At 73.0% G+C, this 52,862-nt stretch carries 42 protein-coding genes and 1 pseudogene; 27 read left to right on the forward strand and 16 right to left on the reverse strand.

Translation table 11 applies throughout. The features are described 5' to 3' along the window. The first annotated feature begins 261 nt into the window (after nt 1–261). Nucleotides 262–465, forward strand: a complete 204-nt coding sequence (locus tag ACX27O_RS32190) for a hypothetical protein (protein ID WP_210866828.1) — start codon at nt 262–264, stop codon at nt 463–465. 188 nt (nt 466–653) lie between these two features. Here the strand turns inward: ACX27O_RS32190 and ACX27O_RS32195 are convergent, their stop codons facing one another. Both ACX27O_RS32195 and ctaC read right to left on the reverse strand, forming a co-directional pair. Further along, nucleotides 654–1,079, reverse strand: coding sequence for a cytochrome c oxidase subunit 4 (locus ACX27O_RS32195; protein WP_030337748.1), 426 nt, complete (start codon nt 1,077–1,079; stop codon nt 654–656). Between the two features lie 9 nt (nt 1,080–1,088). Further along, nucleotides 1,089–2,060, reverse strand: a complete 972-nt coding sequence (ctaC, locus tag ACX27O_RS32200; protein ID WP_030337749.1) for an aa3-type cytochrome oxidase subunit II — start codon at nt 2,058–2,060, stop codon at nt 1,089–1,091. Between the two features lie 289 nt (nt 2,061–2,349). Here ctaC and ACX27O_RS32205 point away from each other — a divergent pair, with 289 nt between their 5' ends. Beyond that, on the forward strand, nt 2,350–3,501 hold the full coding sequence (locus ACX27O_RS32205) for a cysteine desulfurase family protein (protein ID WP_210858812.1): 1,152 nt from the start codon (nt 2,350–2,352) through the stop codon (nt 3,499–3,501). Continuing rightward, on the forward strand, nt 3,498–3,731 hold the full coding sequence (locus ACX27O_RS32210) for a sulfurtransferase TusA family protein (RefSeq protein WP_030337751.1): 234 nt from the start codon (nt 3,498–3,500) through the stop codon (nt 3,729–3,731). Before ACX27O_RS32205 ends, ACX27O_RS32210 begins: the two co-directional genes overlap by 4 nt. 157 nt (nt 3,732–3,888) lie before the next feature. On the opposite strand, the gene ACX27O_RS32215 is transcribed toward ACX27O_RS32210, so the two are convergent. The 3 genes from ACX27O_RS32215 to ACX27O_RS32225 form a co-directional block, all read right to left on the reverse strand. Continuing rightward, nucleotides 3,889–4,866, reverse strand: coding sequence for a carbohydrate kinase family protein (locus ACX27O_RS32215; RefSeq protein WP_030337968.1), 978 nt, complete (start codon nt 4,864–4,866; stop codon nt 3,889–3,891). 199 nt (nt 4,867–5,065) lie between these two features. Beyond that, a complete protein-coding gene (gene erpA, locus ACX27O_RS32220; protein WP_030337969.1) occupies nt 5,066–5,434 on the reverse strand; it encodes an iron-sulfur cluster insertion protein ErpA in 369 nt (122 codons plus the stop codon). A gap of 169 nt (nt 5,435–5,603) precedes the next feature. After that, nucleotides 5,604–6,743, reverse strand: a complete 1,140-nt coding sequence (locus tag ACX27O_RS32225) for a glycerate kinase family protein (RefSeq protein WP_030337970.1) — start codon at nt 6,741–6,743, stop codon at nt 5,604–5,606. Nucleotides 6,744–6,811: 68 nt separating this feature from the next. Between ACX27O_RS32225 and nadA the strand changes: the two genes are divergently transcribed. The 6 genes from nadA to ACX27O_RS32255 all read left to right on the forward strand — a co-directional run bounded on the left by nadA (nt 6,812) and on the right by ACX27O_RS32255 (nt 17,579). Next, entirely contained in the window at nt 6,812–8,011 is a 1,200-nt protein-coding gene (gene nadA / locus ACX27O_RS32230) for a quinolinate synthase NadA (protein ID WP_210858810.1), read from the forward strand. A 212-nt stretch (nt 8,012–8,223) separates the two neighbouring features. Beyond that, nucleotides 8,224–9,579 (forward strand): UDP-N-acetylglucosamine 1-carboxyvinyltransferase, encoded by a 1,356-nt coding sequence (gene murA / locus ACX27O_RS32235; protein WP_030337972.1) that lies wholly within the window; start codon nt 8,224–8,226, stop codon nt 9,577–9,579. Nucleotides 9,580–9,651: 72 nt separating this feature from the next. Beyond that, nucleotides 9,652–10,245, forward strand: coding sequence for a DUF3043 domain-containing protein (locus ACX27O_RS32240; protein WP_030337973.1), 594 nt, complete (start codon nt 9,652–9,654; stop codon nt 10,243–10,245). 162 nt (nt 10,246–10,407) lie between these two features. Then, nucleotides 10,408–10,968 (forward strand): helix-turn-helix domain-containing protein, encoded by a 561-nt coding sequence (locus ACX27O_RS32245; protein WP_458940564.1) that lies wholly within the window; start codon nt 10,408–10,410, stop codon nt 10,966–10,968. A gap of 384 nt (nt 10,969–11,352) precedes the next feature. Beyond that, nucleotides 11,353–16,536, forward strand: a complete 5,184-nt coding sequence (locus tag ACX27O_RS32250; RefSeq protein WP_458940565.1) for a WG repeat-containing protein — start codon at nt 11,353–11,355, stop codon at nt 16,534–16,536. 44 nt (nt 16,537–16,580) lie between these two features. Further along, nucleotides 16,581–17,579 carry an aldo/keto reductase family protein gene (locus tag ACX27O_RS32255; RefSeq protein ID WP_030337976.1) on the forward strand — a complete coding sequence of 333 codons (999 nt, stop codon included), beginning with the start codon at nt 16,581–16,583 and terminating at the stop codon, nt 17,577–17,579. Nucleotides 17,580–17,684: 105 nt separating this feature from the next. Here the strand turns inward: ACX27O_RS32255 and ACX27O_RS32260 are convergent, their stop codons facing one another. Beyond that, nucleotides 17,685–18,482, reverse strand: coding sequence for a site-2 protease family protein (locus ACX27O_RS32260; protein ID WP_030337977.1), 798 nt, complete (start codon nt 18,480–18,482; stop codon nt 17,685–17,687). Next, on the reverse strand, nt 18,482–18,682 hold the full coding sequence (locus ACX27O_RS32265) for a hypothetical protein (RefSeq protein WP_030337978.1): 201 nt from the start codon (nt 18,680–18,682) through the stop codon (nt 18,482–18,484). Before ACX27O_RS32265 ends, ACX27O_RS32260 begins: the two co-directional genes overlap by 1 nt. A 146-nt stretch (nt 18,683–18,828) precedes the next feature. Between ACX27O_RS32265 and ACX27O_RS32270 the strand changes: the two are divergent. The 4 genes and pseudogenes from ACX27O_RS32270 to ACX27O_RS32285 all read left to right on the forward strand — a co-directional run. Further along, nucleotides 18,829–20,301 (forward strand): annotated as a pseudogene (locus ACX27O_RS32270) (serine/threonine-protein kinase); the annotation flags it as partial. Between the two features lie 386 nt (nt 20,302–20,687). Beyond that, nucleotides 20,688–22,631: a bifunctional adenosylcobinamide kinase/adenosylcobinamide-phosphate guanylyltransferase gene (locus ACX27O_RS32275; RefSeq protein ID WP_387222011.1), complete on the forward strand. Its 1,944-nt coding sequence runs from the start codon at nt 20,688–20,690 to the stop codon at nt 22,629–22,631. Further along, complete coding sequence (gene cobS / locus ACX27O_RS32280) at nt 22,621–23,394, forward strand: adenosylcobinamide-GDP ribazoletransferase (protein WP_458940566.1); 774 nt, start codon at nt 22,621–22,623, stop codon at nt 23,392–23,394. The genes ACX27O_RS32275 and cobS overlap by 11 nt, the downstream gene beginning before the upstream one ends. A 67-nt stretch (nt 23,395–23,461) precedes the next feature. Continuing rightward, nucleotides 23,462–24,760: a DUF2314 domain-containing protein gene (locus ACX27O_RS32285; protein ID WP_458940567.1), complete on the forward strand. Its 1,299-nt coding sequence runs from the start codon at nt 23,462–23,464 to the stop codon at nt 24,758–24,760. A gap of 115 nt (nt 24,761–24,875) precedes the next feature. Here the strand turns inward: ACX27O_RS32285 and gcvT are convergent, their stop codons facing one another. Then, nucleotides 24,876–26,006: a glycine cleavage system aminomethyltransferase GcvT gene (gcvT, locus tag ACX27O_RS32290; protein ID WP_387222013.1), complete on the reverse strand. Its 1,131-nt coding sequence runs from the start codon at nt 26,004–26,006 to the stop codon at nt 24,876–24,878. Between the two features lie 162 nt (nt 26,007–26,168). Between gcvT and ACX27O_RS32295 the strand changes: the two genes are divergently transcribed. Then, a complete protein-coding gene (locus tag ACX27O_RS32295) occupies nt 26,169–27,743 on the forward strand; it encodes a leucyl aminopeptidase (RefSeq protein WP_377618273.1) in 1,575 nt (524 codons plus the stop codon). A gap of 47 nt (nt 27,744–27,790) precedes the next feature. Here the strand turns inward: ACX27O_RS32295 and ACX27O_RS32300 are convergent, their stop codons facing one another. After that, nucleotides 27,791–28,120 carry a hypothetical protein gene (locus ACX27O_RS32300; protein WP_387222015.1) on the reverse strand — a complete coding sequence of 110 codons (330 nt, stop codon included), beginning with the start codon at nt 28,118–28,120 and terminating at the stop codon, nt 27,791–27,793. Nucleotides 28,121–28,298: 178 nt separating this feature from the next. On the opposite strand from ACX27O_RS32300, the gene lpdA reads away from it, so the two are divergent. Beyond that, entirely contained in the window at nt 28,299–29,690 is a 1,392-nt protein-coding gene (lpdA, locus tag ACX27O_RS32305) for a dihydrolipoyl dehydrogenase (protein ID WP_036412749.1), read from the forward strand. A 66-nt stretch (nt 29,691–29,756) separates the two neighbouring features. Next, nucleotides 29,757–31,601 carry a 2-oxoglutarate dehydrogenase, E2 component, dihydrolipoamide succinyltransferase gene (gene sucB / locus ACX27O_RS32310; protein WP_458940568.1) on the forward strand — a complete coding sequence of 615 codons (1,845 nt, stop codon included), beginning with the start codon at nt 29,757–29,759 and terminating at the stop codon, nt 31,599–31,601. 62 nt (nt 31,602–31,663) lie between these two features. Here sucB and ACX27O_RS32315 read toward each other — a convergent pair whose 3' ends face one another. Then, nucleotides 31,664–32,599, reverse strand: coding sequence for an SDR family NAD(P)-dependent oxidoreductase (locus ACX27O_RS32315; protein WP_030337988.1), 936 nt, complete (start codon nt 32,597–32,599; stop codon nt 31,664–31,666). Nucleotides 32,600–32,751: 152 nt separating this feature from the next. Here ACX27O_RS32315 and ACX27O_RS32320 point away from each other — a divergent pair, with 152 nt between their 5' ends. Together ACX27O_RS32320 and ACX27O_RS32325 are read left to right on the forward strand one after the other, a co-directional pair. Next, on the forward strand, nt 32,752–34,089 hold the full coding sequence (locus ACX27O_RS32320) for a low temperature requirement protein A (protein ID WP_458940569.1): 1,338 nt from the start codon (nt 32,752–32,754) through the stop codon (nt 34,087–34,089). A 129-nt stretch (nt 34,090–34,218) separates the two neighbouring features. Next, nucleotides 34,219–34,698 carry a hemerythrin domain-containing protein gene (locus ACX27O_RS32325; protein ID WP_030337990.1) on the forward strand — a complete coding sequence of 160 codons (480 nt, stop codon included), beginning with the start codon at nt 34,219–34,221 and terminating at the stop codon, nt 34,696–34,698. 88 nt (nt 34,699–34,786) lie between these two features. Here the strand turns inward: ACX27O_RS32325 and ACX27O_RS32330 are convergent, their stop codons facing one another. Beyond that, on the reverse strand, nt 34,787–35,161 hold the full coding sequence (locus ACX27O_RS32330; protein WP_210867064.1) for a MerR family transcriptional regulator: 375 nt from the start codon (nt 35,159–35,161) through the stop codon (nt 34,787–34,789). 55 nt (nt 35,162–35,216) lie between these two features. On the opposite strand from ACX27O_RS32330, the gene ACX27O_RS32335 reads away from it, so the two are divergent. Then, a complete protein-coding gene (locus ACX27O_RS32335) occupies nt 35,217–36,215 on the forward strand; it encodes an aldo/keto reductase (RefSeq protein WP_458940570.1) in 999 nt (332 codons plus the stop codon). A 30-nt stretch (nt 36,216–36,245) separates the two neighbouring features. Here ACX27O_RS32335 and ACX27O_RS32340 read toward each other — a convergent pair whose 3' ends face one another. Beyond that, on the reverse strand, nt 36,246–37,097 hold the full coding sequence (locus ACX27O_RS32340; protein ID WP_458940571.1) for an NmrA family NAD(P)-binding protein: 852 nt from the start codon (nt 37,095–37,097) through the stop codon (nt 36,246–36,248). 320 nt (nt 37,098–37,417) lie between these two features. On the opposite strand from ACX27O_RS32340, the gene ACX27O_RS32345 reads away from it, so the two are divergent. Both ACX27O_RS32345 and ACX27O_RS32350 read left to right on the forward strand, forming a co-directional pair. Then, nucleotides 37,418–38,323: a TIGR01777 family oxidoreductase gene (locus ACX27O_RS32345; RefSeq protein ID WP_458940572.1), complete on the forward strand. Its 906-nt coding sequence runs from the start codon at nt 37,418–37,420 to the stop codon at nt 38,321–38,323. A gap of 194 nt (nt 38,324–38,517) precedes the next feature. Then, nucleotides 38,518–39,432, forward strand: a complete 915-nt coding sequence (locus tag ACX27O_RS32350; protein ID WP_458940573.1) for an LLM class flavin-dependent oxidoreductase — start codon at nt 38,518–38,520, stop codon at nt 39,430–39,432. 95 nt (nt 39,433–39,527) lie between these two features. On the opposite strand, the gene ACX27O_RS32355 is transcribed toward ACX27O_RS32350, so the two are convergent. Beyond that, nucleotides 39,528–40,769 carry an extracellular catalytic domain type 1 short-chain-length polyhydroxyalkanoate depolymerase gene (locus tag ACX27O_RS32355; RefSeq protein ID WP_458940574.1) on the reverse strand — a complete coding sequence of 414 codons (1,242 nt, stop codon included), beginning with the start codon at nt 40,767–40,769 and terminating at the stop codon, nt 39,528–39,530. A gap of 218 nt (nt 40,770–40,987) precedes the next feature. Between ACX27O_RS32355 and ACX27O_RS32360 the strand changes: the two genes are divergently transcribed. The 3 genes from ACX27O_RS32360 (at nt 40,988) to ACX27O_RS32370 (ending at nt 43,987) form a co-directional block, all read left to right on the forward strand. Beyond that, entirely contained in the window at nt 40,988–42,820 is a 1,833-nt protein-coding gene (locus ACX27O_RS32360; RefSeq protein WP_458940575.1) for a DUF2079 domain-containing protein, read from the forward strand. Nucleotides 42,821–42,900: 80 nt separating this feature from the next. Next, nucleotides 42,901–43,542, forward strand: coding sequence for a lipoyl(octanoyl) transferase LipB (lipB, locus tag ACX27O_RS32365; protein WP_210865455.1), 642 nt, complete (start codon nt 42,901–42,903; stop codon nt 43,540–43,542). A 52-nt stretch (nt 43,543–43,594) separates the two neighbouring features. Next, a complete protein-coding gene (locus ACX27O_RS32370) occupies nt 43,595–43,987 on the forward strand; it encodes a VOC family protein (RefSeq protein ID WP_030330073.1) in 393 nt (130 codons plus the stop codon). A 45-nt stretch (nt 43,988–44,032) separates the two neighbouring features. Here ACX27O_RS32370 and aspS read toward each other — a convergent pair whose 3' ends face one another. Next, nucleotides 44,033–45,319, reverse strand: coding sequence for an aspartate--tRNA(Asn) ligase (gene aspS / locus ACX27O_RS32375; protein WP_458940576.1), 1,287 nt, complete (start codon nt 45,317–45,319; stop codon nt 44,033–44,035). Between the two features lie 444 nt (nt 45,320–45,763). On the opposite strand from aspS, the gene lipA reads away from it, so the two are divergent. Both lipA and ACX27O_RS32385 read left to right on the forward strand, forming a co-directional pair. Beyond that, on the forward strand, nt 45,764–46,759 hold the full coding sequence (gene lipA / locus ACX27O_RS32380; protein ID WP_081883748.1) for a lipoyl synthase: 996 nt from the start codon (nt 45,764–45,766) through the stop codon (nt 46,757–46,759). Nucleotides 46,760–46,812: 53 nt separating this feature from the next. After that, nucleotides 46,813–48,489 (forward strand): hypothetical protein, encoded by a 1,677-nt coding sequence (locus tag ACX27O_RS32385; RefSeq protein ID WP_458940577.1) that lies wholly within the window; start codon nt 46,813–46,815, stop codon nt 48,487–48,489. A 14-nt stretch (nt 48,490–48,503) separates the two neighbouring features. Here ACX27O_RS32385 and ACX27O_RS32390 read toward each other — a convergent pair whose 3' ends face one another. Continuing rightward, entirely contained in the window at nt 48,504–51,551 is a 3,048-nt protein-coding gene (locus ACX27O_RS32390; RefSeq protein ID WP_458940578.1) for a helix-turn-helix transcriptional regulator, read from the reverse strand. Beyond that, nucleotides 51,548–51,718 (reverse strand): hypothetical protein, encoded by a 171-nt coding sequence (locus ACX27O_RS32395; protein WP_167337283.1) that lies wholly within the window; start codon nt 51,716–51,718, stop codon nt 51,548–51,550. The genes ACX27O_RS32390 and ACX27O_RS32395 overlap by 4 nt, the downstream gene beginning before the upstream one ends. A 207-nt stretch (nt 51,719–51,925) precedes the next feature. Here ACX27O_RS32395 and ACX27O_RS32400 point away from each other — a divergent pair, with 207 nt between their 5' ends. Further along, nucleotides 51,926–52,612: a DUF4191 domain-containing protein gene (locus tag ACX27O_RS32400; RefSeq protein WP_030330083.1), complete on the forward strand. Its 687-nt coding sequence runs from the start codon at nt 51,926–51,928 to the stop codon at nt 52,610–52,612. Nucleotides 52,613–52,862 lie beyond the last annotated feature (250 nt).

Here is a 52,862-nt window from a genome sequence, read left to right on the forward strand (position 1 = left end):
ACGCCAAACCCTCGACTGGCAGAATCCAGCCGAGGTACTCCACAAACACCTAGTCGCAACAGCCGCTTGAAACCGCCGAGCCCGGACACCCCGATTTCAAGGAAGTCGAGTGGATCACACCCGGCGGCCGACGAGTGGGCGACGGTGCGCGGGGATTTGTCGGACCCGTCTGGGAAACTACAGCTGAGTAGTTCTCTGCCGCCGTCGGTGCGTCGCTGTCGCATCCGGGCGGGCCGGCCTGGTGATCGAGAGGAGACGCCCGTGTCGCACCGCGAGCTCTACTGCGACGTCTGCGAGGGCGTGGCGCTGTTCGAGGCCCCGCCGTGCGTCGACGGCCACGGCACCGACTGTCCAGAGCTGATCTGCGTCGACTGCGGCGCCGCAGTGGTCGTCGGCGCGATCGCCTTCCCGGTCACCCGACTGACCGTCCGCCACCGCCAGCCCGCCCCTCGCCGAGTCGCCTGACCGCCCACCGGCGCGCCATCTGACGGCCAGCGTCACGCCGCCTGACCTGCCGCCCGGCCCGATCCGGCGCCCGCCGCCTGACCGCCAGCGCCGCTCGACCGGGGTCGAGCATGACCGAAGGCCCGCTCCCCCACCGGGGAACGGGCCTTCGTCGTGCGGGGTCGGTCGCGATGGCGACCGGGTGTGGGTCAGTGCTCGGCGGTACGCCGGGTGCCGCTGTAGTACTCGAACAGCAGCCCACAGGCGGCGAGGACAACGGCCACCAGGCCGGCGCCGATCAGCCAGTACTGCCAGAACACCAGGCCGAGCGCGGCGATCGCGGCGGCCAGCGCCAGACCGAACGGCCAGTAGCTGCCCGGGCTGAAGAAGCCGACCTCGCCAGCGCCGTCAGCGATCTCGGCGTCCGGACGGTCTTCCGGGCGCAGGTCGATCCGGCGGGAGACGAACCAGAAGAAGCCACCGCACATCGAGCAGAGCAGGAACGACAGCAGCAGGGCTACGGTGCCGACCCACTCGATGCCGCCCGACTGCCCGTTCGTCCAGGCGCCGTAGAGGATGGTGGCACCGAAGAGGAAACCGGCGATGATCAGGAAGATACGCCACTCGGTCTTCATGCCGCTGCCTCAGCTTCCGGTGCGGGCCGGAACTTTGTCCGGGTTGAAGTTGTCCTGCGTCCGCCGCGTGTCGAACGGCTCCGTGGTCACCGCGTACGGCTGCTCACCGATCGCGGACAACGCGTCCTGGGTGGACTTGCCGCTCTGCTTGGCCGCGAGGAACTGGTCGTACTTCTCCGGCGACACCACCCGCAGCTCGAAGTTCATGAACGCGTGGTAGCTGCCGCACAGCTCGGCGCAGCGCCCGACGTAGGCACCCTCGGCCTCCAGGCTGGAGACCTCGAACACGTTGCGGATCTTGCCCGGCATGACGTCCCGCTTGAAGAGCAGCTCCGGCACCCAGAACGAGTGGATGACGTCGCGGCTGGTCTCCTCGAACCGGATGGACCGGTCGGTCGGCAGCACCAGCACCGGAATGACCTCACTGGTGCCGAGCGTCGACGCGGTGGTCTTGGCGTCCGGGCCCTGCCCGTCGCGGTAGTTGAACTGCCAGTTCCACTTGAACGCGACGACCTCGACCGTGACGTCCGGGTTCTTCGACAGCTTGTCCACGTCGGTCTGCACGATCGCCGTGTAGTAGAAGAGCACGGAGACGATCAGAATCGGCGCGATGGTGTAGAGGAACTCCATCGGCATGTTGTAGCGGGTCTGCACCGGCAGCGCGTTGCCGCGCTTGCGGTAGCGCACGACACACCAGAAGATCAGACCCCACACGAAGACACCGACCGCGAGGGCGGCGATGCAGGAGGCGATCCACAGGTCGTACATCCGCCGAGACTCGGCCGAGATGCCCCCCTGCGGCCAGCCGAAGCCGTCGAACGCCGCTCCAACGTCACAGCCCGTGAGCAGGACCAGCAGCGCGACGCCACTGAGACCGAGCCCGGCCAGCCGACCAGCACCGCGCCGCCGGCGCCCACCGGCCCCTGGGGAAGCGCTGTGCCGTACGGCCGACGGCCGTACCTCCGAACTCCTTGCGACCACCTGGTCCTGCCTCCCTAGCGCGCCGCGGTGCGTCTTTCCTCGGCACCGACGGCAAAGGCGTCACCGACGGTCGCAGATTACTCGACCATGACGGACTCGGCCGTGGTGGGGTCACTGTCCGCCCCCCATCGGGGGGAACCTAGGCATACCGCCGCGATACCGTCGGGCCTGTGAGCGCGAGGAGTGAGCCGGGGTTGCGAGCCCCGCAGCCGCGAACGAAGACCGACCTGTGAGCGCGAGGAGTGAGCCGGGGTTGCGAGCCCCGCAGCCGCGAACGAAAGGTGGCACCGTGAGCGCATCCCCGGTCTACCTGGACGCGGCGACCGCCGCGCCGATGCATCCGGTCGCGCGGCAGGCGTTGCTGGCCGCGCTCGACGACGGCTGGGCCGACCCGGGCAAGCTGTACACGCAGGCCCGCCGGGCCCGACAACTGCTCGACGCCGCGCGCGAGGCCACCGCGTCGACGCTCGGCGTCCGCGCCGATGAGGTGTCCTTCACCCCCAGCGGTACGACAGCGGCCCACGGCGCGGTGCTCGGGGGCCTCGCGGGGCGGCACCGGGTCGGGTCGACGCTGGTGCACTCGGCGATCGAGCACTCGGCGGTGCTGCACGCGGCGGAGCGGCACGTCGGCGCGGGCGGGACCGCCAGCGCGGTGCCGGTCGACCGGTCGGGGCGGCTGGACCTGACCGCCTGGTCGTCCGCCGTGCGGGCCCCGGGGGTCGCGCTGGCCGCGTTGATCACCGCCAGTCACGAGGTGGGGACGGTGCAGCCGGTCGCGGAGGCGGCGGCCGCGTGCGCCGACGTGGGGGTGCCGCTGTACGTGGACGCGGCGCAGTCGGTGGGTCGGGTGCCGGTGCCGGCCGGCTGGTCGGTGCTCACGGCGAGCGCCCACAAGTGGGGCGGGCCACCCGGGGTGGGGGTGCTGGCGGTCCGCAAGGGCACCCGCTGGGAGTCACCCTGGCCGGCGGACGAGCGGGAGAGCGGACGTACCCCCGGGGTGGTGAACCTGCCCGCGGTCGTGGCGGCGGCGGCGAGCCTGCGGGCGGCGGCGGCCGACGCGGCGGCCGAGGCGACCCGGCTGGCGCCGCTGGTGGACCGGATCCGGGAGCGGGTCGCGGCGGAGGTGCCCGACGTGGAGGTGGTCGGCGACCCGGTGCTCCGGCTCCCCCACCTGGTGACCTTCTCCTGCCTGTACGTCGACGGCGAGGCGCTGCTGCACGCCCTGGACCGGCGGGGTTTCGCCGTGTCGTCGGGGTCGTCGTGCACCTCGTCCACCCTGCGGCCGTCGCACGTGCTGGAGGCGATGGGGGTGCTGTCGCACGGCAACGTGCGGGTCAGCCTGCACCGGGAGACGACCGAGGCGGACGTGGAGCGGTTCCTGACCGAGTTGCCGAACATCGTCGCGGGGCTGCGCGCGGAGGCCGGGGTGGTGGGGCTGTGACGATGCCGGACGAGGTGATCGACTGCCGGGGTCAACGCTGTCCGCTGCCGGTGATCGCGGCGGCGCGACGCATGCCCGAGGTGCCGGTGGGCGCGGTGGTGAGGGTGCTCGCCGACGACCCGGCCGCGGCGGTGGACATCCCCGCCTGGTGCCGGATGCGCGGCCAGGAGTTCCTCGGCGCCATCACCGGCCCCGACGGCCCCGCCTACGACGTCCGCCGCACCCACTGACCCACCCCACAGCCCACCCCCGTCCCCCATGACCCCCCTCCGCCCCGCGATCTTGCGGTTTCTGCGGGGACAAAAGGGCGCATGAGCCGCGAGACGGCAACAGAAAGTGCAAGATCGCGGGGGCGGGGTAGGGCGGGGCGGGGCAGGCCGGGGGGGGTTACGGGAGGAGGTGGGGGCGGATCTCGTCGGCTGCGGTGTCGCCGTAGGACTCGGCGAGGCGCTTGACGAACAGGTCGCGGCGGACGTCGTACTCCTGGGTGCCGACGGTTTCCAGGACCAGCGTGGCCAGCAGAGAGCCGACCTGGGCGGCGCGTTCCAGGCCAACGCCCCAGGAGAGCGCGGTGAAGAAGCCGGCCCGGAAGCCGTCGCCGACGCCGGTCGGGTCGACCGCCCGGATCTCCCGCGCGATCGGTACGTGGATCGGGTCGATGCCCCGCCCGGCGATCTCCACACCGTGCTTGCCGAGCGTGGTGACCCGTACCTTGACCAGGTCCAGCAGTTGGTCGTCGCTCAGCTGCGCCTTGCTCTGCAGCAGCGACTTCTCGTAGTCGTTGGTCATCAGGTACTCGGCGCCCTCGATCAGCGCCACCACGTCCTCGCCGCCCATCCGGGCGAGCTGCTGCGACGGGTCGGCGGCGAAGGCGTACCCGCGGGTGCGGCACTCGGCCGAGTGCCGCAGCATCGCCTCCGGGTCGTTGGCGCCGACCAGCACCAGATCCAGACCGTTGAGCCGTTCCGCGACCGGCGCCAGCTCGATGTTGCGGGCCTCGCTCATCGCACCGGCGTAGAACGACGCGATCTGGCACATGTCGGTGTCGGTGGTGCAGACGAAACGGGCGGTGTGCGCCACCTCGCTGACGTGCACCGAGTCGCAGTCCACGCCGTGGCGCTCCAGCCAGGAGCGGTAGTCGGCGAAGTCGGCGCCGACCGCGCCGAGCAGCACCGGGCGCAGGCCGAGCTGGCCCATCCCGAAGGAGATGTTCGCCGCCACGCCACCGCGGCGGAGCACCAGGTCGTCCACCAGGAAGGAGAGGGACACCTTGTGCAGCTGATCGGCGATGAGCTGGTCGGCGAAGCGACCGGGGAAGCTCATCAGGTGATCGGTGGCGATCGAGCCGGTGACGGCGATCTTCATGTCAACCCTCGGGGTCGGGAGCAGGGCGCGGTCAGCCTACCGGCACGGCAACCCGATGGTCACCGCTCGGTCGGACAACGGCAACCAGCCCGCCACGGTCCCCTTCGGGACCGCTCCCAGACGGTGCGACCCCCGACCGGTACGACGATGGGGCCGTTCCGGAGAACGGCCCCATCGTCGCTGGTGTGTGGGGTGTGACTCAGTTGAACGAGTCACCGCAGGCGCAGGAGCTGCCCGCGTTGGGGTTGTCGATGGTGAAGCCCTGGGCGTCGATCCGGTCGGCGAAGTCGATCGTCGCGCCGGAAAGGTACGGGGCGCTCATCCGGTCGACGACGACCTCGACACCACCGAAGTCGGTCACGACATCACCGTCGAGCGAACGCTCGTCGAAGAAAAGCTGGTACCGCAGGCCGGAGCAGCCGCCCGGCTGCACGGCGACGCGGAGCCGCAGGTCGTCGCGGCCCTCCTGCTCGATCAGGGCCTTGACCTTCTGCGCCGCGACGTCGGTGAGGACGACGGAAGTAGGGGCCTGGGCCTCGGTCGACTCGGTCTGCGCTGGCGTGGTCACGTGGAAGTCTCCCTGCGCGGTTTGGGTCCGGACGCACTGGCCAACGTCGCGCGCCGTCCAGTGATTCCCGGTTGTGGTCCTCCGCCGATCGTACGCCGCCTCGGCCGGGTGCACCCGCGTGGCGTGACGCCCACCGCAGGTGGACCCACTCGTCAGGCGGCCGGAGCGCTCAGCGGCTCCACTGCCGGGCCAGCCGGGCGCCCAGTTCGCGCAGCCCGTCCGCGGGTCGGCTGAGCGCGGCGTCGAGCCCGCCGCCCTCCTCGCCACCGAAGTGCTCGACCAGGCTGTACGCGTCGGTCACCCCGGCCGAGGCGGCCTCCCGCCGGCCGGTGCTCACCTGCCCGGCCACCACCACGCAGGGAACTCCCCGGTCGCGGGCGGCGCCGGCCACCCCGGCGACGACCTTGCCGCGCAGCGACTGGTGGTCGAACGACCCCTCACCGGTGACCACCAGGTCGACGGTGTCCAGTGCGGCGTCGAGCCGGGTGGCCCGGGTGACCAGGCCGATCCCCGACTCGCAGGTGCCGCCCAGGGCGAGCAGCGCCGCGCCGATCCCGCCGGCGGCCCCGCCTCCGGGCAGCGTGCCGAGCCCCGTCGGGCAACCGGCCAGGTCGCGTTCCAGCACCGCCGCGAAACGCTCCAGTGCCGCGTCGAGTAGCAGCACGTCACCGCGGTCGGCGCCCTTCTGCGGGCCGAACACGTTGCTGGCCCCGTGCAGGCCGAGCAGGGGGTTGTCCACGTCGGTGGCGGCGACCAGTCGGACGCCGCGCAGCCGGGGCGCGCCGTCCAGCGCGTCGACGGCGGCGAGCGCCGCCCCGCCGTACGGCAGCGCGGCACCGCCCGGGTCGAGCGGTGTCACGCCCAGCGCGGCGAGCATTCCGGCACCGGCGTCGTTGGTGCCGGAGCCGCCCAGCCCGATCACCACGGTGCGGGCACCACTCTCCACCGCTGCGGCCACCAACAGACCCAGCCCGTACGAGGTGGTGGTCTTCGGGTCGCGTTCGGCTGCCGAGAGCAGGTGCAGCCCGCACGCCTGCGCGCTCTCCAGATAGGCGGTCGCGCCGTCGGCGGTGAGCAGGATCTCACCGGCCGCCGGCCGGCCCAGCGGGTCGACCGTCGACACCGGCACCCGCCGACCGCCGAGGGCTTCGGCGAGCACCTCCACGAAGCCTGGCCCGCCGTCGGCGAGCGGCCGGATCAGCAGATCGTCTCCGTCGGTGACGGTGCGCCAACCGTCGGCGACGGCGGCGGCCACCTCCGGTGCGGACAGGGTGCCGGCGAACTTGTCCGGGCAGAGCAGCACGCGCATGCCGAGCAGTGTGGCAGCCCACACCGAGCGAAGCTGCGTCGCGCCCGCGCTGTGGGAGCATGGATTACGTGACTTCGACCTGGGTGGAACCCTCCAACACGGCGACGGCTCTGCTGCTGCTCGGCCGGGGCAGCGACCCCGACACCGAGCGCGGCGTCGAGTGTCCGGGCGACCTGCCGGCGCCCAGCGATCCGGATCTGGTGGCCCGAGCCACCGCCGCGAAGGCGAAGCTGGGCAGCAAGGTCTTCGTGCTGGGGCACCACTACCAGCGCGACGAGGTGATCCAGTTCGCCGACGTGACCGGCGACTCGTTCAAGCTGGCGCGGGAGGCCGCGGCCCGCCCGGACGCCGAGTACATCGTCTTCTGCGGCGTGCACTTCATGGCCGAGAGCGCCGACATCCTCACCACCGACAGCCAGCGGGTGATCCTGCCCGACCTGGCGGCGGGTTGCTCGATGGCGGACATGGCGGTCCTGGGTCAGGTGGAGGCCGCCTGGGACACGCTGACCGAGCTGGGCATCGCGGGTGACACCGTGCCGGTGACGTACATGAACTCGTCGGCCGACATCAAGGGTTTCGTGGGCCGCAACGGCGGGGTGGTCTGCACCTCGTCCAATGCCAAGCGCGCCCTGGACTGGGCCTTCGAGCAGGGGTCGAAGGTGCTCTTCCTGCCGGATCAGCACCTGGGCCGTAACACGGCGGTGCTGGAGATGGGCCTGTCGCTGGACGACTGCGTGCTCTACGACCCGCACAAGCCCGGTGGTGGGCTCACCCCGGAGCAGCTGCGCGACGCCAAGATGATCCTCTGGCGGGGGCACTGCTCGGTGCACGGCCGGTTCACGCTGGACAGCGTCAACGACGTGCGGGAGCGGGTGCCCGGGGTCAACGTCCTGGTCCACCCGGAGTGCCGGCACGAGGTGGTCACTGCCGCTGACTACGTCGGCTCCACCGAATACATCATCAAGACGATCGAGGCGGCTCCGGCGGGCTCGGCGTGGGCGCTCGGCACCGAGCTGAACCTGGTCCGCCGGCTCGCGTTGGCGCACCCGGACAAGCAGATCATGTTCCTGGACAAGGCCGTCTGCTACTGCTCGACGATGAACCGGATCGACCTGCCGCACCTGGTCTGGGCCCTGGAGGAGCTGGTCGCGGGCCGGGTCGTCAACCAGATCACGGTGGACGCCGACACCGCGCACCACGCCCGGGTCGCGCTGGATCAGATGCTCGCCCTGCCCGGCGCGGACACTCCTCCGCCGGCGGTGTCCTGATCACGATCCGTAGCGTCCTTGGTACGCAAAAGTGCCGGATCACCGATTAATGCCACACACGCCGATGTGACCGAGTCCTTTTTCGTCACCGAGGGCTATGCTGCCCAAGCGACGACACACGCGGGCCGTTTGGATATGGCCGCATCCGGGGTAGCGACAACGTTCAGGCGCCCCACCATCAACACGGCAGCACCGACGCGCTGGAGGTTGCGTTGACCGACGACGTCCTGGTTGTGCACGGAGGCACTCCGCTCGAGGGGCGGATCCGCGTGCGCGGCGCGAAGAACCTGGTATCGAAGGCGATGGTCGCCGCGTTGCTCGGCGACAGCCCGAGTCGGCTGTTCGACGTGCCCAAGATCCGCGATGTCGAGGTGGTGCGAGGTCTGCTCGGCCTGCACGGCGTCAAGGTCACCGACGGCACCGAGGACGGCGAGCTGGTCTTCGACCCGGCGAACGTGGAGAGCGCGAGCACCGACCAGATCAACGTGCACGCCGGTTCCAGCCGGATTCCGATCCTGTTCTGCGGCCCGCTGCTGCACCGTCTCGGACACGCGTTCATCCCGGATCTCGGCGGCTGCCACATCGGCCCGCGCCCGATCGACTTCCACCTCCAGGCGCTGCGGGAGTTCGGCGCCACCGTCGACAAGCGGCCGGAGGGCTTGCACCTGTCCGCGCCGAACGGGCTGCACGGCACCAAGTTCGCCCTGCCGTACCCGAGCGTCGGCGCCACCGAGCAGGTGCTGCTGACCGCCGTGATGGCCGAGGGCGTCACCGAGCTGCGTAACGCCGCGGTGGAGCCGGAGATCATCGACCTGATCTGCATCCTGCAGAAGATGGGCGCGATCATCAAGGTCCACACCGACCGGGTGATCGAGATTCAGGGCGTGCCCAAGCTGCACGGCTACACCCACCGGCCGATCCCGGACCGGATCGAGGCGGCGAGCTGGGCGGCCGCCGCCCTGGCGACCCGTGGTCACGTCGAGGTGCTGGGCGCACAGCAGGCCGACATGATGACCTTCCTGAACATCTTCCGTTCGGTCGGTGGCGAGTACGAGGTCACCGACGCCCGCGCGCCGAAGCTGGGCGACCCCGGCCAGGAGGGCGGCATCCGCTTCTGGCACCCCGGCGGTGAGCTGAACGCGGTGGCGTTGGAGACCGACGTGCACCCCGGCTTCATGACCGACTGGCAGCAGCCGCTGGTCGTGGCGCTGACCCAGGCCCGCGGCCTGTCGATCGTCCACGAGACGGTCTACGAGCAGCGGCTCGGCTACACCGAGGCCCTGAACTCGATGGGTGCCAACATCCAGGTCTACCGGGACTGCCTCGGCGGCACCCCGTGCCGCTTCGGCCGGCGCAACTTCAAGCACTCCGCGGTGATCGCCGGGCCGAGCAAGCTGCACGCCGCCGACCTGGTCATCCCGGACCTGCGGGCCGGGTTCAGCCACCTGATCGCGGCGCTCGCGGCCGAGGGCACCTCCCGGGTGTACGGCGTCGACCTGATCAACCGAGGCTACGAGGACTTCGAGGCGAAGCTCGCCGACCTCGGCGCGCACGCCGAGCGTCCGTAAGTACCGACACACTCTTCACGCCCGGTGCACCGCGATGTGCACCGGGCGTGGACCGTTGGCTACCCTTGCCGCGTGCCGTCGCTCTTTCGCCGCAAGTCCACCGACCTCGTCGACGAGGCCGTCACCTCGGTGACCCCCGAGGAGACCGCCGAGCGTCCCCGGGGTTACACCCCGGCCAAGGGTCGGGAGACGCCCAAGCGGCCAACCGTCGGCCGCCGCCCGGCCGGTCCGAGCCGCCCCCTCACCAAGGAGGAGGAGCGGGAGCGTCGCCGCCAACTGCGCGCTGAGGCCGCAGCGGAGTTCCGCCGTGAGGGTGGCCCCCGCGACCGTGGCCCGGAACGGCTGCTGGCCCGCAACGTGGTCGACTCCCGGCGTACCGTCGGCACCTGGTTCTTCGGCGGCGCGCTGATCGTGCTGATCGGGTCGAACGCGGCCATGCCGGCGCCGGTCCGGTTGATCTCCAACCTGCTCTGGGGCGCGCTGGCGCTGGGCGTGGTCATCGACTCGGTGCTGATCTGCCGCAAGATCAGCAAGCTGATCCGGGAGCGCTTCCCGAAGTCCGACCAGCGGATGGGCTCGCTCTACCTCTACGCGGTCATGCGGTCGATCACCTTCCGCCGGATGCGCGCTCCGGCGCCCCAGGTCAAGCTGGGCGACAAGGTCTGACCCCGCCGCCCCAGCTCCGCGCGATATCGGCGAAACTGCCGCCTCAGACATCTTCGAGGCGGCAGTTTCGCCGTATCTGCGCGGATCCTGCGGTGCGTTCATCATGCTGAACGGGTTGCCGTTGTTCGCCAGAGCGAACGTTCGAACCCATGGAGCGAAGGCATGCCTCCGGAACCGGCTGCCCCGCTGGCCACCATCGCCGCCGCCCTGCGCCGGGAACGGGAACGGGTCGGCATCTCGCTCACCGAACTGGCCCGCCGGGCGGGGGTGGCCAAGTCCACCCTCTCCCAACTGGAGTCGGGCAGCGGCAACCCGAGCGTGGAGACACTCTGGTCCCTGGGCGTCGCCCTCGGCGTGCCGTTCAGCCGGCTGGTGGAGCCGGTGGACGACGTCCTACGGGTCATCCGGGCGGGAGACGGGTCGCACGTCCGCTCCGAGCAGGCCGACTTCAGCGGAACGCTGCTCAGCGCCGGTACGGCGCACCTGCGCCGGGACGTCTACCTGATCCGGCTGGAACCAGGGGCGATCCGAACCGGCCAGGGACACACCCCGCGCAGCATCGAGCACGTGGTGGTCGCCGCCGGTCGACTGCGGGTGGGGCCCGAGGGCGCCTCGGTCGAACTCGACCCCGGCGACTACGCCACGTTCCCCGGCGACGCCCCGCACCACTACGAGGCGCTCGCCGCCGGCACGTTCGCCGTCCTCATCATGGAACATCCCTGACCCGCTGCGGTGACTCCCGCCGGAGCCGGGTGGTCGTCGAGTGCGGTAGGGTCGGAGACCAGATTCGGTTATAGGCCTAAATGTCCGAAACCAATGGGATAACGTTTGCGCCGGTGGGCGGCGCCACAGTGGCGGTGAGCGAGCCCACGCCGTTACCCTCCATCCGCAGCCACGGCCTGCCGGAGCGGCGACCTGACCGGCTCGTGCGGCCCCAGCGCGACAATTTGCAACGAGGTGACAACGCGTGAGCGAGCGGACGCGAGCCGGCCACCGGGGCGTGGCAGGCGGCGACCGGACGCCCAGCGGTCACCCGGCGGCGGCTGCGGACAGCTCACTCCCGGCGAGGATCGGCCCGGCGGCCGGGTGTGGCGACGGGCTCGCCGGATGAACGGCCGCTACACCGACCGGTGGCCAGACCCGAACGAACCGGCCTGGGTGATCGAACCGACCACCGAGTGGCACCCCCAGTTTCCCGGCCAGCGCTACCCCGGCGACATCGGCATGCCGCACCAGCCGCCACCCCGTGGGCGGGCGACGGTGTCCGGCCGCGCCGAGGTGCCGCCGCTCGCGCCCACCCGCCCGGACGGCACCTACCTCGGCCGGTCGTGGTCCGACGAACCACCGGCGGAACAGCCACCCCACGGCCGGTCCTGGGTGGACGACGAGCCGGACGGGGCACCGGCCTACGGGCGACTCCGCGACGACGAGCGCTCGGCGTACGGGCGGCCCGACAGCACCGACTCCCGGCACTACGACCACGAGCCGTACCGTCGACCGCTGCCCGAGCCACCCCGCCGCGAGGAACGCCGCTCCCCCGAGTCGGACCGGCGCACCGCCTGGTCCGATCGACGCCCCGCCGACGAACGGGGACCCGCGCGGGAGGCCGCCTGGCACCGCGACCAGCCCACCCCGGAGCGGTACGACAGCCGCCGCCCCCGGCAGGAGCCCACCGAGCGGGACCGTGGCTATCGGGGCACACCGCCGGTCTCCCCGGCGCCCCGGCCCGAACCCGGCTGGGTGCCCGAGCCGGACGACGCGCCACGTCGACGCGGCACACCGGAGCGACCGGCGGCCGGTTACGAACGACACCCCGGCGACGGGTACGGCGTCCGACCCACCCGTGACCACGACGGCCGCAGCGCTGACGCTGTCGACCCGTGGGCACCCGTTGACGGCCGTCCCCGCTACCGCGCCGACGGGTACCCGGACCGGGCCGCCGACGACCTGCGCCGCCCAGACTCGCGCTACCGCGCGGACGAGGGGACGGGCGCAGCTCCCGCAGCCAACGGTGGACGACGGCGTCGACCCGAGGCGGACCTGCCCGGCCAGTCCCGCCTCGACGACGACCGGCGTCGCCCCGACACCGACCCGCACTGGCAGCAGCCCCGTGAGGCGGCAGCACGCGCCGAGGCGTACCCGGACCGGCGACCCCGCGAACAGGCCCGCCCGGACGCGTACCCCGAGAACGGGTACCGCGAGAACGCGCCTCGTGAGGACGCGTACCGCGAGCCCCGGCCGCAGCCGGGCCAACGGTCGGGCGACAGTCTGCCCTGGCCACCGCCGGGTCCGGTGCGCCAGGACCGCAGCCCGGACCGGGCCCGCGAGCCGGGCCACCGCCCCGAGCCGCCCCGCACCGCAGACCCGCACCGCACGTCAGACCCGCACCGCACCGAGCCGCACCGTGGCCCGGAGCCGTACCGCACCACGGACCCGTACCGTGGCGCCGACCCGGGCGTCGCGTCGCGGCCGACCGCCCGGCCCGAACGGCCGCCGGCCACGCCGTCCCGGCCCGACGACCGACCGGTACGGCCCGACGAGCGACCGGCGGCCGCCCCGGCGCGGCCCGACGAGCGAGGGGTACGTCCGGCCGCGACTGCGCCACCCACGGCCGGCCGCGCCACGCCGGTCCCACCGGCCTCGCCGGAGCGACCGGTCTCGCCGGCACCCGTGTCCCCCGGTTGGGACCGGCCGGTCTCGCCGGCACCTGTCTCGCCCGGCTGGGACCGGCCGGCATCGCAGGCACCCGTGTCCCCCGGATCGGACCGGCCGGTCTCGCCGGCACCCGTCTCCCCCGCGCCCTCGGGTTGGAACCGGCCGGTGTCGGCCGCCCCGGTCTCCCCCGTCTTCCCGGACCGGCCGGTGTCGCCGGCACCCGTCGCCCCCGCGCCCCCCGGCCCGGAGCGACCGGTGTCCGCAGCCCCGGTGTCGCCGGGCCCGGTGTCCGCAGCTCCGGTGTCGCCCGCCGCCGACCTGCCCGTCTCGGGACCGCCCGCCGCCCGCCTGCGGCTGGAGTACCTGTCCGCGCCGGTGGAGCCGCCCGGCGCAGACGAGCGGTCCGATGGCCCGCCGGCACCCACACGCCGACCGCTGACCGAACCGCCGTCGACGGCCGGGGCGCGTCACACCCCGCCGCCGCGTTACCCCGGCCCGGACACCGGGGACCGCCCGGTGGACCAGCGGCGCGGCGAGGAGCCGGGACCGGATCACCGTCGGGTCGGCGACCCGCTGTTCGGCAACCCGCCAACCGACCGCCGCCCGGTCACGCCGGACCGTTCGCCGTCCACGGAGCGGCAGCACTCCGCCGATCGACCGGCCGCGCCGCAACACCCAGCCGCGCCGCAACACCCGTACCCGCCGCAGCGGCCGGACGCTCCGCAGCGCTCGTACCCGCCGGAGCGGGTGGCTCCGGTGGCGGACGCACGCCCGTCGGTCGCCCCGCCGCCCACCTGGCAGGCACCGGCGTCACCAGCGACCCGACCCACCCCGCGCCCGGACGACCCCACGCCGGTGGCGCCTGCTCCTGGTCCGGCAGCGTCCCCGGACGGCACTGTCCCGCAGCCGCCGGCGATGGACGTCGCGCCGGTGCTTCCGCCGGCCCCCGGTACGCCGCGCCGCTACGTACCCCCGCCACCCTCGGAAGAACCGGTCACGCCCGTTCGCGAACCGGACGACGTCGCGAGCGTCCGTGGGCCGGACGCGTGGTTCAGCCCGGCTCAGCCCGCCGATTCCTCGCCGGGTGCGTCGACGACCGACGAGCGGCAGTACGACCCGACCGACGATGAGTCGACGGCCGGCAGCCCCGACCTCTTCACGACAGCGGCCGCGTCGGACACGGAGGCGTCGACGCCGACGGCTGACACCCACCTGGACGTGACCGACGCCAGCGGGTCGACACCAGACGACGCCTTCGCCCCGGTCTCCGCGCCGCCCGCTGCCCCCGTCTCCGCGCCGCCCGCTGCCCCCGTCTCCGCGCCGCCCGCTGCCCCCGTCTCCGCGCCGCCCGCTGCCCCGGTCTCCGGTGCTCCCCGGCGCTGGCTGGACGACCTGGACGACGACCAGCAGCCCGCGTTCGACACGGCACCTGTGGACGACGACCAACCCGTCTCCGGCGCACCGCTGCTCGCGATCCCCCACCAGCAGGACGAACGCGACCTCGCAGCCGAACCCGACGTCGACAAGCAGGCCTACACCGCTTCACCCAATGAGGACGCCAACCCGGTCGAGTACCACCCGACGGACGAACTCGCGCCACCCGACGAGCCGACCGACGCTGTCGACGCTCCGAGCGCGAGCCCGGAGGGAGGCCCGTACGTCGACGAGTGGCCGGCGGAAGCCGCGCCGCCCGTGACGGCTGCGAACGACCCGAACCCGCCCGTCTCGGCACCGCCGTTCTCGGCACCACCCGTCTCGGCACCGCCCGTCTCGATCACGCCGGTGTCCGCTCCCCCGGCACCGCCGGTATCGGCAGCGCCGGCAGCACCCGTCTCCGCGCCCCCAGCGCCCGCCGCGCCACAGGAACCCGTTTCCGCGCCACCCCTCGGCACAACGCCCGTCTCCGCGCCGCCTCTCGGCACAGCGCCCGTCTCCGCACCACCCACGCCGCCAGAGCCCCACTCCGCAGCGCCGGTATCCGCACCACCAACACCCGTGTCCGCACCACCCGCCCCGGCGGCGTCCGTGTCCGCACCGCCGGTGCCCGTCTCGGCGGCACCCGTCTCTGCGCCACCAGCCACAACGCCCGTTTCCGCGCCACCGGCCTCGGCGACACCGTCCGCCACGGCACCGGTCTCCGAGCCACCAGCGTCGGTGGAGCCGACGTCCGGACCACCCGCGTCGGTGGAGCCGACGTCCGGACCACCCGCGTCGGTGGAGCCGACGTCCGGGCCACCGGCCCCGGCCGTACCCGGCCCGAGGAGCGGCGCGGACGGGGAGAACGTGCCGGTGTCCGCGCCGCCTGCCGAGGCACCGCCGGTGGTGACCCGCCCGTCGCTGGCCGACCCGGGCGACCCGGAGCAGGTGCTGGCCGCGTACCGCTGGCGGCTGGATCCGGTGACCCTGCGCGAGGAACTGACCGAGCCGGACGACCTGCGGGCCATTCGGCGACGGCTGACCGAGAAGTTGGGCTCGGCGGTCGACAACCGCGCCCGGGCCCGGCTGCTCAGCCTGCGGGCGGTGGCCTCGCGGATTCTCGGCGAGCTGGACGACGCGCTGGCCGACGGCCGGCTCGCCCTCACCTACGCCGAGGCCACCGGCGAGCTGCGCCGGACCGCGCTGGCCCAGGCCCGGCTGGCCCACGTGTTGCGCTGGCGCGGCGACTTCCCCGAGGCGGACCAGCTCTTCGCCCAGGCCAACTCGGTCGAGTTGCCTGACCGGTTGCGGGCCGCGCTGCACGAGCACGCCGGGCGGTCGTGTTACGACCAGGGGCGGCTCATGGAGGCGTGCGAGCACTTCGAGAAGGCGCTGGACCTGCGTGGGGCCGGCGACGCCGAACTGCTGGAGCGGGTCCGGGTGGCCCTCGACGCGGTCACCGTCCGGGCCGAGGCTGATGGCTTCGGGCCGTACCCCCGGGGTCGGGACGAGGTCCTCGACCGGGACCGGCCCCCGTTGCCGGACCGGGACGGGCAGCTGTGGGGTTACACCAGCCAGGACGGCGAGGTGGTCATTCCCGCCCGGTACGCCGAGGCGCAGCCCTTCCACGACGGGTTGGCCTGGGTCCGCCGACCGGACAGCGACCGCTGGTCGTTGATCAACCTGCTCGGTACGACGGTGATCCCGCCGTCCTTCCGGGCCGCGCATCCGTTCAGCGACGGCCTGGCCTGGGTGGTCGGCGAGGGCGGTTGGACGGCGATCGACGCGACCGGGGCGGTGCAGGTCGCACCCAACTTCGCCGAGGTAAGACCATTCCGGCGTGGGCTGGCCGCGGTGCGGCGCGAGGGGTGGGGGGCGGTCGACCGGACCGGCCGGATCGTCGTGCCCACCCGTTACCACGGCTTCGTCACCGAGTTGGCCGACGGCCGGCAGGTCGACGGTTTCACCGATGAGGGGCTGGCCGTGGTCGACGTGGCGGGCCGGCGGGGTGTGGTGGACCGCACCGGCACGGTGCTGGTCCCGCCGGCGCACCCGATGCTGGTCATCCACCCGGTGGCGTTCCTGATCGAGAGTGGCAACGGGCGGTGGGGTGCGCTGGACCGGCGCGGCGTGCCGCTCATCGACCCGGTGTACGGCGATCGCGCCGAGGTGCTGGAGGAGATCGACCGACTACTCACCGACGCCAATCCGGTGCTCTGAGTCATCGGTCGCCAATGATGATCCACTAGGGCTAGGGTCGGTACATGGAATTCCGACACCTGGGCCGTTCCGGCCTGATGGTCAGCGAGATCTCGTACGGCAACTGGATCACCCACGGTTCGCAGGTCGAGGAGGACGCGGCGTTCGCGTGCGTCCGGGCCGCCCTCGACTCGGGGATCACCACGTTCGACACCGCCGACGGGTACGCCGGGGGGCGGGCCGAGGACGTGCTCGGCCGGGCGTTGCAGAACGAGCGCCGGGAAAGCCTGGAGATCTTCACCAAGGTCTACTGGCCGACCGGGCCCAGCCGCAACAACCGTGGACTGTCCCGCAAGCACATCATCGAGTCGATCAACGGCTCGCTGCGCCGACTGCGCACCGACTACGTGGACCTCTACCAGGCCCACCGCTACGACTACAGCACCCCGTTGGAAGAGACGATGGAGGCGTTCGCGGACGTCGTCCACTCCGGCAAGGCGCACTACATCGGCGTCTCCGAGTGGAGCGCCGACCAGCTGCGCGCCGCCCACCCGCTCGCCCGGGAGCTGCACATCCCGCTGGTCTCCAACCAGCCCCAGTATTCGATGCTCTGGCGGGTCATCGAGGCCGAGGTCGTGCCGGCCAGCGAGGAACTGGGCATCGGGCAGATCGTCTGGTCGCCGATCGCGCAGGGCGTGCTCTCCGGCAAGTACCTGCCGGGCCAGCCGCCGCCGGCCGGTTCCCGCGCCACCGACGAGAAGTCGGGTGCGGGGTTCATCTCCCGGTTCATGAACGACGACGTGCTGACCCGGGTCCAGCAGCTCAAGCCGCTCGCCGAGCAGGCCGGGCTCAGCATGGCCCAGCTCGCCGTGGCGTGGGTGCTGCAGAACCCGAACGTCTCGTCGGCGATCATCGGCGCGTCTCGCCCCGACCAGGTGCACGACAACGTGAAGGCGGCCGGGGTGAAGCTCGACGCCGACCTGCTCACGGCGATCGACGACGCTATCGCTCCGATCGTCGAGCGGAACCCGGCGAAGACCGAGTCCCCCGCGAAGCGTCCCTGACGCCGTTCCGGCCCGGCCGGCGCGAACCTCCACGCCGACCGGGCCGGGCCCGCTGCGCTCCGCCCGTCACCGGGCCCGCTCAGCTCCGCCCGTCACCGGGCCCGCTCAGCTCTGCCAGAAGCGGATCAGCTCCAGGCCGGTGGCGTAGAGCCACGAGGGCAGACCGAGCAGGTCACCGACCGCGAAGACCGCGTCGAAGAACCACCCGCCGATGCGCGGGTTCCACAGCAGCGCGAAGAGCAGGATGAAGCCGTACGGCGCGAACAGGTCGTACATCTTGCGCCACTGCGGGTTGAGCCACGGCTGGAGCATGTTGCCGCCGTCCAGGCCGGGCACCGGCAGCAGGTTCAGCACACTGGCGGTGAGCTGGAGGAAGGCGAGCAGCGCCACCCCGGCCCAGAACTCCACCGGGCCACCCGACCGGGTGCCGAGTTGCACCGCCACCACCAACACCAGCGTGAACAGCACGTTCGTCGCCGGGCCGGCGAGGCTGACCAGGGTGTGCCGCAGTCGGCCCGGGATGGCGTGCCGGTCCACCCAGACCGCGCCACCCGGCAGGCCGATGCCGCCGAGCAGCACGACCACCACCGGCAACACGATCGACAGCAACGGGTGGGTGTACTTGAACGGGTTGAGCGTCAGGTAGCCGCGATGGGCGATGTCCCGGTCGCCGGCCCGGTAGGCCACCACCGCGTGGGCGTACTCGTGCAGGCAGAGCGACACCAGCCAGCCGGACACCACGAAGAGGAACACGTTGAACCGGACGTTGCCGTACCCGTTCCAGGTCAGCACCCCGCTGACCGCGAAGAGGGCGACCAGGCCGAGGAAGACCGGGCTGGGCCGGAACGCCGCCCGGGGCACGCCGAGGACCAGCCCGTCGCCGCCCGGGCGGTCGTAGGCCATCACTCGGCCGTGGGCAGCAGGCTCATCCGGTACTCCACCCGGTCGTCCTCCACGAGCGCGACCGAGGTGACGCCGGACGCCGCGAGCTCCCGCCAGGTCTGACCGATCCAGGATTCGGCGTCGGCCTGGCTGCCGAACGACTCCGCCGGCCCCTCGACCGTCTGACCGTCAGTGCCCTCGTACCGCCAGCTCCACGCCATGCCGCGTCTCCCCTCGCCGCTGAAGTCCCCGTGGGACGAACCCCCGCCAGCGTAGTCGGCCCGGCGCGCAACGGCCGCTCGCTCGCCCCGGCAGGGAACCCACGGGGTGGATCAATCCGATTGACGCCGGCCGGTACGGTGGCTCGGTGTTGACGCGGGGAGTGCTGCTCGGCGACCGGTACCGGCTGGGCGAGCGGGTGGCGACAGGTGGGATGGGCGCGGTCTGGCGCGGCACGGACGTGTTGCTGGAACGCGAGGTCGCGGTGAAGGTGCTGCTGCCGTCGCTGGTCGCCAATCCGGAGTTCACCACCCGGTTCCGGGCCGAGGCGCGGATGCTCGCCGCGCTGCGGCACCCGGGCGTGGTCCCGGTGCACGACGTGGGGCAGGCGGTGCTCGACGACGGCAGCCAGGTCGACTACCTGGTGATGGAGTACGTCGAGGGCGAGCCGTTGTCCGCCCGGGTGCGCGCGGTGGGGCGGCTGGATCCGGCCACCACCATGTCGGTGCTGGCCCAGGCCGCGGACGCGCTGCACACCGCCCACCTCGCCGGCATCGTGCACCGGGATGTGAAGCCGGGCAACCTGCTGGTCAAGGCCGACGGCACCGTGGTGCTCGTCGACTTCGGCATCGCCCGGTCCCGGCACATGGCCGGGCTCACCGCCGCGAACATGGTGCTCGGCACCGCCTCGTACATGTCCCCCGAGCAGGCCACCGGGCAGCCCGTCTCGGCCGCCACCGACGTCTACGCGCTCGGCGCTGTGGCGTACTTCTGCCTTGCCGGGCAGCCGCCCTTCCACGGTGACAATCCCCTCGCGGTGGCGCTGCGGCACGCCCAGGAGGACCCGGCGGCGCTACCGGCGGACACTCCGCCGGCGGTCGCCGCCGTGGTGGCCCGCGCGCTGGCCAAGCGTCCGGAGGACCGGTTCGGCAGCGCCGCTGAGTTGGCCGCTGCCGCCGCCGATGCCCGCGACGCCACCCTGGCGAGCATCCCGGTCTCTGCCCGCCCACCGTGGGCGCTGGCCGCTCCGACCCCGGGCGTCGCGGCCTCCGCCGTCCCGACTTCCGTTCCGCCGGCCGGCCCGACTCCCCTTCCGCCAGCCGGCCTGGCTTCCGCACCGTCGGTCGCGGCGACGCCGCCCGCCGGGTCGGTGTCGGCAGGGCCCGCCGCTCTACGCCCACCGGCGAGCGAAGCGACGACCGAGCCGAAGCCGACCCGGGAGGACGCGCTCGGGAGCGGGCCATCGGGCCGCCGTCGTCCGCTGCTGGTCGGGGCAGGTGCTGTCGCTCTCGTCGCGCTCGTCGTCGCGGTGGCCGTGGTGGCGCTTCGACCCGAAGCGAAGTCGGGTTCAATGGATCAGCCACCCGCGCTGGCCGGCGAATCGGCGACGGTCGCCGACGCTCCGCTGCCGCCCGGAGACGCGACGACCAGCGGGCCTCGGCCCAGCACGACGCCGAGCGCCAGCCGCACCGCGACGGCCGGCCCGTCCGGCTCCCCCGTCGACGCGTCGACCAGCGGCAACCCCGCCCGCACCCCGATGCCGGGCGACCCGCCGACCGCCACCGCCAGCAGCCGACCCACGCCCAGCCGCACTCCGTCCAGCCGACCCAACCCGTACACCGCCGCCCAGGCGTGCGGCAGCGGCTACCAGGTGATCGACTCGGCGACGCTGACCGGCGGCGACGGGCAGCGCAAGGGTCGGGTCTTCCTGCTGTACCACGCGGGCACCGGCACCAACTGCGTGGTCACCCTCAAGGACACCGCGGTCGGCGCGAAGTCGGCGGCCTCGGCGTACCTGGAGGTGCAGGGTCGGGCCCGCAGCACCGACAGCGGGTCCTTCGACTACTACGCCGGGCCGGTGCGGGCCAGCGCCGCCGGGACGTGCGTCAAGTGGGGCGGCTCCACCGGCGGGGTCAGCTACGGCAGCGGGTTCGAACACTGCGACTGAACGACGGCGAGCACCGGGCCGGCAGGCACCGCGAGCCCGGGCGGCCTTAAGGTACGGGCATGTCCGTAGACGGGTGGAACACGGTCCTGGTGCTCGGCGGTATCCGGTCCGGCAAGTCCGAGTTCGCCGAGTCCCTGGTCACCGACGCGCCGGTGGTCCGCTACGTCGCCACCGCGCCCGAGGGCGACCCGGAGGACACCGAGTGGGCGACCCGGCTGGCGGCGCACCGCGCCCGTCGGCCGGGCAGCTGGACCACCGAGGAGACCACCGAGGACCCGCGCCGGCTGGCCGACGTGCTGGCGTCCGCCGAGACCAACGAGACGGTGCTCGTCGACGACCTCGGCGGCTGGGTGACGGTGCTGCTCGACCCCGACCACCAACCCGCCGACGACGTGGCGACGATCGCCGAGCTGGCCGAGGCGATCCGTGGGTGCGCCGCCCGGGTGGTGCTGGTGAGCCCCGAGGTGGGGCTGTCGCTGGTGCCGACCACCCCGCTGGGCCGGGCGTTCACCGACGCGTTGGGCGCGGCCAACCGCGCGGTCGCCGATGCCTGCGACGCGGTCGTGCTCGTCGTCGCCGGCCAGCCGGTCTGGCTCAAGTCGGTGGCCGCCGCGACCGAACCGGCCGCCCCCGCCACCGAACCGGCCGCCACCGTGACCACGGCGACGGCCGCCGGCACCGCGCCGGTCGCGGCGAGCCTGGCCGACACCGAGCCGACCCCCGAGGTGCAGCTGCCCGACGTGCTGACCCACACGCCGCCGGCCACCCCGACGCCGGAACCGGGCGACGCGTGGGCCGCACCGACAATGGCGCTGCCGATGGTGGCCACCGGGCTGGTCATCCAGCCCGGCATGGAACTGCCGATGCCCGACGAGTACGCGGGCCCGCAGGCGGTGGACCGGCTGGCCACCCTGGACGTACCGGGCGCCGGGCTGGGCGTGCTGGACCGGGTGGTGGGCTTCGCCGCCGCCACCCAGGGCACCTCCACGCCGGCCGCCTGGGGCTCGGTGCGGGTGCTGCTGCTGCACGGCGACCACGCCGGTGGGGCGTCGGCCGGCACCGTCGCCGGTGAGTCGGCGCGCCGCGCCGCGCAGGCCCGCGCCGGCCAGGGCGCGTTGGCCCGGCTGGCCGCCGAGAGCGGCGCCAGTCTGCAGGTGGTGGACACCCCGGCTGCCGCGCCGATCGAGGACCAGCCGGCCCTCACGCCGGAGCAGGTGGAGTCCGCGCTGCGCTACGGCTGGCGGTTGGCCGAACAGGCCGCCGACGCCGGCGTACAGCTGCTGGTGCTCGGGGCGTGCGGCGCCGGCACCGAGGCGGCGGCCGCGGCGGTGCTCGCGGCGACCGCGGGCGCGGAGCCGCCCGCCGTGCTGGGCCGGGTGATCACCGACTCCGGCGAGATCGACGACGCGGCGTGGATGACCCGCTGCGCGGCGGTCCGCGACGCGCTGCACCGCACCCGCCGCTCGTCACGTGGCGCCAAGGACATCCTCGCCGAGCTGGGCGGCGGCGACGTGGCGGTGGCCACCGGCGTGCTGCTCGGCGCCACCGCCCGCCGGGTGCCGGTGCTGCTCGACGGGCCGGTCGGGTTGGCCGCCGGCATGGTGAGCCGGGACCTGGCCGGGCAGGCCCGGCACTGGTGCCTGCTGGCCGACCACGGCGGGCACCCGGCCGTGCGGCTCGCCGCCGACGTGCTGGGCCTCACCCCGCTGCTCGACCTGCGGCTGGATCTCGGCGAGGGCGCGAACGCGCTGGTCGCGCTGCCGCTGTTGCGCTCGGTGCTGGCGCTGGCCGCCGCGCTGCCGGTGCACCCGTCGCTGGCTGGCGGTGACGACACCGACCCGGCCGGGGACGAGCCGGAGTCCACCGACCCGAGCTACGCCGACCCGGACCTCACCGAGCCGGACGTCACCGAGCCCGACTTCGCCGAGCCGGTGCCGGCCGGGCCGGGCCCGGCCAGCACCGGGACGGACGATCAGCCAGCGTCGGGCCTGCGTGCCGGCTGAGCCACGACTGCTCGCGGGAGCCCGGCTGGCAGTCACCACGTTCACCACGCTGCCGGTGCGGGCCGGGCGCATCGATCGCCCGGTCGCCGGCACCGCGATGACCCTCGCCCCGGTGGTCGGCGCGCTGCTCGGCGTCCTGCTGGCCGGTGTGCTGCTGCTGGCCGGCGCGCTCGCTCCCCCGCTGGTGGCGGCCGGCGTCACCGTCGGCGTCGCCGCACTGCTCACCCGAGGGCTGCACCTGGACGGGCTGGCCGACACCGTGGACGCGCTCGGCTCGTACCGGCGCGGCGCGGCCGCCCTGGAGATCATGAAGAAGCCGGACGTCGGCCCGTTCGGGGTGGTCGCCCTGGTGGTCGTACTCCTGGTGCAGGCGGCGGCGCTCGCCGACCTGGCGGGCCGGTCCTGGCCGGCTGCGCTCGCGGCGGTGGTCGCGGCGACCGCGGCCGGGCGGTTCGGTGTCACGGTGGCCTGCCGGCGAGGGGTTCCGGCGGCCCGGCCCGACGGGCTGGGCGCGCTGGTCGCCGGCACTGTCGGCCCGGTGGCAGTGGCCGCCGGCGCGGTCGCCGTCGTGCTGCTGGCGGTGCCCGCGGTGCCGGGCCGTCCGTGGCAGGGGCCGCTGGCCGTCGTCGCCGCGATCGCCGTCGCGCTGGCGCTGCTCACCCACGTGGTACGCCGGCTCGGCGGCATCACCGGCGACGTCCTCGGCGCGACCGTCGAGGTGGTCACCGCGCTGGTCTACCTGGGTCTGGTGCTGTCCGGCTGAACCGGGCACGGCGAGCCGGGTAGCGTTCGCCTCGACAACACCGGCACGGCCACCGGGGGATCCCACCATGCTCATCACTGACGATTTCCTGCCCGTACCGGTGCCGGAGTCGCTCAGCGCGACCTACCTGGTGCCGATGACGGGGCTGCCGAAGGTCAGTGCGAAGACCGCGGTGGCGGCCCTGACCGGCCGGCTCGCCGAGCCGGTGCACGGGCTGGCCCGGCAGATGCTCGACAGCCCGCTGATGAGCGTCGACACCCGGCCGATCGCCGAGTTTCCCGAACTGCCGCCGGACCTGCTCACCGCGTTCGGCGCCACCGAGGAGCAGTTGGCCCGGCTGGCGGCGGCGACGCACCTGGTGGTCGTCCAGGCCGAGTACCGACCCGGCTGGCCGCCGGCACACGAGTGGGCCGCCCGGGCGGTCGCGGCGGCCGTGGCCGAATCCGTCGACAGCGACGTGGTGGACGTCTTCGGTCTGCAGTTCCTCGACCCGGCGACCGCGCTGCGGTCCCTCCCGGACGAGCAGGGCCGCATCCGGCTCGTCGACTGGGTGCTGGTGCCGTACTCCTCGGACACCGAGGGCCTGTGGTTCACCACGAAGGGGTTGCGCCGCTTCGGCCTGCTGGAGTTGCAGACCCAGGGGGTGCCCGACCACCTCACCCGCGCCTGGGGTGCGGTGATGACCGGGGCGGCCCGCCGGCTGCTGCGGGACTGGACCGACGGGCTCACCGGCGAGGAGGTGCCGGCGTTCGTGCAGCTGCCGGTGCTGGCGACGGTCACCGGGCACGACATCGCCGTGGCGTACGGCAATCCGGAGCAGCACGGTGCCACCGCCCCGGTGCTGCTCCGCCTCGAACTGGACCCGGCGACCGACCCGGAGGCCGACTCGTTCCTCAGCCTGCGCCCGCCGGCCGGGCATCCCGGCCCGGACGGGCGGTACTACGCCGCCGCCTGCGCCACGCTGTTCTCCGGCATCCAGCCGGACGTGCGCTACGCACGCTCCGGTGACGCGATGAGCCGTGCGGTCGCCACCGCCCGGGCCGCGCTCGGTGACGCGCGGGCCCGGTTCGTCGCCGGTCGGTTCCCCACCGAGTCGCAGCTGGTGGTGAAGTACGGCCTGCCCGGGGACGACGGCCCGGAGTACGTCTGGGCGGGCGTCACCTCGTGGGAGGTCCCGGAGCGGATCGTGGGCGTGAGCGCCAGCGACGCCAACACCGACCAGAGCGTCCGCATCGGAGCCCCGGTGGTGGTGGAGACCTCCGACGTAGTGGACTGGGCCGTCCTGGACGCGACAGGCGTCATCGAAGGCGGCTGGACCCAGGCAGTCCTGGACTCCGGCGAACCCCCCAAACCCCAAACCCCCTAACCCCCGCCCCGCCCCCTCCCACCCCCGCCGAATTGGCGTTGATCATGAGGTTGACGGGGCCGTTGATCTCCAAATGGCCCGTCAACCTCATGATCAACGCTGAAGGCGGGTGGGGTTACTTCACTGAGGGGGTTACGAAGGGGGGTTTGGTGAGGGTCAGGGGGGCTCGGCGGCCTCGGATGTCGATCTCGACTTCGGCACCGTCCGCGAGGTTGGCGTCGGTGTCGAGCAGGGCCAGGGCGATGCCCTGCTTCCTCGTCGGGCTGAAGGTGCCGCTGGTCACGGTGCCGACCTGGACGTCACCCACGTGCAGGGTCATGCCGGGGCGCGGGATGGCCCGGTCCACGGCCACCAGGCCGCGCAGCGTCCGCCGGGGGCCGGCGGCCCGCTCGGCGAGCAGCGCGTCGCGGCCCCAGAAGGCCGGCTTGTCCCAACCGACCGCCCAGCCGGAGCGGGCCTGCACCGGGCTGATGTCCAGGGAGAGGTCCTGCCCGTGCAGCGGGTAACCCATCTCGGTGCGCAGCGTGTCCCGGGCGGCCAGCCCGCAGGCGCGCAGCCCGAACGTCGCGCCGACGGCGAAGAGCGCGTCCCAGACCGCTACCGCGTGCTCCGCCGGCACCACCAGCTCGTAGCCCAACTCGCCCGTGTAGCCGGTACGGCAGACGGTCAGCTCCACCCCGGCCAGGCTCGCGGCGGAGAAGCTCATGTACCCGTGCTCGGTGGGCAGGTCCAGGGCGGCCAGCAACTCGGCCGAGCGGGGACCCTGCACGGCCAGCACCGCGTACGCCTCGTGCTCGTCGGTGACTGTCACCTGCGCGGGCGCGGCGGCGCGCAACCGGCGTACCACCTCGGCGGTGTTCGCCGCGTTCGGGATGAGGAAGACGTGGTCGTCGGCGTAGAGGTAGGCGATGATGTCGTCCACCACGCCGCCGGTGGCGTCGTCGCAGCAGAGCGTGTACTGCGCCCGGCCCGGGCCGATCCGGCCCAGGTCGTTGCTGAGGCAGGAGTTGACGAAGCCGGCCGCGCCGGGGCCGCTCACCCGGGCCTTGCCCAGGTGCGACACGTCGAAGACCCCGACCGCCGTACGCACCGCGGTGTGCTCCTTGAGCACTCCCCCGCCGGCGTACTCCAGCGGCATCTCCCAGCCCCCGAAGGGGGCGAACTTGGCTCCGGCGGCGGTGTGCCGCTCGTGCAGCGGGGAACGGCGCAGCCGGGTCGCGGCGGCGTCGGAGGTCACGTCGGTCATGGGTGGCAACTTACCGGGGGCAACGCCGCTGGTTAGCATCGGCGGGAGCCCGCTGGCGCCGTCGGCGGGACAGCCATGACGTCCGGCAGGTAGGTTCCGCCGGAGACCTTCACCGCTGGTACGCGACGCCGCGACCGGCCCGGCCCGCCCGGAGTAGCTTCAGTGACTTCACCCCGCACCACCAACCTGAGCCTGGTCGACACCGACCCGGCCGAGCTCGCCGTCGACGCGATCGTGATCGGCGTGCACAGCCAGACCGGAGAGCAGGGCGCCACCAGCGGCCTCGCCGGCACCCTGCTGCTCGCCAGCGGCGCGGAGAGCATCGCGGCCGCGTTCGACGGCAAGCTGACCGAGACGCTCGCGCTGCTCGGCGCGACCGGCGGGCCGGGTGAGGTCATCAAGCTGGCCACCCTGGGCACCGTGACCGCCCCGCTGGTCACCGCGGTCGGGCTCGGCCCGGAGCCGTCGGGCGCCGCACCGGCCCCGGAGACGCTGCGCCGGGCCGCCGGTGCCGCGATCCGGGCCCTGGCCGGCGCGCGCACTGTCGCGCTCGCGCTGCCGCTGCCGGATGACGCGGACGCGTCGGCCGAGCTGCGGGCGGTCGCCGAGGGGGCGTTGCTGGGTGGGTACCGGTTCGCCGGGTACAAGACCCGGCCCCAGCCGACCCGGCGGGAGCCGGTGGCCGAGGTGCTCATCGCGGTGCCGGACGCCGGCGACGCGGACGCCCAGGCGGAGGTCGCCCGGGCGCAGGCGGTGGCGGGCGCGGTCCGGCTCAGCCGGGACTGGGTGAACACCGCGCCGAACCAGCTGCGTCCGCCGTCGTTCGCCGACGCGGTGGCGAGCGCGGCGCGCGAGGCGGGTCTCGACGTCGAGGTGCTGGACGAGGCGGCGCTGGCCGCCGGCGGGTACGGCGGCATCGTCGCGGTCGGGCAGGGCTCGGAGGCCCCGCCGCGGCTGGTGAAGCTGACCTACACCCCGCAGGGCGGCGGCAACGGCAAGCGGGTCGCGCTGGTCGGCAAGGGCATCACCTTCGACACCGGCGGCATCTCGATCAAGCCGGCGCAGGGCATGTGGGAGATGAAGTCCGACATGGCGGGCGCCGCCGCGGTGGGCGCGACCATGCTGGCGATCGCCGCGCTGAAGCCGTCGGTGGCGGTCAGCGCGTACCTGCCGATGGCGGAGAACATGCCATCGGGCACCAGCTACCGGCCGGGTGACGTGATCACCATGTTCAACGGCAAGCGGGTCGAGGTGCTCAACACCGACGCCGAGGGCCGGATGATCCTGGGCGACGCCATCGCCCGCGCCTGCGCCGACGGCACCGACTACCTGTTCGAGACGTCCACCCTGACCGGCGGCCAGGTCATCGCGCTGGGCAAGCGGGTGGCCGGCGTGATGGGCACCCCGGAGCTGTGCGACCGGGTGAAGGTGGCCGGCGACGCCGTCGGCGAGCCGGCCTGGCCGATGCCGCTGCCCGACGACGTCCGTAAGGGCATGGAGTCGGACGTGGCGGACATCTCGCAGGTCAACGCCGGCATGGACCGGGCCGGTCACATGCTGCAGGGCGGCGTGTTCCTGCGTGAGTTCGTGGCCGACGACGTGGCCTGGGCGCACATCGACATCGCCGGGCCGGGCTACCACTCGGGCGAGCCGACCGGCTACTGGACCAAGGGCGGCACCGGCGTTCCGGTCCGCACCCTGGTGCAGCTCGTCGAGGACGTCGCCGCCAACGGCTGACGCGACGGACATCGAGGGGGCCTCCGGTCGGCGCCGGGGGCCCCTTCTCAGTACCGCTCGGGGCGGCGTTTGCGGCGCTCGTTGAAGTCGCGCATCCGCTGCGGGTAGCCCATCAGCCGGACGTCGTACACCGGGATGCCCATCCGGTACGCGAAGCGTCGCGCCCCGTCCGGCCCGTCGATCCGGCGGCGGGTCCACTCCCCGTCGTCGGCGATCAGGATGACGGTGGTCTCCGTCACCGTCGTCCGCGGCTCGATGAACGCCTCGACGCCGGGCCGACTCCGGATGAAGTTCTCCAGATGGTCCAGATCGCCACGATCGGCGGCACGGTCACGGCTCGGCACAGCCGCCTGTTTGCGGCGCCGGAACAACCCCACCGGATCTCTCCCCCACCGTGCGTCATCGACAACGGTGCCAAGGGTACGTGTCGATGACGTGTCGTTGGGCACCTCAGTACGCACCCTGTGCTCAGTGGTGACAAGATGACCGAGGTGGGGTGTGTCCGTGTTACACCCCTGTGACCCCCGATGCAGCGACGCGACCTGGGAGTTGGACGTGAGCGAGCCGAACGAAGCGACCTTCGACATCGTCATTCTCGGAGGTGGCAGCGGCGGCTACGCGACGGCCCTGCGCGCCGCCCAGCTTGACCTCTCCGTCGCCCTGATCGAGAAGGGCAAGCTCGGCGGGACCTGCCTGCACAACGGCTGCATCCCGACGAAGGCCCTGCTGCACGCGGCGGAGATCGCCGACCAGGCCCGCGAGTCGGAGCAGTTCGGCGTCAAGGCCGAGCTGATCGGCATCGACATGGCCGGCGTGAACTCGTACAAGGACGGCGTGATCTCCCGCCTCTACAAGGGCCTGCAGGGCCTGGTGGGCGGCTCGAAGAACATCACCTTCGTCGCCGGCGAGGGCAAGCTGGTCGGCAAGAACGTCGTCGAGGTGGACGGCAAGCGCTACACCGGCCGCAACATCGTCCTGGCCTCCGGCTCGTACGCCAAGAGCCTGCCCGGCCTGGAGGTCGACGGCGAGCGGATCATCACCAGCGACCACGCGCTCACGATGGACCGGGTGCCGTCGTCGGTGATCGTGCTCGGTGGCGGCGTGATCGGCGTCGAGTTCGCCAGCGTGTGGAAGTCCTTCGGTGTGGACGTGACGATCGTCGAGGCGCTGCCCCGGCTGGTCGCCGCCGAGGACGAGGAGTCGTCGAAGGCGCTGGAGCGGGCGTTCCGCAAGCGTAAGATCAACTTCAAGGTCGGCAAGCCGTTCGAGAAGGTCGAGAAGACCGACAACGGCGTCAAGCTGACCATCCAGGGCGGCGAGACCGTCGAGGCCGAGCTGCTGCTGGTCGCCGTCGGTCGCGGCCCGAACACCGCCAACCTCGGGTACGAGGAGCAGGGCGTCAAGATGGACCGCGGCTACGTGCTGACCGACGAGCGGCTGCGTACCAGCGTGCCGAACGTCTACGCGGTCGGCGACATCGTGCCCGGCCTCCAGCTCGCCCACCGCGGCTTCCAGCAGGGCATCTTCGTGGCCGAGGAGATCGCCGGGCAGACCCCGGCCGTGATCGACGAGGCCGGCATCCCGCGCGTCACCTACTGCGACCCGGAGCTGGCGTCGGTCGGCCTGACCGAGGCGAAGGCCAAGGAGCAGTACGGCGCCGACAAGGTCACCGCCCTCAACTTCAACCTGGGCGGCAACGGCAAGAGCCAGATCCTCAAGACCACCGGTTTCGTGAAGCTGGTCCGGGTCAACGACGGCCCGGTGGTCGGCGTCCACATGGTTGGCGCCCGGGTGGGTGAGCTGATCGGTGAGGCGCAGCTCATCTACAACTGGGAGGCGTACCCGGCGGAGGTCGCCCAGCTCGTGCACGCCCACCCGACCCAGAACGAGGCGTTGGGCGAGGCGCACCTGGCCCTCGCCGGCAAGCCGCTGCACTCGCACGCCTGATCATCCAAACCGCGGCGTCCGGCGACGGGCGAAGATCCCACCAGGGGAATGAAGGAGTCTCAGAAAATGCCGGTATCGGTCACCATGCCCCGGCTCGGCGAGAGCGTCACCGAGGGCACCGTCACTCGCTGGCTCAAGCAGGAGGGCGACACGGTCGAGGTTGACGAGCCCCTGCTCGAGGTCTCGACCGACAAGGTCGACACCGAGATCCCGTCGCCCGCTGCGGGCGTGCTGAGCCGGATCGTGGTCGGCGAGGACGAGACCGCCGAGGTCGGCAGCGAGCTGGCCGTCATCGCCGGTGAGGGCGAATCGACCGGCGGTGGCGAGACCGCCGGGCAGGAGCAGGCCCCGGCCGAGGCGGTCGAGCCGGCCGCCGAGCCGACGGCCGCCGCCGAGGGCACCGCCGACGAGGTCGCCCAGGACGAGGCCCCGGCCGAGGAGCCGGCTCCGGCCGCCGCCTCGTCGGGCGAGGGCACCCCGGTGAAGATGCCGGCCCTGGGTGAGAGCGTCACCGAGGGTACTGTCACCCGCTGGCTCAAGCAGGTCGGCGAGACCATCGAGGTCGACGAGCCGCTGCTGGAGGTCTCCACCGACAAGGTGGACACCGAGATCCCGTCGCCGGTCGCCGGCACGGTGCTGGAGATCAAGGTCGCCGAGGACGAGACCGCAGCGGTCGGCGCCGACCTGGCGATCATCGGTGCCGCCGGCGGAGCCCCCGCCCAGGCCAAGCCGGAGCCGAAGCCCGAGCCGAAGGCGGAGGCCAAGCCGGCGCCGAAGGCCGAGCCGAAGCCGGAGCCGAAGGTCGAGGAGCCGACCCCCGGCATGTCGTACAACGAGCCCGCCGCGGAGACCGAGAGCTCGGCGCAGCCGGCCAAGACCGAGCAGGCCGCGCAGCCGGCCGCTGCCACCTCGACGCCGCCGCGTCCGTCCGCCCCGGCGCCGGGTGGCGGCGAGGAGGCCGCCGGGTACGTGACTCCGCTGGTGCGCAAGCTCGCCAGCGAGCACGGCGTCGACCTGGCCGCACTGAACGGCACCGGCGTGGGTGGCCGGATCCGCAAGCAGGACGTCCTCGACGCGGCCGAGAAGGCCAAGGCCGCCAAGGCCGCGCCGGCTCCGGCGGCACAGCCGACCGCCGCGCCGTCGGCGCCCGCACCGAAGCCGGCCGCCAAGCCGCAGCCCAGCGCGAAGCGGGGCACCACGGAGAAGCTCCCGCGGATCCGGGCGACCATCGCCAAGCGCATGCAGCAGTCGCTGCACGAGACGGCGCAGCTCACCACTGTCGTCGAGGTCGACGTCACCAAGGTCGCCAAGCTGCGGGCCCAGGCCAAGGACTCGTTCCTGGCCAAGCACGGCGTGAAGCTGTCCTTCCTGCCGTTCTTCGCCCTCGCCGCCATCGAGGCGCTGCAGACCCACCCGATCATCCAGGCCAGCATGGACCTGGACGGTGGCACGATCACCTACCCGGCCGCGGAGCACCTCGGCATCGCCGTGGACACCGAGCGCGGGCTGCTCGTGCCGGTCATCCACAACGCCGGTGACCTCAACATGGGCGGCATCGCCAAGCGGATCGCCGACCTGGCCGAGCGCACCCGGAACAACAAGATCACCCCAGACGAGATGGCCGGGGCGACCTTCACGCTGACCAACACGGGCAGCCGGGGCGCGCTCTTCGACACGCCGATCGTGCCGTCGCCGCAGTCGGCGATGCTCGGCACGGGCGCCGTGGTGAAGCGTCCGGTCGTGGTCAACGACCCGGAGCTGGGCGAGGTCATCGCGGTCCGGTCGATGGTCTACCTGGCCATGTCGTACGACCACCGCCTGATCGACGGCGCCGACGCGGCCCGCTTCCTGACCGCGGTCAAGGAGCGGCTGGAGGGCGGCAACTTCGAGTCGGAGCTGGGCCTGGCCTGATCCGCCTGAACGCCGAAAGGGCGCCCCGGTCGTCGACCGGGGCGCCCTTTGCGTTGGGCTGCTCAGCCCTTGAGCAGGGCGGTCGAGACCTGCCAGAGTCGCTCGGCGGCCTCCGGGTCCAGCGCGTACTCGGCGACGCCCGTTCGCCCACCGGGCTGGGCGGGGGCAGCCTGCTGACAGTCCTCGAAGTAGCGCCCACCCACCTCGTCGAGCAGCGGTGACGCGGCGACCAGCACCGAGGTGGCGGCACCCTGTTCGACGGTTTTCCAGGCCGCCGCGTTGCCCGCCCGCATCCGGTCCAGTTCCTCCTTGCTGACGTAGCGCTGCAGGTTGGTCTGGATCGCGCCGGGCATCAGCGAGTTGGTGTAGATGCCGTCGTCGGACCAGCGCCGGGTCGCCTCCACGGCGAAGAGCACGTTGGCCGTCTTGGACTGCCCGTACGCCTGCCACGGCTCGTACTCCCGGTTGTCGTACTGGATGTCGTCGAAGACCACCGGTGAGCGCAGGTGGGCGGCGGAGCTGACCGAGACGATCCTGGCCCCGTCGGCGGCCGCGAGGGTCCGGTGCAGCCCGGTGGCGAGCGCGAAGTGCCCCAGGTGGTTGGTGGCGAACTGCATCTCCCAGCCCTGCGGGGTCCGGGACAGGGGTGCGGCCATGATGCCGGCGTTGTTGACCAGGATGTGCAGCGGGCCGTCCCAGTTGGCCACGAAATCGGCGATCGAATCCTGGTCGGCGAGGTCGAGGGGGGCGACCAGGACCCGGTCGTTGCCGGTGGTGCCGGTGATGTCGTCGGCGGCCTTCTGCCCGGCGTCGGGGTTGCGGACCGCGAGGGTGACCTCGGCGCCGGCGCTGGCCAGGGCGCGGGCGGTCTCCACGCCGATGCCGGAGGACCCGCCGGTGACGACCGCCCGCCGCCCGACGAGGTCCACGCCCTTGATCACGTCCATCGCCGTGGAGTGATGAGCGAACGGAGTGCTGATCGGATTGTTCGTCGTCATTGTCCATCCTTGTCCGGGTGGGGCGGACCGGCCGGCCCGCTGCGGGAGGCCGCGGTCCCGGTGTTTCCCCGACCCGGGCCGGAGGTAACGCGGGACCCGTCGCCATCGCCGTTCGACCCTCCGACCAGCCCGAACGCTGCCAGAGTTGGGACGTGGGCGGCTACCGGCGGGGTGGACAGCTGGGACCGGCCGTGCCGATCGCTCCCGGGGCCCGGGTGGACAAGTTCGAGGTCTTCTTCGATCTGGTCTTCGTCTTCTCGTTCTTCATCATCACCCGGGCGACCGCGGCGAACATCTCCGGACGGCAACTGCTGCACGCCGCCCTGGTGCTCGCCGTGCTCTGGTGGATCTGGGTGGTGCACAGCCTGGTCGCCACCCGGGTCCGGCTCGGCGAGGGCTACGTCCCGGTGCTCATGGTGATCGCGATGGTCGCCCTGTTCGCGTTCGCCCTGGCGCTTCCGCAGGCGTTCAGCGACCCGAAGGGAAGCGCCGCCGGCCCGATGCTGGTGGCCATCAGCTACGTCGTGGTCCGGGCCGTGCACATGATCCTCTATCAGCATGTGGTGCGGGACAGCCCACAGGAGCGGCGGCAACTGCGGCGGTTCGCACCGGAGCTGACGGTGAGCATCGTGCTGTTGCTGGCTGCCGCCCTCATCCCACCGCAGATCACCGACCCCGACCAGGCCGCCATGGTCCGCGACGGGCTGTGGATCACCGTGGTGGTGGTGCAGTACGCGACCGGCTTCATCGTCGGGACCTGGGGCTGGGGGGTGACCAGCGCCGAGCACTGGACGGAACGCTACGACCTCATCCTGATCATCGCGCTGGGCGAGTCGATCATCTCTACGGGGGTGGGCGGCAACCTGCTCGGCAAGCCGGTCACCTGGCCGGCGGTGGCCGCCGCCGCGCTCGGCATCGTGGTCACCGCCGGCCTCTGGTGGGCGCACTTCGACTTCATCGGGCCGGCCGCCCGGATCGCCCTGCACGCGGCGGAGGGTGCCCCCCGGGTGGCGATGGCCCGCGACGCGTACGCGTACCTCTACCTGCCGATGATCGCCGGGGTGATCCTCTTCTCGATCGGCAACGAGGAGATCCTCCACAAGATCACCGACCCGGCCGGCGGGATCGCGGAGAAGGTCGAGGGGCCGGCGGTGCCGATGCTGTTCGGCGGGCTGATCTGCTACTTCGCCGTCAACCTGCTCTTTCAGTTGCGCACCCTGCACACCGTCACGTGGACCCGCATCGGCGTCATCCTGGTGCTCACCGCGGCCCTCCCGGTCGGCCAGCACCTGCCAGCGCTGGGCGCGCTCACCCTCGCGACAGTGATCTGCGTGGCACTGGTGGCCGTGGAGGTGATGGTCATGTCCCAATCCCGGCACGCGTTGCGGGCCGCCGTCTTCCAGGAACGGACCAGTCACGAGGCCCACGAGGCCGGCTGGCGGGCGCGCTGGCACGACGTCCGGGAGACCGACGAGCCGACCACTCCGTGACCACTGCCGCTCCCCGGCGCGGGCCGCCGCCGGCCGGTCCGATCGGGATAGACTCCGGCGCAGCGTCGCGGTGCACCCGGCACGAAGGCCGCCGTGGGCATGGAGGCGCGGGGACAGCATGGGACTCACGTGCACCCAAACGGTTCACCGGCCGACCGGCTCGCCGCCGTCGGCAATCAAATGATCGAGATCCACCTCTGGCTCAGCGCGGAACTGGCCCGGCTCAGGGCCGACCTCGGCACCCCGTCACGGCACCTGCGGGCGCACTGCCTGACCTTCTGCGCCGCGCTCGGGCGACACCACACCGGCGAGGACGCGGGCGCGTTCCGGCTGCTGGCCGAGCAGGTCCCCGAACTGCGCCCGGTCATCGACAACCTGATCACCGACCACGAGGTGGTGGCCGGGATCCTGGAGCGGGTCGAGGCGTTACTGGCCGGCGGCGACGCGGTGCCTGTCGAGCAGGTGCGCGGTGAGCTGGACGGGTTGGCCGCCCTGCTCGAATCGCACTTCCGCTACGAGGAGAAGCGTCTGGTCACCGCCCTGAACGCGCTCACCGGTCGAGCCGGGACAGCCGAGGAACTCCTCGGCCTGACCGCGCCGCCCAGCTGAGCCGTGATCGACTCCGGAGCGCCGATGTGGCGGTGTCACCGACCCCGGGACGCCGCCACACCGGCGCGACTGCCGGGCCCTGCCACCGTCACGTCGACGGCGGGCCGGGCAGCCGCTCGTAGTAGCGGATCTTCTCCCGGAGATGCTCGTACTGGCGCTGGAGCAGGCCCATCTGCTCCTCGACCCGCACCGCGTGGGTTCGCAGCAGTGCACAGCGCTCGTCGACGGTGTGGTCACCGTCGCGGGCCAGTTGCGCGTATCGGCGCATCTGCGCGATCGGCATCCCGGTGTCGCGCAGGCACCGGAACAGCTCCAACCAGCCGAGATCGTCGTCGGTGAAGACCCGCTGCCCGCCCGCCGTCCGCTCCACGTCGGCGAGCAGGCCGATCTTCTCGTAGTACCGCAGGGTGTCCAGGCTGAAGCCGCTGCGGCGGGCGGCCTCCGAGGGGGCGTAACCGCTCATGTCGCGAGATGCTAGTGCTTGACCTGGAGCGCGCTCCAGGTTGGAGGCTGGTGCCATGACGACGACACGGACGCTGGGACGCAGCGGCGTCACGGTGAGCGCTATCGGAATGGGATGCTGGGCCATCGGCGGCCCGCTCTGGGGTGACGACGGGCAGCCGTTCGGCTGGGGTGAAGTGGACGACGCCGAGTCGATCCGCACCATCCACCGGGCGCTCGAACTCGGGGTGACCCTGTTCGACACCGCCAGCAACTACGGCGCCGGACACAGCGAACGGATCCTCGGTCAAGCGGTGGCCGGGCGACGGGACAGCGTGGTGATCGCCACCAAGTTCGGCAACGTCAGCGAGGAGAGCACCCGGCGGGCGCTCGGCACCGACGCCAGCCCGGCCTTCGCGGTGCGCAGCCTGGACGACTCGCTGCGCCGGCTCGGCACCGACTACGTGGACCTCTACCAACTGCACCTCAACGACCTGCCGGTGCCCGCCGCGCTCGATCTGATCGACACCCTGGAGGGCCTGGTCGACCAGGGCAAGATCCGGGCGTACGGCTGGAGCACCGACGACCCCGCCTCGGCGGAGGCGTTCGCGGCTGCCGGCCCGCACTGCGCCGCGATCCAGCACGACGAGTCGGTGCTGCGCGACAACGCGGCGGTGCTGGCGGTCTGCGACACACACGACCTGGCCAGCCTCAACCGTGGGCCGTTGGCGATGGGGCTGCTCACCGGATCGACCCGGGCGGTCGGGACGGACGATGTGCGCGGGCGGGCACCGGAATGGCTGGAGTGGTTCACCGACGGCCGGCCGACGCCGCGCTGGGCGGCCCGGGTCGACGAGGTCCGCGCGGCGCTCACCGCCGACGGGCGCACCCTCGCGCAGGGCGCGCTCGGTTGGCTGCTGGCGCGCAGCCCCCGTACCGTGCCGATCCCCGGCCTACGCACCGTGGCCCAGGCCGACGAGAACCTGGCCACCCTGGAACTGGGCCCGCTGAGCTCCGAGTCGTACGCCGAGGTGGAGCGACTGCTCGCCGACCTGCGCCCGGCCCCCGCGGCCTGACCACCGGGCCGGTCCACGCCCCGGGTGCCGTCACCGGAAGTCGTCCGCGTGCTCGGCGGCCCACTGCCGGAACGTGCGCCCGGGGCGGCCGGTCACCTGCTCGACGTCCGGGGCGACCCAGGCGTTGCCGTCAACGTACCGGCCCATCTCCAGGAACCACTCGATGACCTCCGCGGGATAGGTGTCCTTCCAGTAGTCCCGGGCCTGCTCCGGGGTCAGCTCGTCGAACCGCACCGGACGGCCGATCGCCTCGCCGATCATCTGGACCGCGTCCCGGCGGCGGACCGGCTCCGGCCCGGTCGGCTGGTACACCCGGCCGGCGTGGCCGTCCTCGATGAGCGCGGCCATGATGACCGCGGCGATGTCGGCCTCGTGGACCAGGGCGCTGTTCCAGTCACCGAAGGGCGCCCGAACCACCCCCTCGGCCCGGATGGTGTGCGCCCACTCCCTGGTGTTCGCCATGAACTCGCCGGGAAACACGTGCGTCCACTCCAGACCCGAGGTCTCGACCGCCCGGTGCAGCGGCCGGTGCGGTGCCTCCAGCGGGTCGTCGTCGGCCCGGCTCGGATCGTTGTGCCCGAGGTGGGTGACCCGACGGACGCCAGCCTTCCGGGCCAGCTCCAGGATCTCCGCGCCGGTGGTCAGCGGCCCGTACCCATCCATCGCGACCAGGTGCATACGCGTCACGCCGCGCAGCGCCGGTGCCAGCGTGTCGGGCCTGGCGAAGTCGCCGGCCACCACCTCCACCCCGCTGGGCAGCGCGGCGGCCGCCGGTGACGCCGGGTCGCGGGTCAGTGCGCGTACGTCGTGGCCGGCGGCCACCAGTTGCCGGACCAGGCTGCCTCCGACGGTCCCGGTCGCTCCGCTCACCAGGATCGGCATGGTTCCTCCTCAGGGATCGCCCGACGGTGGGCACGGTGAGCCGACCCCGCCTTTCGGGGGTGCTCCCGGATGGCTCATGGTCAGCCATATCGATGCGGGAAGCAATCGCGAACACCGCGTTCACGTTTGCTCTGACCTGCGGAAACGCGGCAATCACCGAATGCGCGCGGTAGCCTTTTTCGGCCGCTGGGAGGCCCGTTGACCTGCGTACTCCGCGCCGTATGGCGGGTCCCGCAAATTTCCTCGCCGGTCCGTCCCACAGCCGGTGACGTCGGCCGCCCCGCGCATCCGTCGGCGGCGTTCTCGACGAAGATGGGGGTATGCGGATCCTTCTGGCCGGCGCGTCCGGCTTCCTCGGCACCCGGCTGGCCGACCGGCTCGCCGCCGACGGGCACCAGATCACCCGGCTGGTCCGTCGGTCGCCGCGCGACTCGCAGCAGCGGCAGTGGGACCCCGCCGCCGGGCAGCTCGACCCGGCAGTCGTCGCCGAGGCCGACGCGGTCGTCAACCTGGCCGGGGCGGGCGTCGGCGACAAGCGCTGGAACGACGACTACCGCCGGTTGATCCGCACCAGCCGGGTGGACAGCACCACCACGCTGGCGACCACCATCGCCGGGCTGCCCACCGCGGACCGGCCCCGGGTGCTGCTCAACTCATCGGCCGTGGGCTGGTACGGCAACACCGGCGACCGGGCGGTCGAGGAGGACGCGCCGGCCGGCGAGGGCTTCCTGGCCGACGTCTGCCGGGTGTGGGAGGCCGCGACCCGGCCGGCCGAGGACGCCGGGGTACGCGTGGTGCGGCTGCGGACCGGCCTGCCACTGGACCGCGAGGGCGGGCTGCTCAAGCCGCAACTGCTGCCGTTCAAGCTGGGTATCGCCGGCCGGCTGGGCAGCGGCCGGCAGTGGCTGCCGTGGATCTCGATGGCCGACTGGCTGGACGCGACCCGCTTCCTGCTCGACCACGACGACATCGCCGGCCCGGTGAACGTGGTGGGGCCGAACCCGGTGACGAACGCCGAGTTCACCCGCGAACTGGCCCGGCAGCTGCACCGCCCGGCGATCATCCCGATCCCCGCGCTGGCGCTCAAGATGGTCCTCGGCGGTTTCGCCCACGAGGCCCTCACCAGCACCCGCGTCCTGCCCGGCGTCCTAGCCCGAGCCGCCTACCCCTACCAGCACCCCACGCTCCCCCAAGCCCTAGAAGCAGCCCTAACCCCCACCCCCTAACCCACCCCCACCCACCCACCCCGCCACCATTGGCGTTGATCAAGAGATTTGCGTCAGATTCCGGCTTCCGGATGACGCAAACCTCTTGATCAACAGGGGCGGCGGGGTGGGGCTTCGCCCCGCCCCACCCTGGGTGGTTCGGCCCTCGGCAGAAATCGGCGGTCAGGGGGCCGGCGTGGGCCGAAGCTGGACCGATGGCGACTTTCTCCCTCCAGGCCACCCCGACCGACGCGGCGAGCTGGGCCGAGCTGGCCCGCCGGGCCGAGACCGCCGGCTTCGACGCCCTGCTCGCCGCCGACCACCCTGGCGACGTGACGTCACCGTTCGTGGCGCTGGCCGCCGCCGCCCCGGTCACCTCGACGATCGGGCTCGGCTCGTACGTGTCAAACCTCGGCGTACGGGAACCGATGCTGCTCGCGGCCGACGTGGCCACCCTCGATCTGATCTCCGGTGGACGGGCCCGGCTCGGTGTCGGCGCCGGTCACACCCCAATGGAGTGGCGCGCCGTGGGCCGGGAACGCCCCGACGTGGCCGGTCGGGTCCGTCGTTGCGTGGCCGTCGCCGAGGCGGTCCGCGCCCTGCTCGACGGGGCCCGGGTCACCGTCGACACGGCCGAGCTGACGATGCGCGAGGCGGTGCTGCGCGAACCCCGGCCGGTGCAGGAACGGATCCCGCTCACGATGGGTACGGCGAACTCGGCCCTGCTGCGGTGGGCCGGCGCGCACGCCGACGTGGTCGGGCTGACCGGGTTCGGACGTACCCTCGCCGACGGCCACCAGCATGAGGCTCGCTGGCGGACCAACCAGATCGAGGCGCAGCTGGCCTGCGTGGCCGACGGCGCAGCCGGCCGGGCCGACCCGCCGGCACTGGAGGCGCTGGTGCAGACGGTGATGGTCACCGACGACGCGGAGGCTGCCGCCGCGGAACAGGCCCGGCGCAACGGCATGACCGTCGCCGAACTGGTGACCACTCCGTTCGTGCTGATCGGCACGGTGGACGAGATCATCACGGCGGTCGCCGAGCATGAACGGCGCTGGGGGGTGACCCGGTTCGTGGTTCGCGAGGCCGCGCTGGAGCCTCTCGCGCCGGTCCTGGCCCGGCTGACCTGATCCCACGCTGACGCCCCCGTTGATCAAGAGGTTTGCGTCAGATTCCGGCTTCCGGATGACGCAAACCTCTTGATCAACAGGGGTGGGGGGTCAGGTCAGCAGCCGATCACCCAGTGGTTGGGGGCGGTTTGCTTGAGGGCGGTGGTGTAGAAGGTGTTGTAGAGGCCCATCCGCTGGTTGGAGCCGTTGGCGTAGGCGTAGCCGCCGGACTGGTACGCCCGACCGGCCGTCACGTGCGCGTAGTTGCTGGCCGTCACGCAGACCGGCGCAGTGGTCGGCGTGGGGGTCGGGGTAACGGTCGGGGTCGGCGTGGGGGTGGGGGTGGCCGTCGGGGTCGGGGTCGGGGTCGGGTTGGTGCCGCCACCGTTCAGACCGAAGAAGAGCGCGTCACGGTACGTCGAGCAGATGGTGTCCAGGAAGTACGCGGTGGCGGTGCCGCACTGTTCGGCTGCGGAGCCCGGGTCGACCGGGGTGCCGTGGCCCATCCCGGAGATCCGGTAGAGCCGCACGTCGTCGTTGCCGTACACCTCGAGGCTGGTGTTGCCGGGCAGCGACGAGGTGCTGGTCGGGGTCTGCGACACGCCCCGGACGTTGGTCCACTGGTCGCGGGACTCGGTGCCGTTGAGCGGGGTGACGGTGGTGTCCGAGGTGCCGTGCCAGATCGCCACCCGGGGGCGCGGGCCGGTGTAGCCGGAGTACGCGCCACGGACCAGGTCGCCCCAGGCGGCCGGGGTCTTGTCCGCACCCGGGTTCATGCAGCTGAACGCGTTGACCATGCTGGTGGCGCAGCGGTACGGGATACCCGCGATGATCGACCCGGCGGCGAAGACGTCCGGGTAGGTGGCGAGCATGACCGCGCTCATCGCCCCGCCCGCGGAGAGCCCGCTGACGTACACCCGGGAGCCGTTCACCCCGAAGTTCGCCTTGGCGTGGTCGACCATCTGCTTGATCGACAGCGCCTCGCCCTGGCCTCGGGTGGTGTCGCCCGCCTCGAAGAAGTTGAAGCAGGAGTTGGCGTTGTTGCCGGACGGCTGCTGGGCGACGATCAGGGCGAACTTCCACTGGTCGGCGTACTTCTGCCAGCCGGAGTTGGCAAAGTAGCCGGAGGCGTTCTGGACGCACCCGTGCAGCAGGACGACGGCCGGGGAGTTGGCCGGCAGGTTGTCCGGCCGGTAGGCGTACATGGCGAGGTTGCCGGGGTTGGAGCCGAAACCGGTGACCTGGGTGAGGGTTGCGGCCTGGGCGGGTGCGGCGAGGGCGACCACGCCCGCGGCGGCGAGGGCGACCCCGGCGACCGCACCGAGCAGCCGGGTGAGGATGGACGAGGAGCGGCGCACGGCGGCCTCCTGAGGGGGCGGACTGTGAACTGGGTCACGGTCGAGTTGCCGAGACGTTACGACGGTGTGTCGCCGCCATGACATGGCGCACACTCACACATTCACGACGGACGCTGTGTACGCCGAACCATCGACGAGGCGGACCTAATCCGTCCCCAACGGTCCCGTCCTTGCAGGTCTGACCGGCCCGTCCAGGTCCGGTTGGTAACGTCCGCTGCGTGCCGTCCTCCCCGTCGCTGGCCACCGGGCCCGCACCCGCGTCACCGCCGCGCGCCGTCCGGAACCGCCGGGCCGACCTGATCGTCGTGCTGGTGGCGCTCGCGCTCGCCGTTTGGGTGACCAGTGGGCTGTGGCGGGACCCGAACGTGCGGACCATCACCGTCAACTCCAGTGACCAGGCGCTGTTCGAGTGGCTGCTCGCCTTCGGCGGGCACGCGGTCACCCACGGGGAGAACCCGCTCTTCACCTACCTGATCAACGTCCCGGACGGCGTGAACCTCGCGGTCAACACGACGGTCACCGTGTACGCGGTGGTCTTCGCCCCGCTCACGTACCTCATCGGGCCGCCGGCCACGTTCCTGGTGATCCTCACCCTGAACCTGCTCGCCACGGCGTTGGCCTGGTACTGGCTGCTGTCGCGGCACCTGGTCCGCAGCCACCTGGCCGCCGGGGTGGGCGCGCTGTTCATCGCCTACTCCCCCGGCATGGTGTCGCACGCCAACGCGCACCTGAACTGGACCGCCGGTTGGCTGGTGCCGCTGCTGATCTGGCGGCTGTTCGCGCTGCGCCGCCCGGGGCACTGGCTCCGCGACGGGGTGATCCTCGGCGTGCTGGTCGCGGTGGCCTTCTCGATCGCCGCCGAGGGGCTCTTCTTCACCGCGCTGGCGCTGGGCGTGTTCGTCGCCATCTGGGCGCTGCACCCGGCCAACCGGGCCGAGGCGCGCGCCGCGCTGCCCAATTTCCTGCGCGGGCTCGGGGTGACCGCGGTGGTCGCCGGGGTGCTGTTGTCGTACCCGCTGTGGTTGCACTTCGCCGGGCCACAACGGTTCCACGGCACCGGCTTCGACCCGGTGATCCACTCCGAGGACATCGCGGCGTTCGCCGCCTTCCCGCGCCGCTCGCTGGCCGGCGAGGTCGGGTTGGGCACCTCGCTGGCACCCAACCCGACCGAGGAGAACTCGTTCTTCGGCATCCCGCTGCTGGTGCTCACAGTGGTCTGCTTCATCGCGCTCTGGCGTCGGGCCGACGCGCACGGCCGGGCCACCCTCTGGGCGCTGGGCGTCGTCGCACTGATCTTCACGGTGCTCTCCTTCGGTCCGGTCGCCAAGGTCGACGGCCGACGCACCGACCTCCCCATGCCGTTCGACCTGCTCGGACAACTGCCGGTGGTGAATGCCGCGCTACCGGCCCGGCTGGCGCTGGTGGTCGCGCCGGTGGTGGGGCTGTTGCTGGCGTACACGATCGACCAGTTGCGCGCCGCACCACTGCGGCACCGCTCCACGGAGCTGGCCTGGCTGGTCGGTTTCGTGGTGGCCCTGGCGCCGCTGCTGCCCACCCCGCTGCTGACCGACGAGCGGGAGCCGATCCCGGAGTTCATCACCTCCGGCACCTGGCGGGAGTACGTGTCACCCGACGGGGTGCTGACCCCGCTGCCGCTGACCGTGGACATCTACCCGGACGGCCAGCGGTGGCAGGCGTACGCGTTGTCGCACCGGCAGGGCGAGTTCGCCATTCCGGGCGGCTTCTTCCTCGGCCCCGGCGGGCCGGACGGGCGGGGCCGGATCGGTCCGGTGCCGCGCACCCTGAGCGCCCTGATGGACCAGGCCGGCCGGACCGGGCTGGTTCCCATCATCACCGACGGGTCGATCCGGGAGGTCCAGTCGGACCTGCGGCACTGGCGCATCGAGACGGTGGTGCTCGCCGACCAGGTGCACGGCGCGAAGTTCGAGGTGGACGAGGAGGCTCTGCGGCGTACCGCCACCGCCCTGTTCGGCGAACCGCAGCGGGTCGACGACGTCTGGCTCTGGCGGATCCCACCGGCTGACCGGTAGCCCCCGACCCCCGTGGTGATCTTCGCCGGTGAGGCGGCTCACCAGGGAAGATCGCCCATGGCGGGACTAGGCTTGATGCCGTGACAACGACGACCCCCGGCCTGACGGCCGTTCGTGCCGGCCTGCTCGACTACCAGGCCGCCTGGGACGAGCAGCGACGCCTGCACGAGTCGGTGGTGGCTGGCGAGCGCGGCGACACCGTGCTGCTGCTGGAGCACCCCAGCGTCTACACCGCCGGCAAGCGCACCGAACCGTGGGACCGGCCGATGGACGGCACTCCGGTCGTCGACGTGGACCGCGGCGGCAAGATCACCTGGCATGGGCCGGGGCAGCTCGTCGGTTACCCGATCCTGCGCCTGCCCGACCCGGTGGACGTGGTGGCCTACGTGCGCCGGACCGAAGAGCTGCTCATCGACGTGTGCGCCGAGTTCGGGCTGAGCGCCGGCCGGGTCGAGGGGCGCAGCGGGGTCTGGGTGCCCGCCGACGACCGGGGGCCGGCCCGCAAGGTGGCCGCCATCGGCATCCGGGTGGCCCGGGGCGTCACCCTGCACGGCTTCTCGATCAACTGTGACTGCGACCTGACGTACTTCGACCGGATCGTGCCGTGCGGCATCCGGGACGCCGGCGTCACCTCGCTCACCGCCGAGCTGGGCCGCCCGATCGGCGTCGCCGACGTGCTCCCGGTGGTCGAGCGTCGGCTCTCCACCCTCGTCACGCTCTGAGCAGGCCCGGCCGCGCGCCGGGGTGACCGAGGGTCGGCCTATCCTCGGGCCAATGCAGATCGACCTCGTCACCGTTGTCGTCACCGAGTACGACCCGGCCATCGCCTTCTTCACCGGGGCACTCGGCTTCGAGTTGGCCGAGGACTCCCCGTCGCTGACCAACGACGGGCGACCGAAGCGCTGGGTGGTGGTCCGCCCGCCGGGCGGCGGCACCGGGTTGCTGCTGGCCCGCGCCGACGGCGAGCGGCAGGAGGCCGCGGTGGGCGACCAGACCCACGGCCGGGTCGGGTTCTTCCTCCAGGTCGACGACTTCGACGCCACGTACCGCCGGATGGTCGAGATGCACGTCGAGTTCGTCAAGCCGCCGCGCACCGAGCCGTACGGCAAGGTCGCTGTCTTCCGCGACATCGCCGGCAACCTCTGGGACCTGCTCGGCCCCGCCTGAGCCCCGCTGCCGGCCCACCCGATCGGATGGGCCGGCAGGGCAGCCCTACGGAGTCAGGCGGTGCAGGTCACGCGGGAACGCGGTGACCTCCCGGATGTTGGCCGCGCCGACCAGCCGGGCCACGAACCGTTCCAGGCCGATGGCGAAGCCGCCGTGCGGCGGCATGCCGTGCCGGAACGCGTCCAGATAGCCGGCGTACGGCTCGACCGGCTCACCCCGGGCCGCCAACGCCGTCAGGTAGTCGGCGTGCCGGTGCAGCCGCTGCCCGCCGGTGACCAGTTCCAGACCTCGAAAGAGCAGGTCAAAACCGTTCGAGTACGCGGGCCGCTCCGGGTCCGGGTGGGTGTAGAAGGGCCGCTTCGCCATCGGGTAGCCGGTGACGTAGAGGAAGTCCGACCCGTGTTCGCGGCGGGCCCACTCGCCCAGCGCCCGTTCGTGGGCGGGCGCGAGGTCCGGCTCGTCGGCGGGCGCGCCGGCGATCGCCAACGCCTCGGTGAAGTGCACCGCCGGGATCTCCGCCGGCACCTGCGGCGCGGTGACGCCGAGCGTCGCCAGGGCCGCGCCGGCCCGCTCGTCCACCGCGCCCAACATGCCGGCCAGTGTGTCGCGCAGCACCCGCATCACGTCGGAGTGGTCGGCAACGAAGCCCAGCTCCGCGTCGAGCGACGTGTACTGCGCGAGGTGCCGGACGGTGTCGTGCGGCTCGGCCCGGAAGACCGGCCCCACCTCGTAGACACGTTCGAAGACGCCGACCATGAGCTGCTTGTAGAACTGCGGCGACTGGGCCAGGTACGCGGGCCGGCCGAACCAGTCCAGCGCGAACACGTTCGCGCCGCTCTCGGTGCTGGAGCTGACCACCTTCGGCGTGTGGATCTCCACGAAGTCGCGGGCGTCGAGCGCGGTCCGGAACCCGGCCACCGCGGCCGCCGAGATCCGCAGCGCGGCCGAGCGGGTGGGGTGCCGCAGCGCGGTGGGGGCGTGGTCCAGCTGGGTGGGCAGGCTCGCGGTGAGCGCCGGCCGGTACAGGTCGAACGGTGGCGGCGCGGCGGGCGGCCCGAGTGGACGTACCGTCGGGTCGGTCAGCTCGACCCCGGCGGGCGCGGTGCCGTTCGCGGTGGCCGTGGCGGTGACCTCGACGACCGTCTCCTCGGTGAGTTTCTCCAGTTCGGCGCGGACGGCCGGGTCGGTGACGACCACCTGGGCCAGGCCGGCGGTGTCCCGCACGATCAGGAAGGCCACCGACTTGAGCAGTCGGCGGCGGTGCACCCAGCCGGCGATCCGCACTGTCGTGCCGATGCTGGCGGGCAGGTGATGGGACAGGGTTCGTTGCATGGCGCGCTGCTCCTCGGTCGATCGCGACGCCGTCGCCGCCCGGGGGAAGCGATGTGTCGCATCAGCCCCAGGCAGGTGTGGGCGAGCGGGAACCTCGCGGTGCCACCACACCTTCACCCCCGCCGAAGCGGAGGCCTCGTTCGTCGCCTGATGACCGGGGCCAGCCGGGCGGGCTCTACTAGGCGTTTCGCCGTTCTGCCCGCAGCTCGGGAGGGTCTTCGCGCCCCGGCGCCAGACCGCCTCTCAGCACCGGCGGCTCTCTGCACTGGCGGGTCGGGACGCTACTTGGCTCCGTCATCGCTGTTGGCGGTGACCGTAGCACCCGGATCCCGCTCGTGTGACGCACATTTTCGACACCCCGGTGTCCGGCGTCACAAGGTTTGGGGCGTGACGCCGGTCGCCTGACGCACATAGACACCTGCCGTCGGGCGTAGGCTCGTTTTCGTGACGATCGAGCACTCCGCGCCGACGACCGGCCAGGCAGCGCGCACCGCAACGGCGGCCCCCGAGGGGCGGCGTCTGCTGCGGATCGAGGCGCGCAACGCCGAGACGCCGATCGAGCGCAAACCGCCATGGATCAAGGTCAAGGCCAAGATGGGCCCGGAGTACACCCAGCTGCGCGGGCTCGTCTCGCGCGAGGGGCTGCACACCGTCTGCCAGGAGGCCGGCTGCCCCAACATCTACGAGTGTTGGGAAGACCGGGAGGCCACCTTCCTCATCGGTGGTGACCAGTGCACCCGGCGCTGCGACTTCTGCCAGATCGACACCGGAAAGCCGGCCGAGTTCGACGCCGACGAGCCGCGCCGGGTCGCCGAGTCGGTGGTCTCGATGGGGCTGCGCTACGCCACCATCACCGGTGTCGCCCGCGACGACCTGCCCGACGGCGGCGCGTGGCTGTACGCCGAGACCGTCCGGCAGATCCACGCCCTGCAGCCGGGTTGCGGCGTCGAGCTGCTGATCCCCGACTTCAACGCCGTCCCCGAGCAGTTGGCCGAGGTTTTCGGCTCCCGCCCGGAGGTGTTGGCGCACAACGTGGAGACCGTGCCGCGCATCTTCAAGCGCATCCGCCCGGCGTTCCGCTACGACCGTTCGCTGGACGTGATCCGGCAGGCCCGCGCCGACGGCCTGGTCACCAAGAGCAACCTCATCCTGGGCATGGGCGAGGAGCGGGCCGAGGTCTCGCAGGCGCTGCGCGACCTGCACGAGGCCGGCTGCGAGCTGATCACCATCACCCAGTACCTGCGCCCCTCCCCCCGCCACCACCCGGTGACCCGCTGGGTCAAGCCGGAGGAGTTCGTGGAGCTGCGGGAGGAGGCCGAGGAGATCGGCTTCGCCGGGGTGATGAGCGGGCCGCTGGTGCGTTCGTCGTACCGGGCCGGCCGGCTGTACCAGCAGGCCATCGACGCCCGCGCCGCCGCCTCGGTCGTCACCGTCAGCTGACTCCGCCGGCAACGCCGCGCGGCCGTTCGACGTCCGGGTGCCATGATCCTGTGATGACCGTCGGCGTACGCGAGCAGCCGCGCGGCGCGGGCGCGCCCCGCCCGCGTCCCGGCGCACGTGCCAGCCTGGTCGGTTGGCTCACCGGGTTGGCAGTGCTCGCCGGCGTGGGTTACCGGCTCTGGCTGCTGCGGCAGGCCGCGCCGCCGACGAACAGCGACGAGGCCACCATGGGGCTGGCCGCGCTGCACATCGCCCGGGGCGAGGGTTTCCCGATCTGGTTCTACGGCCAGCAGTACATGGGCACGCTGGAGGCGTACCTGGCCGCGCCGGTGTTCGCCGTGGCCGGTGGGCCGTCGCTGCTCGGGCTGCGGTTGCCCACGCTGGCCCTGTACGCGCTGTTCCTGCTGCTGGCCTGGCGGTTGACGCTGCGGCTGACCGGGGACCGGTGGTTCGGGCTGCTGATGGTCGTGCTGCTGGCCCTCGGCTCCGACCGGATCGTCAAGAACCAGCTGATCGCCGGCGGCGGCTACCCCGAGATGAACGTGGCCGCGGCGGCGCTGGCCCTGCTCGCCGTGGACCTGGCCACCGACCGCCGCGGGCCGTCGGCCGACACCGGGCGGCAGTGCTGGCGGCTGGCGCGCTGGGCCACCTGGGGGTTCCTGGCCGGTCTGATGCTCTGGGTCGACCCGCTCGTGCTGCCGTACGTCGCGGCGACCGGGGCGGTCCTCGTCGCGTTCCGCCGCCGGGAACTGTGGGGTGCCGCCGGGGCGCTGCTCGGGGTGGCGGCCGTGCTGGGGGCGGCCCCGCTGCTGCTGCACAGCCTGCTGACCGGGCGCAACCCGCTGCACGCCGTGCTCGTGGCCAGCGGCGCGAACGCCAGCGCGGGCTGGGTGGACCGGCTGCACGGCGGTCTGGTGCTCGGCCCGCCGCTGGGCATGGGCTTCTGCGCTCCCGGCCAGTGCGCCACCTGGCAGCTGTGGTGGGCACTCGTCCTGCCGCTGCTGCTGGCCGTCGCCGCCGGCACCGCCTGGCGGGTCCTGCGCACCGCCGACAGTGGCCCCGCCGAGGTCGGCCCCGGCGCGGTGTCGCCCCGGGTGGCGGCGGCGGTCCGGCTGGCGCTCGTGCTGGCCGCGCTGGCCACCCTCGGGGCGTACACCGTCAGCAGTGCCGCCGGGCTCACGCCGGTGGAGAGTTCCCGCTACCTGTCCTGCCTGCTCATCTCCCTGCCGGCGCTGCTCTGGCCGGTGTGGACGGTGGCCCGGCGTGGGCTGCGACCGGCGGCGACCGGCCGGCACGGCGTCCGGTCGACGGTGGCCCGCTCGGTCGCGGTGCTGCTGCTCGCCACCACCGTGGGTACCGCCACTCACGCCACCTGGCGGGCGGCGCAGACCGTCGGGGCGACCCGGGCCGCCGAAGCCCGGCACGCCGAGTTGGTGAGCACCCTGCGTCAGCTCGGCGTACGGCACGTGCGCGCCGGTTACTGGACCTGCAACCGGCTCACCTTCGCCACCGCGGAGCGGGTGGTCTGCGCGGTCGTCGACGACAACCTCCACCCCGGGTTCGACCGCTACCCCGCGTACCGGCGGGAGGTGGACAGCGCGACGGCGCCGGCCTGGGTCGCGCCGGCCGGCTCGCCGCTGGCCGGGGTGCTCGACGAGCGGCAGCGGGTCGCGCCGGGCAGCCTCGACCTGGTCACGATCGAGGGCTGGCGCATCTACCTGCCGCGCTGATCCCGCAGCCGCTGTCAGCGCGGCGCGGCGGCCTCGGTGAGCAGGCCCAGGCGGTGGGCCAGGGCGGCGGCCTCCACCCGGTTGGACACGCCCAGCTTCGCGATGATCCGGGAGACGTGCACGCTTGCCGTCTTCGGCGAGATGAACAACCGCTCGGCGATCCGGCTGTTGCTGTGCCCCTCGGCGACCAACCGCAGCACCTCCCGCTCCCGGGCGGTCAGCAGGTCCGCGCCGGCCCCGCCGGCCGCACCGCGCAGGCCGACCCGCCGCGCCAGGGTGGTTGCCGCCTCGACCAGCGGCGCCGCGCCCAACCGCCGGCCGATCTCGGTGGCCTCGGTGACCGCAGCCGCCGTCTCGTCGCGTTCCCCGGCGGCGGCGGTCACCTCGGCCAGCGCGAGCAGTGCCCGGCCCAGCGGGTACGGCTGCCCGTCGGCCCGCCACGCGTCGACCGCCGCGCGCCACGCCGGCAGCGCCTGGTCGCCGACCGCGAGCAGCGCGCCGACCTGGGCGGCGTGCGCCCGGGCCGCCGGGTGCCGCGCCGGCAGGTCGGCGGCGAGCGTCGCCACGGCGGCGGCCAGCTCCCGGTCACCCACCCGGGCCGCGGTACGCGCGGCGGCGCTGAGCACCGGCCAACCCTCGCGGGGCAGCTGCGGCAGGCTCTCGTCGGTCACCGCGACGCGGGCCGCCCGGACCGCCTCGACCTTGTCGTCAGCGGCCAGCGCCGCCTCGATCGCCAGCTCGTGCAGGGGCAGCCGGTGGTTCGGCCACAGGTACGGCCGGTTGAGGAAGGTGAGCGCCCGGTCGACCAGTTCGTCGGCGCCCGGATGGGCGCGGGCCAGCCGCAGCCCGGCGCCCAGCTGGAGCCAGTGCAGCCCGGTCACACCCGACAGGTCGATCCGGGCGGCCTCCGCGCAGACCGCCTCGGCCTCGTCCCACCGGCCCAGCGCGATGAGCGCCTCGGCCCGGTTGGAGAGCAGGTACGCCCCGGTGGAGCGGCTGATCCCCACCCGACGCGCCTCGGTCGCCCCGGCCTCGGCGGCCTGCGCGGACTCGGCGTAGCGGCCCAACTCGCAGAGCATGTCCGACTCGAAGACCATGGCGAGCACCAGGGTGGGCGCGTCGCCGGCGGCACGGGCTGCGGCGGCCGCCTGGCCCAGCTCGGCCAGCCCTCCGGTGAGGTCCCGCTCGCCGTGGCAGAGCAGCGCGATCCGCGTCGACAGCAGGGCCACCTGCTCTCCGAGCGCCTCGGCATCGGCGGCGGCCTCGGCTGCCACCCGGGCCGCCTTCTTCGGGTCGATCTTGACCAGGTGGGTGGCGATGTCGGCCAGCAGCCGGACCCGCTCCACGCCGGGCGGGCCACCGGCCGCCAGCCGGTACGCCTCGTCCAGCTCCCGGCTGCCGTCGCTCTTGCCGAGCAGGGCCATCAGTCGACCGCGCTGGTCCAGCAGGCGGGCGGCACGCAGCGGCGCGGCGTCGGCGTCCACCTCGGCCAGTCCCGCCCGGGTCAGTGTGATGGCCCGACTGAAGTCGCCGGCGGTGACCGCCGCGTCCAGGGTCTGCTCCAGCAGCGCGAGGTGGTCCATGCCGAGCAGGTCGGCGGCGTCCGGCACCAGCTCCCACAACTCCAGCGCCCGCTCCAGCAGTCGGCGCTGCTCGGCGTACGCGTACCGGTCGGCGGCGGCGCACGCGGCGGCTCGGGCGGCGACGAGGGCACGCGGGTGGTCGTGCGCGGCGTACCAGTGGTGGGCGATCTCGGCCGGGGCCCGGCCGGCGGCGACCAGGTGCGGCTGGGCCTCGATGGCGGCGGCGAAGCGGGCGTGCAGCCGGGCGTGCTCACCGGGCAGCAACTCGTCGTGCACGGCCTCGCGGACCAGCGCGTGGCGGAACTCGTAGTCACCGTCCGGGTCGGCCACCACCAGTTGGGCGGCGACGGCGGCGCGCAGCGCGTCCTCCAACTCGGCCTCGGGCAGCCCGGCGACCTCGGCGAGCAGGTCGTGGGCGAACCGGGTGCCGCCGGCGGCGGCGATCCGCAACACCCGCTGGGCCGGCTCGGGAAGCCGGTCCACCCGGGCCAGCAGCAGGTCACGCAGCGTCTCGGGGAGCGCCGCGCAGCCGATCGGGTCACCGGCGACGGCCAGTTCCTCGATGAAGAAGGGATTGCCCTGGGTGCGGTCGTGGACGTCGTCGACGGCGCGGGCCAGCGGTTCGGCGCCGAGCAGGTCGGCGAGGATCGCGGCGGTGCCGTCGCGGTCCAGGCGGCCCAGCTCGACCCGCTCCACACCCCGGGCCCGGTCCAGCTCGGCGAGGAACGGCCGCAGCGGGTGCCCGCGCTGCAACTCGTCGGTGCGGTAGGTGCAGACCAGCAACAGCCGGCCCGGCCTCGCCGCCCGGACGAGGAACCCGATGAGGTCGCGGGTGGAGCGGTCGGCCCAGTGCAGGTCCTCGATGATCAGGACCAGCGGGCGAGCGTCGGCCAGCCGCTGGAACAACTCGGCGACCAGGTCGAACAGGTAGCCGCGCGGGGCGTCGCTGAGTGCGGCGGCACGCGGTGCGGCCAGCGCCACTGAGGTGCGGCCCAGCTCCGGCAGGAGCGGGGCGAACTCCGCCTCGTAGCCGGCGAAGACCTCGGGGCCGTCGGCGCGCAGCACCGCGCGCAACGCGGCGGCGAACGGGGCGAACGGCAGACCCGCCTCGCCCAGCTCCAGGCACTGGCCGACGAGGACCCGGGCCGCGCCGTCGGTGGCCCAGCCGGCGAACTCCTCCAGCAGCCGGGTCTTGCCCACGCCAGCCTCGCCGCCGACCAGCACCGTGGTCGGCTCCCCGGCCCGCGCCCGGCCCAGCGCGTGGCGCAGGGCCGCGGTCTCGCGGTGACGCCCGACGAGGACGGAACTGGCGGCGCGCACTGTCACGTGTTCGAGCATGCCATGGCGGGCGACCGGGCCGACCCCGCCGATCGGCCGGTGGCCGGGCGGCGGGGTCGGATCGGGTCGAGCGGGCACCCCATCAGGTGCCGTGAACGTGGCGACCGCGGTGGAGGTGGCCGCCGCGCTGGGCGCGGTCACCGGCGGGCGTCGTCGGTGCGACCGGCCTGCCTGCGCCGGCCCAACCACCCTCGGCTTACCGGACGTGACAGCGACCGGGCGAGCCGGTCGGCGGCCGCGTCGGCGCGCAGCTCGGCGGCGTGGGTACGGTGCAGGGTGAGCAGGAAATCGCTGTCGTTGCCGAACATCTCGGGCTCCTTCGGGGCGTCGTCGTCTTCTGCTGACGACTCTCCGCGCGAAGGCCCCACCCGGGCATGGGCACGGCGCCTCATCTTCCCCGCCCACAGCCTCCTTACCCGGCCCGTCCGGGCGCGTACGGCGACGTAAGGTACTCAGCTGCCCGGGCACCCGGACGCGGATCAACCGGGCCGGCGGCGACCACTAGACTCTGCGGCATGGCAAAGCCCCAGGAGAAGGTCTCGTTCGGCCAGCGGCTGAAGCAGATCGGGATGGTGTTCCAGTTCACCGCCAAGCAGGACCGGTGGTTCGCGCCGTTGGTCGCCGCGGCGGTGCTGATCCCGCTCGCGCTCACCGTGGTCGCGGTCATCCTCTGGGGCTGGATCTGGCTGCCGCTGGGCATCCTGTTCATCCTGCTCGCGGTGCTGATCGTGCTCAACCTGCGATCCAACAAGGCGATGATGAACGCCGCCGAGGGGCAACCCGGCGCGGCGGCGCAGATCATGGAGAACATGCGCGGCGACTGGCGGGTGACCCCGGCGGTCAGCTCGACCACCCAGATGGACATGGTCCACCTGGTGATCGGCCGTCCGGGCGTGATCCTGCTGGCCGAGGGCAACCCGCAGCGGGTGCGCGGCCTGCTCGGCCAGGAGAAGCGGCGGCTGTCCAAGGTGATCGGCTCCGCTCCCCTGCACGACTACGTGATCGGGCAGGAGGAGGGCGAGCTGCCGATCCGCAAGCTCCGCACGACGCTGCTGCGCCTGCCCCGCGCCCTCTCCGGCAAGGACGTCAACTCGCTGGACAAGCGGCTCAAGGCGCTCACCGCCCGGCCGCAGATGCCCAAGGGCGCGATCCCGAAGAACATGCGGCCGCCAGGCGCCTTCCGCCAGTCGCGGGGCCGCTGACCCCTCAGTCGTACGCGCAAAGAGCCGGACCCGTACGGGTCCGGCTCTTTCGTCGTACACCCGCATCGCGCCCGCCCCGACGCGCCACCCACCCTTGCCGTCCCCATGCTCGATCTTGATCGTCAACCCACACCGCCTCGTCGATCATGGAGTTGTGGTGGGTGACAAAGTGCCCGTACAGCACCAAGCCAGGCACCACAACTACATGATCGACCGAGTTCGGCGGCGCGGGGGGGGGGGGGGGGTTGGG

Source organism: Micromonospora sp. SD19, assembly GCF_054462275.1.

Bases quoted from the DNA above. Each gene is read 5' to 3' on its own strand.
- ACX27O_RS32195 (WP_030337748.1), bottom strand. From the start codon at position 1,079: ATGAAGACCGAGTGGCGTATCTTCCTGATCATCGCCGGTTTCCTCTTC.
- ACX27O_RS32215 (WP_030337968.1), bottom strand. From the start codon at position 4,866: ATGAAGATCGCCGTCACCGGCTCGATCGCCACCGATCACCTGATGAGC.
- ACX27O_RS32225 (WP_030337970.1), bottom strand. From the start codon at position 6,743: ATGCGCGTGCTGCTCTGCCCGGACAAGTTCGCCGGCACCCTGTCCGCA.
- ACX27O_RS32245 (WP_458940564.1), top strand. From the start codon at position 10,408: ATGCCTCCGGAACCGGCTGCCCCGCTGGCCACCATCGCCGCCGCCCTG.
- ACX27O_RS32250 (WP_458940565.1), top strand. From the start codon at position 11,353: ATGAACGGCCGCTACACCGACCGGTGGCCAGACCCGAACGAACCGGCC.
- ACX27O_RS32255 (WP_030337976.1), top strand. From the start codon at position 16,581: ATGGAATTCCGACACCTGGGCCGTTCCGGCCTGATGGTCAGCGAGATC.
- ACX27O_RS32260 (WP_030337977.1), bottom strand. From the start codon at position 18,482: ATGGCCTACGACCGCCCGGGCGGCGACGGGCTGGTCCTCGGCGTGCCC.
- ACX27O_RS32265 (WP_030337978.1), bottom strand. From the start codon at position 18,682: ATGGCGTGGAGCTGGCGGTACGAGGGCACTGACGGTCAGACGGTCGAG.
- ACX27O_RS32275 (WP_387222011.1), top strand. From the start codon at position 20,688: ATGTCCGTAGACGGGTGGAACACGGTCCTGGTGCTCGGCGGTATCCGG.
- ACX27O_RS32285 (WP_458940567.1), top strand. From the start codon at position 23,462: ATGCTCATCACTGACGATTTCCTGCCCGTACCGGTGCCGGAGTCGCTC.
- gcvT (WP_387222013.1), bottom strand. From the start codon at position 26,006: ATGACCGACGTGACCTCCGACGCCGCCGCGACCCGGCTGCGCCGTTCC.
- sucB (WP_458940568.1), top strand. From the start codon at position 29,757: ATGCCGGTATCGGTCACCATGCCCCGGCTCGGCGAGAGCGTCACCGAG.
- ACX27O_RS32315 (WP_030337988.1), bottom strand. From the start codon at position 32,599: ATGACGACGAACAATCCGATCAGCACTCCGTTCGCTCATCACTCCACG.
- ACX27O_RS32330 (WP_210867064.1), bottom strand. From the start codon at position 35,161: ATGAGCGGTTACGCCCCCTCGGAGGCCGCCCGCCGCAGCGGCTTCAGC.
- ACX27O_RS32335 (WP_458940570.1), top strand. From the start codon at position 35,217: ATGACGACGACACGGACGCTGGGACGCAGCGGCGTCACGGTGAGCGCT.
- ACX27O_RS32340 (WP_458940571.1), bottom strand. From the start codon at position 37,097: ATGCCGATCCTGGTGAGCGGAGCGACCGGGACCGTCGGAGGCAGCCTG.
- ACX27O_RS32345 (WP_458940572.1), top strand. From the start codon at position 37,418: ATGCGGATCCTTCTGGCCGGCGCGTCCGGCTTCCTCGGCACCCGGCTG.
- ACX27O_RS32350 (WP_458940573.1), top strand. From the start codon at position 38,518: ATGGCGACTTTCTCCCTCCAGGCCACCCCGACCGACGCGGCGAGCTGG.
- ACX27O_RS32370 (WP_030330073.1), top strand. From the start codon at position 43,595: ATGCAGATCGACCTCGTCACCGTTGTCGTCACCGAGTACGACCCGGCC.
- aspS (WP_458940576.1), bottom strand. From the start codon at position 45,319: ATGCAACGAACCCTGTCCCATCACCTGCCCGCCAGCATCGGCACGACA.
- ACX27O_RS32385 (WP_458940577.1), top strand. From the start codon at position 46,813: ATGACCGTCGGCGTACGCGAGCAGCCGCGCGGCGCGGGCGCGCCCCGC.
- ACX27O_RS32395 (WP_167337283.1), bottom strand. From the start codon at position 51,718: ATGTTCGGCAACGACAGCGATTTCCTGCTCACCCTGCACCGTACCCAC.
- ACX27O_RS32400 (WP_030330083.1), top strand. From the start codon at position 51,926: ATGGCAAAGCCCCAGGAGAAGGTCTCGTTCGGCCAGCGGCTGAAGCAG.